Source organism: Nitrosospira sp. Nsp2 (genome assembly GCF_003050965.1).
In the GTDB taxonomy this organism is placed as follows: Bacteria; Pseudomonadota; Gammaproteobacteria; order Burkholderiales; family Nitrosomonadaceae; genus Nitrosospira.
Map to the genome: position 1 here is coordinate 1 of NZ_QAOU01000010.1, position 57,671 is coordinate 57,671.

Genomic DNA, 57,671 nt, shown 5'->3' on the forward strand with positions numbered 1-57,671 from the left:
GGCATTGCAGCACAAATCATCACCCGCTACTCCAACCTGACCGATGTTGTCTGGAACGGACAGAGCAAAGTCATCCTCAACAACCGGATCGTACCCTGATCTGACCGGCTGACAGACTGAAATCAATACGGCCCTGCTCGCACAACCGCGCGAGCGGGGCCGTATCATTTCGTGCGATCACTGTGCTGGTGTTACTGTACGGGACCGATAACAAGTGATACGTTATTCATTCCCTGCCGGAACAAGGACCTCGCGGTTGCCATTCGTTTGCATCGCTGAGACAAGGCCGGCACGTTCCATTTCCTCGATCAACCTCGCCGCCCGGTTATATCCGATGCGCAGATGCCGCTGTACGAGCGAAATAGACGCGCGACGGGATTTGAGCACCACCGCGACAGCTTCATCATAAAGCGGGTCGCCCTCGCCGTTTCCTTGTCCGGCCATCCCTCCATTCTCATTTCCGCCGTTCTCTTCTTCAACTGCGCTCAGCACGCCATCCACATAACGCGGTTCACCATGCTCTTTCAGGTAATTCACGACCCGGTGAACCTCCTGATCGGCGACAAAAGCACCGTGAACACGCTGTGGATATCCGCTTCCGGGGGGGAGATAAAGCATGTCCCCCTGGCCCAGCAGCGCTTCTGCGCCCATCTGATCTAGTATGGTCCGGGAGTCCACCTTGCTGGACACCTGAAACGCCACCCGCGTTGGAATATTGGCTTTGATAAGCCCGGTGATCACGTCTACCGAAGGGCGCTGTGTGGCAAGCAGTAAATGTACGCCCGCAGCGCGGGCTTTTTGCGCAAGCCGTGCAATCAACTCTTCGACTTTCTTGCCCACCACCATCATCAAGTCGGCAAGTTCGTCAATTACCACCACTATCAATGGCATCTCTTCCAGCGGCTCCGGCGTATCTGGGGTCAAACTGAACGGGTTGGTAAGCGGCTTCTCGTCCCGCATCGCGTCCCTTACTTTTTGATTGTACCCACCAAGATTGCGTACCCCCAGCGCTGACATCAGCTTATAACGCCGTTCCATTTCCGCCACGCACCATCGCAGGGCGCTTGCCGCCTGCCGCATATCCGTCACTACCGGCGCCAACAGGTGCGGAATGCGCTCATAAACGGACAATTCAAGCATTTTCGGGTCAACGAGAATCAGCCGCACCTGTTCAGGGGTAGCTTTGTAGAGCAGGCTCAGTAGCATGGCGTTAATTGCGACCGATTTTCCCGAGCCGGTCGTACCCGCGACCAAAACATGAGGCATTTTCGCCAGGTCCGCGCATACCGGGTGGCCTCCTATATCCTTACCCAGCGCGATGGTCAACGGAGACCCCATGTCGGCATAAGCCTGCGAACTCAATATTTCCGAAAGCCGCACCACTTGACGCCTGGGATTAGGAATTTCCAGCCCCATACTGGTTTTGCCGGGGATCGTTTCGACTACGCGTATGCTTACCACCGACAGGGACCGGGCCAGGTCCTTCACGAGATTGAGAATCTGGTTACCTTTCACGCCAACAGCAGGCTCGATTTCGTATCGGGTAATGACCGGACCAGGGTATGCGGCCACCACTTTGACCTCTACACCAAAATCGATCAATTTTCGTTCAATCAGGCGCGACGTAAATTCAAGCGTGTCACTCGATAGCACTTCGACATCCTTCTTCACCGGCTCATCAAGGAGGTGTAACGGCGGCAGGGGCGAGTCCGGCAAATCAATAAACAGTGGCGTCTGTTTCTCCTTGATCACCCGTGGAGACTTGGCAATGACAGTCGCCGGCTGCTCGATATGCAAAGGTGGATTTTCCTGAAAACGTTTTTTTCCCATCTCCACCAATTCATCGCGTTTAATCGCCGAAACCGCGCCGGCGCGGCGGTCTTGCCAGTCCTCCCAGTGGCGCTTGACGAACAGACAACTCCCCTCGACTACGGCACCGAGCTTCTCGACGAAGCGCAACCACGACAAGCCGGTAAACAGGCTGAAACCGATCGCGATCAGTATTAACAGCGCGAGCGTCGCGCCGGTAAACCCGAGCGTCTGGGACAAATGCTTGCTGATAACAAGGCCCAGTACGCCGCCTGGGGTCTGAGGCAGTGTCATATTAAGCGTATATAGCCGCAGCGCCGCAAGCCCGCTGCTCGCAGCCAGCAACACAGTAAAACCGGCGACGGAGAGAAATAGCGGGCGGCGATCGAATATCCCCCCGTCGATGCGGTGGTAGATCCACGACACCAGAAAGACAAAAAAAAGCACCACCCACCAGGCCGAGACGCCGAATAGATACAGCAGCAAATCCGCGAGCCAGGCCCCGGCCAGGCCCCCGGGGTTGCCTGCGGCGGAAGTTTCGCCGCTGTGTGACCACCCCGGATCGGCGCGATCATAACCCTGCAATATCAGCGCCAGATAAAGGGCCACGCCCAGCAGCGCAAGCCCGGCAGACTCGCGCAGCAGCCTGACGGCCCGGGGTGGCATGGGATTGGAGCCCGTTTTTTTTGCCATCGGCTTGTTGACAAAGCTCATGGATAATTACTGGCTAAGGAAAAGCAAACAAGATAGGGCTTGATTATATAGCGTTAAGCCAGACGGGCACGGTTAGCGGAAAAGCAGCGCCCGTGAATTAAGCTCGACTCCATTCTTTTACTTAGGCGCGGTTATGAGCCTGCTCTTCCATATCCCCAAACTTTTCGTCCAGGATTTCAATCCAGTGCGCGACCGGCAATTTCGCGCCGCTCCGTATATGCATGAGGCAGCCAATATTGGCTGTCGCTATTCTTTCGGGGTCGTCAGACTGCAATGCAGTTACCTTATTTTTGAGCAGTTGTTGGGATAACTCCGGCTGCAGAATAGAATAGGTGCCGGCGGAGCCACAGCACAGGTGGGCGTCTGGCACATCAGTCAATTGAAAGCCCGCACTTACAAGAATTTTTTCCACTACGCCGCGAATACGCATGCCATGTTGCAACGTGCAGGGAGAATGAAAGGCAAGCCTGGCGCCTTTTTTTCGTTTGGGCAAGTTGTCGAGAAGCAAAGCAAGCTTTTGGGCTTCAGCTTCAAGGACTTCGCTGATGTCCCTGGTCAATTCCGAAATGCGCGCCGCCTTTTCCGCGTACGCGGTGTCATGCCTCAATAGATGACCGTATTCCTTGACCGTCACGCCGCAACCGCTGGCGGTCATGACGATCGCTTCCACCTGCCCCCCAGGCTGGACGTACGGCCACCATGCGTCCACATTGCGTCGCATATAATCCATGCCTTCCTGCTGGGCATTAAGGTGGTAAGACAGAGCCCCGCAGCAACCCGCATCCGGTGCCTTGATAAGCGAAATGCCCAGCCTGTCGAACACGCGCGCGGCTGAGGCGTTAATCTGGGGCGCCAACGCCGGCTGAACGCAGCCTTCGAGTACCAGCATCCGGCGGTTATGACGCAAAGGGGGCCAGGCAGCTCCGGATTCTCGGGATGATGTTTCATGCTTGAGCAGAGATACGGAGTTCTTCAGCCCACCCGGCAGTAGGGGGCGGGTAAACCGTCCCAGTTTCATCAGTGCTCCAACAACGCCCGGCCTGGCTAACGTCTGGCGAAGCGCATATCGCATCGAACCGTCAACCAGCCGCCGGCCCACTTTCTTTTCAACAATACCCCGACCAATATCCACCAGCCGCCCGTAGCGAACTCCCGACGGACAAACCGTCTCGCAGGCGCGACAGGTAAGGCACCGGTCAAGATGCAACTGCGTCTTTTCGGTGACGGGCGCGCCTTCCAATACCTGCTTCATGAGGTAAATCCGCCCGCGCGGACTATCCAGTTCATCGCCCAGCAATTGGTATGTGGGGCAGACGGCAAGACAGAATCCGCAATGCACGCAGCTCCGCAGTATCTCGTCTGCTTCCTGTCCTTCCGCAGTATTCTTGATGAAATCGGCCAGATTGGTTTGCATATTATATTTCCGGATACATTCTGCCCGGATTAAGTATACCTGCGGGATCGAATTTTTCCTTGAGGCGGCGGGTGATCCTCATCATTTGCGGCGTGAGCAGATGAAATACCGCAGCGGAAGACTCGCCATGGCGAAACAATGTCGCGTGTCCCCCCGCGGTGCTCGCTGTTTCCCGCACCGCTACTTGCAACGCGTCTCCTTCGTCATCAGCTGAGAGCCAACGTAACGCTCCACCCCACTCAATCAATTGCGCTCCCGGCAGCGAAAGCGGCGGAGTAGTAGATTTGACCGACAATCGCCACAGCGGTTTTCCGCTCGAAAAAAACGAGTGCTGCTGTTCCCGCACCGAGTCCCAGAAGCCGGCGCCGTCCCTCAACTCTTCGCCGCCGATTATTGCATGCGCCGCTCTCACAGCGGGTTCAGCGCCGGAGAGCCTCAATATAAGCTGATCATCCCAAAAACAGGTAGCGGAGACAGGTAGCGGTTTGCCGGCCCAGAGATTCATCCTGCGGATGGCTTCGGCCTCGTCCATCGCCATTAGCAGCGTAACCTCTATTGCCGGCCGCGGCAGAACTTTCAGGGAAATTTCCAGCAGCAAGCCCAGCGTTCCCAACGATCCCGCCATCAAACGCGAGACATCATAGCCGGCCACATTTTTCATGACCCGGCCACCAAAGCTCAGATCGTTTCCTTTGCCGTCGAGCATGCGTACCCCCAGGACGAAGTCCCGTACCGCTCCGGCATTGGCCCGGCGCGGACCGGACAACCCGGCAGCGACACATCCGCCGAGGGTTGCGCCGGACCCAAAATGCGGTGGCTCGAAGGCGAGCATTTGCCGGTGCTTCGACAGTTCAGCCTCAAGATCAGTCAAGCGCGTTCCACAGCGAGCAGTAATAACCAGTTCGGTCGGTTCGTAATCCACCACGCCGGCATAAGTGGTGGGATCGAGGACGCTGCTGAGGTCGGCAGGATCGAGAGGCGGGCAATGTCCGTAAAAATCCTTGGTGCCCGCGCCACGTATTCGCAATGGCTTTCTTTCCTCCGCCGCGGCGCGAATCTTATCGGCAAGCTGATCGATGAGGTATTGCATACGATGGAGCGATCAGCCTTTAAAAAAATTAGAATCTCGGCAGTTCGGCAAATTTTTCTTTTCCCTGATGAACGTGCATGGCGCCATGCTCGGCACAACGGCGGAGGGTGGGCACGGCCTTTCCGGGATTCAGGAGTCCGGAAGGATCGAATGCTGCTTTTACCGCATGAAACATTTCCAGCTCCCCAGCCTTGAACTGGGAACACATCTGGTCGATTTTTTCGATACCAACCCCATGCTCGCCGGTAATGGTTCCGCCGGCCTCAATACACATCTGGAGTATACGTGCGCCAAACTCCTCGGTTAGTTCAAGCTCTCCGGGCCGATTGGCATCATAAAGAATCAGGGGATGCAAGTTGCCATCGCCGGCGTGGAAAACGTTCATGCAACGTAGACCATATTCGGCAGAAAGCGCTTCGATCCCGGATAATATGTTTGCAAGGTTTTTGCGTGGAATGGTCCCGTCCATGCAATAGTAATCGGGTGAAACACGGCCTGCTGCCGGAAAGGCCGCCTTACGCCCAGCCCAGAATCTGAGCCGCTCCGCGTCGTCGCGGGAGGTCCGGATGTCGATCGCGCCGCTCATCTTCATGATTTCGTTGATTTGGCGGATTTCGTCTGCCACTTCCTCCGCCCCGCCATCAGATTCACACAACAGGATCGCCGCGGCCTCGAGGTTGTAGCCTGCGTGGACGAATTCCTCCACGGCGCGCGTTGTAATCTGGTCCATCATCTCCATGCCCGCAGGAATGATGCCCGCCGCGATGACATTGGCGACCGCATTTGCCGCCGCCCGAATGTCAGCAAACCCGGCAAGAACCACCTGTGCTTTTTCCGGCCTGGGAATGAGTTTGACCGTAGCCTCCGTCACAATCCCCAGCATTCCCTCACTGCCGGCCATAAGCGCGAGCAAGTCGTACCCGGGGGCATCCAGACCCTCGCTCCCTATTTCGAGGATCTCGCCCTCAATGGTTACTACGCGCAATCCGGCAATGTTGTGAACAGTTAGACCGTATTTCAGGCAATGTACGCCCCCTGAGTTCTCCGCCACGTTACCTCCGATGGTGCATGCGATCTGCGAGGAGGGATCGGGAGCATAATAGAGGCCGTGGGGCGCCGCCGCCTCGCTGATAGACAAGTTGCGCACCCCTGGCTGCACCCGGGCAGTACGCGCCAGCGGATCAATTTCAAGTATGCGTTTCAGTTTGGCGAGCGACAACAGAAGCCCCTCTGAATGGGGTAGCGCGCCCCCCGAGAGTCCCGTGCCAGCGCCGCGCGCGACTACGGGAATCTCAGCAGCGTGACAAACCCGTAAAATTTCGACCACTTCTTCTTCCGTCCGGGGCAGCGCAACAACCATCGGCGCCTGCCGATAGGCTGAAAGGCCGTCGCACTCGTAGGGCCTAACGTCCTCGATCTCATGCAGCACGGCTTCAGGTGGCAAAAATGTGCGCAGTCGCGCCGCCAATTCAAAAGCATTCATTTCAATTCATTAAATCCGGTTTATCGAAGCCCTGGTCAAGTCCCTTGTTCACATCCCGGATCTCATGATTGGCCAGCCTCTCCAGCACTTGCACCATTGCCGTGCTGTCCAGTCGGGCGCCGCCGTGAGCGATGCATGAGTTGAATAGCTCCTGAACAGCAGCTGTATTGGGCAAACTGACGCCGAGCGTGCGCGCGCCAGAGAGGGCGAGACCCAGATCCTTTTGATGCAGTTCGACGCGAAATCCCGGATTGAAGTTACGCTCGATCATTCGCTTGCCGTGGATCTCCAGCACCCGGGATGAAGCGAATCCACCCATGAGCGCCTGCCGCACCTTGAGAGGGTCTGCCCCCGCCCTGGATGCGAAAAGCAATCCCTCGCCTACCGCCTCAATTGTAAGCGCGGCGATGATCTGGTTGGCGATTTTGCAGACCTGCCCTGAGCTGTTGGGGCCGATCAACGTTATACTTGAACCGAGCAGTTCGAGAATGGGCTTTATTCTAGTAAATACGGCTTCGGTCGCGCCTACCATGATGGTAAGGGTAGCATTCTTCGCGCCTATGTCGCCACCGGAGACGGGCGCGTCGACGTAGTCGCAACCAAGCTTGTTGATAGCGGCGGCAAATTCCCTGGTTTCGAACGGCGATATCGTGCTCATGTCCATCACCAGCTTCCCCGGGCTCAGTCCACCGGTGATACCATTCTCGCCGAAAAGTACCCGTTTTACATCCGGTGTATCAGGCAGCATTGTAATAACCAACTCAGCGTTTCGCGCTACCTCACTGGGCGAAGAACACGCCCTGCCGCCACGCTTGAGCAATTCCTCAGGCACCCCGCTACGGGAATGCAGAAATAGCTCGTATCCTCCACCGAGAAGATGCCCCGCCATAGGCCGCCCCATTATGCCGAGGCCGACAAAACCGATTTTCGTCATGTTGCACTCATCTATATAATGTGCCGCTGCTTCCAGCATAGCAGCGCGACGTGGAAGTTTACACCAGCGGAAACCCGCTGCATGAAAAACCCTGGAGCACGTGCTCGACAGGGAAGTGAGTCAGGCTCATTTGAAGCAGGTCCTATCGAGCCCGGATGACAGGACAAGTGTTGTTCAACCTTACAGGTGAATCTACAGCTACAGCTGCGGTTATTAATTTCGCGTTCGTCATTAAACTTTTCCAACCCATCCTAATCAAACCAATTCATTATTCAGCCCATTTACATGATGCCAAGCGCGAACAACATGTGCCATTTTTTTATTCTTATGCATGACAAAGGCCTCCCCAGCACCAAAGGCGCCTCGAAAACCGGGCGCATCCAGAACGGGGCAACGGCTGCCGTTTTCGTTAGAGGGGAAGCGTAAGCATGAGTTCTTCACCTGTGACTATCATTGGTAGCGGCCTTGCCGGATACACCGTGGCGCGGGAATTTCGCAAGCTGGACACAGAAACACCCATACAGATCATTTCAGCGGATCATGGCGGTTTTTACTCCAAGCCGACCCTTTCCAATGCTCTGGCGACCGGAAAAACGCCTGCGTCGATCGTTACCGCCACGCACGACAAAATGGCCGAGCAGTTGAAGTTGACCGTCCGTGCCCATAGCCGGGTGACGGCAATCGACGCTGCCACGAAAAGCGTGAGGCTACAGAACGGGGAACAGCTGTCGTACAGTCAGCTCATTCTCGCGTTAGGGGCTGATCCGATTCGACTGCCTCTGGAAGGCGACGGAACGGAGGCTATTCTGTCAGTCAACGATCTTGACGACTACCGACGGCTGCGTGGCATCCTGGAAGGGAAAAAGGATGTGACGATCCTGGGCGCTGGCCTGATCGGCTGCGAGTTTGCCAACGATCTGACCATCGCCGGTTACCGCGTGCGGGTCATTGACTTCAGTGCGCAACCTCTGGGCCGGCTTCTGCCCCAGGCAGGAGGGGCCTTCATGCAGCGTAAGCTGGAAGCAGCCGGAGTGGTTTTTCACCTGGGGACCACGACCAGAAGCGTGGAGCGCATCCATGAAAGCTTGCGCGTAACCCTCTCCAACGGGGAAATCATACAAACGGATGTCGTGCTCTCCGCGGTAGGGCTTCGGCCGCGAACTGCCCTGGCTGAAGCAGCCGGGATCGAGATAAATCGCGGCATTAAGGTCGGGCGCTCGCTGCAAACCCGCCATGAAGGTATCTATGCGCTTGGCGACTGCGCGGAGATCGAAGGGAGGGTGCTCCCGTTCGTCATGCCAATCATGCATGCCGCCCGCGGCCTTGCGGCGACGCTTGCGCAAAACCCTACGCCAGTACGGTATCCTGCGATGCCGGTGCTGGTAAAAACACCAGCCTGTCCCACGGTGGTGTCACCGCCCGATGCCAGCGCGCAGGGCGAATGGCTGGTCGAGGAGGACGCAGACAGCGTCAAGGCATTGTTCAAAAGCATGGACGACAAATTGCTTGGCTTTGCGCTGCTCGGCGCATCAACCAAGGAGAGAAACGCGCTTGCCGCTCAGTTGCCGGCAGTGATGGAATGATGCCAGCTACCCGGACTGCGCTACCAGTTCGGGCATTGCAAGGGATTAGATGCCCCGGCGCCGCGAGAGGGTCCAGGGCATTTATCCCGCGTGATCAGTAACCCTTCGAACGCATACACGAGGCGTACGCTTCGCGATACTGTGCATCATGTGATTTGGTTTCATTAAGTCCATAAAGCGATCCCCCGGCCGCGCCGGTTACCCCACCAATGGCGGCTCCCTTCCCGGCCCCGCTCCCTCCGCCTGCGATCGCACCGCCGGCAGCGCCAACTGCAGCGCCTATGGCGGCACCCAGAGCGGCGTTTTTGAGTACTTCTTCGGTTTTGCTGTCTACCCGCTCATTCGCGTACTGGTTGCAAGCCTGCATGACCGACTGTGAAGGATGTGCAGGCTGGGCCGCCCGGCCCGGATGTGCAGTTTGTGGCGGAGGAGGGGGCACGCCGGCAGAAGCGGTTCTAGTTGACTGCCCGCCCTTCTCTCCCACCCCAGGGGCAGGAGTCAACTCGACTTGCGCAGCGGGAGATTCAGGCTGCCCTGTCTTTGAATCCTTTCCGGTGATCATCAAGGTTGCGCCAACGCTTGCACCCACCAGCAGTATTCCAATGGTTACAAGCTTCCAATAATTAACCGATTCGTTTGACACTTGATCTCCTTCTTAAGTCTTCTGCCACTATTACCTCAACTCCCCGCTACCCCGGTAAGCGTATCTCAGTGAGCGCCGTGATCCTTGTGCTGATGGCTTTTATGCTTGCCACCCTTATCCTTATCCTTGCCCCCGTTTTCATGGCCCTTATGCTTACCTTTTCCATTCGCATGCTCATCCTTCGCTCCGGAATGCCCTGCGTGGTCTTGATGCCTCACCTCGGATCGTTCCTGACCTTTCGTGGCGCCCGAACTCCACTGAGCATTTGAGTTCGCGCTTCCCTGCTGTCCCATATGCTCGGTTGCCTTACCGCCTGCGCCGCTAGGATGGTCTCCATGCTGGCCCCCGCCACCGTCGCGCGCCAGCACTGCATTGCCGCCCATGAGAATAAACCCCGCCAATAACACCGTTGCACTTTTACGCATGACTGCTCCCTCTTGTAGTTTAAATCCAAAGCCAAGTTAGCCGGCTTCATTACTGCTGAGCCGAGCGCACAGAATACACAACATCATGTTCTTTGCGAACTATCACGTTTTTTTTATATTACCTGTACCCGATTAGCGTGACCATTGGACTTAAGTACACTATTGAAACAGAAAGCAGGTATCAAACCATTTTCATATCTCCGATAACGCAACGCCTATTCCCCTCGTTTACAAGCTCCTGAACTGCGACTGCTGGGGTGCGGTATATGCGGTATGGGGTGAATTAAACTCGGCCACTTCGCACCAGTTTTCGACCCGGCCCTTGAACGCCGAATTCTCCGTTTGACACTCTTGAAGAGTTGTGAATTTTTTGTGAAATTTTTGGTTTTGCAAGACAACGGAATCTTCCACTGATGCGTTATATCCACATGGCCGCAATGAAAACAGGATTTCGGAAAAATCCTACTTCACTCCCGGCATGGAACATACCTACTTCTATGGATTGGAGACATAAATGAGAAAAATAAAATTGATCTGTGTCGCGCTCGTCCTGCTCGGGTCAATGCCCACAAACCATGCGTGGGCAGGCAGAGGCCACGGACACCATAATCATGGGCACCATAATCATGGGCACCATCAGCACGGCCACCATCACCGAGGGGGTCACGGAGGAATTGGGCTGGCGCTGGGGCTCGGCCTACTAGGTTATGGCCTTGGCTACTATGGCAGCCGGGCTCCTTCCTATCCTCCCTCATACGGCTACCCGCCGGCTTCGGGCTACGCACCTGGTTATGGCGGTTATGGTTATGCGCCGAGTTACGCCCCCCCCGCCCCGCCGGGTTATATACAACAGTGGGGAAGGTAAGCAACTTGAGGCACTGATTGTTTCTTTCGATAAACGCAGCCATCACGGAATGGAGTTACGGAATGAGAAGAATGAGCTTGCTCTGCGCTGCTTTGGTGCTGCTTGGGTCAGTCCAGGCCAATACTTCATGGGCGCGTGGAGGTCACGGCCATCACCACCACGGCGGGCACCATCATCACGGCGGCCATCATCACCATGGCCATCACCACGGAGGGGGATGGGGCGGGTTTGGTCTGGGGCTGGGGATGGGGATGGGAGTATTGGGCTACGGTATAGGTTCGATGGCAAGAGCACCATACTATCCACCTTCATATGGCTATCCGCCTGTAGGGTATGGCGCCAATTACGGGTATCCGCCAAACTACGGTTACGCGCCGGTCGCCCCCGTCGTTTTGCCGCCGTCTGTACCCCCAGTTTATATTCAGCAGGAGATCGTGCAGGTGCAGCCGGCCGCACAGGGTGCCAACTATTGGCATTACTGCCGGCAGCCGGAAGGCTACTATCCATACGTTAAAAACTGCCCTGGCGGCTGGCTTCAGGTTGCTCCTGAGCCGCGTCAATAAGGCGAGGCGATGATGGGAAAAGTTCTCCGATTTTCCGCCCTGGTGGCGATTTCTTCGCTAGCCGCTTGCGCCAGCGTCCCGACTGGTCCCAGCATGATGGCCCTCCCGGGCTCTGGCAAAAGTTTCGAACAGTTCCGCCACGACGATTACTATTGCCGACAGTTTGCCCACGAACAGATTGACGGCACGACGCCGAACTGGGCGTCAATATCCAGCTCTGTCGCGAGCGCTGCCGTTGGCACTGGACTAGGCGCGGCCGCGGGCGCGGCATTGGGAGGTGGACGAGGCGCGGCTATCGGGGCAGGGACCGGTCTGGTGGTCGGCAGTTTGGCCGGGACGCATACCGCAGGGGCATCCGGATATGCCAGCCAGCAACGCTACGATAACGGATATGCATGTATGGCAAAGGTCATCGTGTGCCCGTACCCGGGCAGATAGCCAACAACCCTTACATGCGCGGCGTCAACCAGCACATGAATCTGTCATACCCATCTTATCCTCCTGCCAGAGGTGTGCAGAGGAACCCCTTCCCGCCACCCCCGCCTCCACCTCCTGGCATCCCCCCACCACCCCCACCGCGATAGGGCCCAACGAATTGCCTCAAACGCTTCATTAATTTTCAGGATGACAGGGGTCATTTAGTCCAGCAGCTTGCCACCAATTTGCTTTAATGAAGTTATGAAATGGCAGTTCGTTCCAGGCGCGCTCTTCGCCCTTTGTTGGGGATTTCCTTCCTATGGAGAGGACTATGCGGCCTTGCGTCAAAAAATGGTGGCGGAGGTGATCGCTGCATCCGGTAGTGCGCCGCCTTCTTCCGCCGTTACGGCTGCCATGGGAACGGTGGAGCGCCATCGTTTCGTGCCGTCCTGGCTGGCGCTGTTTGGCTATCGCAACCAGCCCCTTCCCATCGGCTATGGCCAAACCATTTCGCAGCCCATTGTGGTTGCACTGATGACGGATCTGCTCAGGGTCAAGGGTGGCGACAAGATCCTCGAGATCGGTACGGGCTCAGGTTATCAGGCGGCTGTTCTGGCGGAAATCGCCAAATCGGTCTATAGCATCGAAATTATCGAGCCACTGGGACAGCAGGCCACGGAGCGGCTCCAGTCTCTCGGCTACCACAACGTTCAAATCAGGCTCGGCGACGGGTACTATGGCTGGCCGGAGGCGGCACCATTCGATGGCATCATCGTAACAGCGGCTGCCAGTCACGTGCCGCCCCCTCTGCTCAAGCAGTTAAAACCGGGCGGGCGCATGGTGATCCCGCTTGGCGCGAGTTTCATGACTCAATATTTAATGCTGGTGGAAAAAAAACCCGACGGTTCGGTCTCCAGTCGCCAAATTGAGCCGGTGAGGTTTGTCCCGCTGACCGGCGGGCACTAATGCCGCGGCCGCCATTTATCGCCATTGCGCTGCTCTCCGCGTGCGTCCTGGCGTATGAGGTCCTGCTGACGCGCTTGTTCAGCATTGTTCTGTGGCACCACTTCGCCTACATGATCATCAGCGCTGCGATGCTCGGGTACGGCGCAAGCGGGGCAGTACTGACGTTGCTGCAGGACAAGATCGCCCCGCATGTCGGAATAGCCTATGTGACGGCCACTGTGGGGATGGCTGTTTTGATGCCCACCGCTTTTCTCCTTGCGCAACAGGTTCCTTTTAATCCACTGGAACTGTTATGGGATAAAACCCAGCTTACGGGACTGCTCGCGATCTATCTGCTGATGATGGCACCCTTCTTTTGCGGCGGCCTGGGGATCGGCCTGGTGATGTGGCACTTCGCCCGCCAGGCTGGCCGTATCTATGCTTCCGACATTCTGGGCGCGGGGGTCGGCAGCCTTGGCGTTATTGCTGTGCTGTTTCTCGCACCGCCTCACAAAATACTGGCCATTGTTACCGCACTTGCTTTTCTCGCCACCGCCGTCGCCATATTAGAAATGAAGATGAAGCGGAAATGGATGGGCGTTTTTCTTGGACTGGCTTTTTTGATCGCCATGGTTGTACCCAGCACCTGGCTGAAAGGCGTTCCTTCTACCTATAAGGATTTGAGCCAAACGTTGAATATTGCGGGGACGCGTTTGCTTGATGAGCGCTCCAGCCCGCTGGGGCAGGTGTCAGTAGTGGGAAGCCCGCGTATTCCGTTCCGCCATGCGCCGGGAATGAGTCTCAACGCGATGGACGAGCCTCCGCCCCAGTTAGGCGTGTTCGTAGATGGTGATGGGCCATCTGTGCTCACACAGTTCGATGGCACTTTAGCGCCGCTGGCTTACCTCGACCAGCTTACCTCAGCGCTGCCCTACCATGTGCTCAAGCCGTCACTTAAACCGCCGCATGTTTTGGTGCTCGGCGCCGGTCCCGGCAGCGATGTTCTGCAGGCGCTCTACCACGGTGCGTCTGCTGTGGATGCGGTAGAGCTTGATCGCAACGTAATCGATCTGGTGGAGCAGCGCTTCCGGGAGTTTGCAGGTGACCTTTACCATCGGCCCGAAGTGCATGTGCACAAAGCAGAGGCACGCGGCTTCGCCAACACGACCACCGACCGCTATGATCTCGTGCAGGTGGCACTGCTGGACTCGTTCGGCGTCGCCTCGGCGGGGTTGTACGGCCTGAGCGAAAGCTACCTTTATACGGTAGAGGCGTTACGGACCTATCTAAGCCGCTTGGCGCCGGGAGGGATGTTGGCCATCACCCGGTGGCTTTCCCTTCCACCCCGCGACGCGCTAAAACTGTTCGCCACAGCCGTGATCGCCCTGGAACAAGACGGTGTGTCCAGCCCCGCTGCACGCCTTGTCATGATAAGGGGATGGAAAACCGTTACCGTGCTGGTGAAGAACAGCGATTTCACGCCAGTGGAAATCGAGGCGGTCAAGGAGTTCTGTCGCAAACGTTCTTTCGACGTAGCCTATTACCCAGGCATGTCGGCGGATGAGGCAAACCGGTACAACCTCCTGGCGCAACCGTACTTCTTCGAGGGAGCGGTGGCACTACTGGGCTCGCAGCGGCAGGATTTTATCGACCGGTACAAGTTCTACATCGAGCCAGCCACGGATGACCGGCCTTATTTTTTTCGATTCTTTAAATGGAGCGCAGCCGCGGAACTGCTCGCTTTGCGAGAGCAGGGCGGCATGCCGCTACTCGACTGGAGCTATCCCCTGCTGGTCGCGACCTTGGTCCAGGCGTTTGTCGCCAGCGTTCTTCTGATCCTGGCGCCGCTGGCCGTATCCCGTGCCCGGCGCGCGCTGCCCGCCGCGCCGGTCGCGCTGTACTTTCTCGCCATTGGTCTGGCGTTCATGTTTATGGAAATCGCCTTCATTCAGAAGTTCGTGCTTTTTCTTGCCCACCCCTTGTACGCAGTCGCAGTTGTTTTGTGCGCGTTTCTGGTGTTCGCCGCCGCCGGTAGCTGGCTTACCGCACGATTGCAACGCGGAAAGATGGGCAGGAGCTACCTGACAGTGGTAATAGTAATAATGGCGTCGATTTCCTTAACCTATCTCATGATCCTGCCGGAGGTGTTTAAAGCGCTTATCCACCTGCCCGATCCGACAAAAATCGCTATTTCCATTGCGTTGATCGCCCCACTCGCGATATGCATGGGAATGCCCTTCCCCACTGGCACAATGCGGCTCGCGAACACCTCGCAAGACAGCGTACCGTGGGCATGGGCGATCAATGGCTTCGCTTCGGTAGTGGGGGCAGTCCTTGCAACGTTACTCGCAATTCATCTTGGGTTTGCCGCGGTGATCATCCTGGCTGTCCTGATCTATGCTGGGGCGGCTGTTGCATTGCGTAGGTTCGCATGACGACCGTACGCGCAGAGGCTGTCGGAAGAGTCAAAAATGCCTTAGCCGATGAGTGACACGAATGCCAGTCAGGTGATGATCGGAGGACATCCCTCATATAATCGGTCCACAACTCGATCACGTACCCGACAGCCCGGTATTAGGTGCCGGCTGACCGTTTTACTGAACCGCATCGTAAGATCCGAAACGCGTGCCGGTGCTCGATGTATCTCAGCCTTCGCCCATTGTCGGCCAGATCAGAAAGACTTGGACGGTTGTACTTAAAACATGCTGTTTATCGGCTATGCTTTAAGTGCCAATTTTTTTGCGCCAAACTGACCTGTCATGGGAGTAACTACCGTGCCTGATTCTGTCACTGATCTCGAACTCGCAGTTGCGCCCGTAAGTGATTTAGGCACTCGTAAGCCAGAGCAAGGAATAGGCTTGTGTCTTTCGGGAGGAGGATACCGAGCGATGATCTTCCACGTCGGGGCACTCATCCGTCTGAATGAGACCGGATACCTCTCGGAGTTGAAACGGGTTTCCGGTGTCTCCGGGGGATTAATCACTGCCGCATTGCTTGGCCATAAGTGGAAACAACTCGATTTTCACAAAGGCCAGGTTTTAAACTTGACTCGGGAAGTCGTTGATCCTATTCGAGCGTTTGCGCACGAAACAGTCGATCTCCGTTCTGTTATTACCGGGGCACTGCTACCGGGAACGATCAGCGACAAGATGGCTGCCGCCTACAGGAAATACCTGTTCGGCGATGCTACGCTTCAGGACCTGCCTGACGATCCTCCTCGTTTTGAAATCAATGCGACCAACGTGCAGAGCGGTTCGCTGGTATGTTTTTCCAAACCATACATGAGAGACTGCAAGGTAGGGGAGATTCACAATCCAACAATCGCCTTGGCCGAGGCTGTAACTGCTTCGTCCGCGTTTCCGCCCTTTCTTTCGCCCGCGTTCATTGATCTCAACCCCGAAGCATTCAGCCCCCCGGTCGGCGAATCCCTGGCAGCCGACAGTTATCGTAAGCGAATGGTGCTTACTGACGGCCGGATCTCTGACCAGCTTGGCTTAGAAACAGTGTGGAAGCGTTTAGATACGGTGCTGGTATCTGATGGGGGCGGGAAGTTTTCTCCAAACGCAGACCCGGGCGAAGACTGGCTTCGCCACACCGAGCGTGTACTTGATGTGATTGACGACCAAGTGCACAGGCTACGCAAGCGGCAATTGATCAGTTCATTTGAGGCGGGACTACGAAAAGGCTGTTACTGGGGCATCACGACCAATATTGCCGACTATAAGCTTGCGACCGCCCTGCCGTGTCCGGTAGACCGCACCTCCAGCCTGGCTGCCGAGCCGACAAGGCTTTCAGACATGTCCGATAGAACCCAGGAACGCCTGATAAATTGGGGCTACGCAGTCTGCGACGCAGCGCTGCGCCGCCACCTCGATCCGTCTCTTAAAATTCCTGCAGGTTTCCCCTATTCTCGTGGTGTATGAGCCAGATTCCGTCCGGGATATCGGGCGAGGCAGAATCAGGGACGGTGAGTGTGACGAAAAAGGGTTGTAAATCAGTGTGCAAAGCTGACGGGGGGTTTCCGTCTAATATCAGGTTGCATATTTTTGACGACAGCCACATCCGCCAAAGCGGAACGCCGCGAGATTACAAAACTCGCGGCGTTGCTTAAATCAACATATAACCCCTATCGCGAACCGGAACATTGGGACGCTAAACGCTGATCAGGCTCAGCCTACACCACCGCTTCTGCAGCCCTGGCAACTATTCATGAAGTAACTCACTAGCGTCACTTTAGCGGGGTCGGTACCAGCGTATTCAGTATTGTCCACGAAAAGTCTGATTTGAGTGTCCCGTCGAATACGGGGTCGTTAATACTCATGTAGAAATCAGTGGCGTACGGCATTCCAGTTTTAGGGCTCGGTACGTAGGCCGCCATGTTGTGACAGGTCATGCAGTTGGTCTGAATACCTGTTGTGTTATTGACCGTACCATTGATCGGGCGACTAATGCCGAATGTGTCAGGCCCGAAACCGGCTTCCAGGTAGGGATTATAGCCGTAAACGGAGCTACCCACGTTCTGGCCTCCTGTAATCGGCTGCGGGGGCGCAACCGTGTAGTAGGCAACCGACATCGCATAATGCTTGGCTGCCTCATCAAGGTAGCTTAAAGGGCGGGCGGTGGCGATAGCTGAGGAACTCGGCTCAAAGGGCCGATCCGCGTTGGCGGACCACCAAAATGTTTGCCACGTCCACACCTTGTCCTCGCGCGTGGTCACATGCATCCCCACCAGAATGGCGTAATCGCCCTCGGCGACCTTGATACCGAGTTGGTTGGTCAGATAGGCCGCATCGTCTGCCGAGACTTTATTGTGAATGAAATTATTTAGGTAGAAAGTGCTGGCTGCCGTCCTATTCTTGCATCCCGGGTCATTACTATTGCCACCCGCGCCACTTAAGGTGTTGATATCGACATATACGCAACTGTTCCAAATGGATTCATCGAAACCTTGTTTTGGATCCGGAGGAGTAGGGCCGGGCCAGCCGGGAAATGTATAAATCCCATTAGGCACGGTTTTGGAAATAATCTTATATACGGGCTTTATCGTTATAGAGTTATTCGGGAAATTGGGAATTTCGGTGTAGCCATTTTTCATGTATTGCTGCAACGTACTTTCATAGAACAACCGGTTGGCGATCGCATGCTCCGCACCTGGAGGATTGTAAGCAACCGAGACAAAGATATTGGTGTCGGGAGCACCGGTAGCAGCCGCAGCCGCAACAGCCTTGACATTCATCGCCTTTGCTTTCGGTTTTTGGCCGTGTCGGAATTGACGTGGCACTGACAACTCCAGGCCAGGCCGTTTTAGCGGAGCGGCCACTCCTTTCAGGCTGGCGTTGACCGGAGCGCTACGGAAAATGATATTCGACGGCACGGTCCAGGTCTGGAACGCGCGAACGGCAATACCGTCGATAAGGCCGACTTGTTGCGTCAGTCCTGACCAAATGCCCCAACCGTGTCGATAGATCTGATTTAAATCCCCCGCGTATATCCACTGGTTCAGCAGCGTTTCGGATTGGGGGAAAACGAAATTGGGATCCGGTTTCGGCAAGTCGGGCAGACAAATCAAATTTCCGTCGATATTGCCGATGTCGCCATAATGACTGATAGAGTTCAGGCAAGATCCTAACGTGTTGAGCTTGGTTGCATGAGAAGCCCCATTTAGCTTTTTACAGGTAGCCGCCAAGGCGTCACCGGCGACTGAGACATTGGTACAAGAAAGTTGATAGCTGCCATTTGGGATGTTCTGCGAATGGACCGGTAAGGTGATCGCCTGAGCAGTAAGGCCAAACAATAGTGCAAGGTGATGCGTGTTCATTTGGATCCTTTTTCGGTAATCAGTCGTGAAAATGAAAGTTGCCTCTGGTTTTTCATTTAATCGTCTCGTGAGCGCTTTCAGGCAACACTGACGACCGCCAAGTAATCGCGGATAAGTCCACACTCAATAACAGCGATATTTATAGTATTTGCAGTGCGGCTATATTTACTGTTAAGAAAGAGCTTTAAAGACAGGTCTTTTCTCAACATGGGTTCAACCACGTTCAGTGGAGCGTTTGAAGAGATGCCGCAATTTTTCTGCGCGGACAGGGAGAGGCGTGAAAGGGTGAGAGGATGGAAAGCTGCGCCCCGATTTAGGCAGGCGTTCTATGGCATAGCCGCTCTCTAAAAATTTGGGGGCAATTCACAGCGATATGAAATTTTGAATAGTGATGGGTGGGTCAAGTTATGACCGTCGGACGGAAACCGATTGGTCCGACCGGAGTTGATGGGCGAAACTCAGGGGGGTATAAGTAAGGTAAAAACTCCAGGAAGGTAAGTAATAATCAACCCTCCTGACGACGAGGTATGAGGCGGCCCTGGGCCAGAAGCACAAGCCCAATAGTTGCGGGCTTAACGCTCCCATGACCTTATCGGCATTTAATTGTTTTGCTCAGTACGTTTAAAATAACGGCGTCGGGGCGACACGAGGACGTTAGCTCATCTTTCCATCCTGTCCCAAACCTGCCCTCTGCGGCGCGCCAGTGCCCGTCCTATAAAACACCTATTTGAGCAATGAAGCAATCTGCGTGCGGGTGCCCGAATCCACCCCCGAATGCAGTGCGCGGTTGAGATAGGCTGCGCCTTCCGCATATTTACCTCCCTTCATATAGGCAACGCCGAGGTGATAATAGGCGTTGCCTTCCGCCAGGTTGTTGCTCTCATGGGAGTGATCATCTGACTCGTCGTGGCTGGAAAGATGCTCACGATGATGCTGTGCGGCTTTAACGGCGGCTTCCAGCAGCGGCGTTCCTTTTTTCAGGTCGCCGGACTGCACTAGTACCCATCCATAGGTATCTTGAATTGAGGGCTCATTTTGAGCCAGGGCATATGCGCGCTCGGCGAGCTTCTGAGCTTCACTAAGAGTGGATGAATCCGTCGATAGATTAAGGGCGAGCTTTTGCAGGGCGGGGGCGTGATTGGGCATTTTTTCCACAATGCGGCGATATGCGCTGTTCGCCTGGGCCGTTTTTCCTGATTGATCCAGGATCGATGCGAGCTTGAACAGCAGGGTTGGATTGTCCGGGTTGGCCTCCAACGCTTTCTGCAACGTGCTCTCAGCCTTGGGAAGCGCGTTTGCCGAAATGTAAAGATCTCCCAATTCGACCCACGCATCCACAAAAGCGGGAATCAGTTTCACCGCCTGCAGAAAACCCGCTTCCGCTTCGGAGGGCTTGTTTTCGTGGATGTACAACATAGCCGCCAAATAATGGGCTCCTGCAAACTGTGGAGACTCTGCGAGCAGTTCATTTACCGTCCTGAGCGCTACGGCATACTGGTGATTTCGCGCCTGAGCCTCGGCAAGAAGGTACTTCACGGACGGATTTTGGACGGAATGCTCCTTCAAAGTCTTGATGGCGTCGGCTGGGCTTCCGCGATCAAATTGCAATGCCGTCAGCCTTGCCAGCAGCGGAGACAAATCCTTTTTTTCCGCCTTCGATACCAGCGACTCCAGAACCCCGATTGCCTGCTTCCGATTCCCTTCGAGCACATACACTTCGGATAACTGAAGAGAAGCCAGCCTGCTATAGGCGGGATTTTCCTTGATGATGGCCTGTAACCGCTCGCGCGCCTTCGGATAATCCTTCTCCAGCTTGAATAGCGCAGCCTGCGCCAGGCGCAGATCCGGATTTACCGAAGGTAGTGTTTTTTCGAGCGACCGGATGAGCCTCGCTGCAGCGGCCTTGTCTCCTTGCTCCAGATAGGCAGAAGCCAGCACCAGTTCGCCCCCGCGACCGGTTCGAGAGGAATCTGCTTTTCCAATCAGGGGGGCCAGCAGTTTAATTGTCTTGTCGTATTGCTGCGTCTGATTAAAGAGCTTCGCTGTCAGGACGTGAAATTCTGACATCATGCCCGCCCCGAAGCGGGGGTCCCCAATCGCCTCGGTATAGTGCCCAAGGGCAGCTTTCGTATCGCCCTGAGTTTCCGCCAGCCAACCAAGATAACGCCTCGCCATCCCATCGGCTTTGTTGATTGATACCACTCGCTGTAACTCGGCCGCCCCTTCCTGTCTTTGCCCGTCCATCAGCAGAGAAACGCCAAGCTTGGAACGAGCGGAGGTTTGGGCCGGATTTACGCTGAGAACGCGGCGAAAGGAGACAATCGCCATTTTCCAATTTTTTTCTTCCATAAATATCAGACCCGCTACTTCCGTGGCGCGCGGGTCTTGCGGATGCCTGGCAAGAAACCGCGCCAATTGCAATTTAGCTTCCTTGCGCTCGCCCTGTTTCAGCAGCGTCACTACATCCTGCAACTCATTGTTAACGGCGATAGAGGCATAAGGGGCGGCAGAGGGTGCGTTGGCCGGATTATCCGGCTGCAACTCGAGCATTACCGCAAAAACGGGAGTCAAACCAAGGGCTGTGGAGAACGCCAGGGCAACCGATATCGCCTGGCGACGGAATAAGCGCATCGAAATCTCCTAAATGTAACGATTTGTAAGTTTGCGGGCTATCACGGGATGACGTAGCCCATGGAAGCGGCGACGGGCCGCACTGCATCAACCGCTTGGGGCGGCATATGGGAAATGTAATTACGGTAACGTTGGATAGACGAGGAATAGATAGGACGCGAAATCTGCTCATAGCTTGCCGTTCTGGCTACACGCCTGTTTTCGTGAAACTTCAGGCATGCGGGATGGTAAGCGGCGCCTATGAATTGCAGCAAATCTCGGATGCTCAATTCGGGCTCATGGATGGTATTTTCATAGCCGACTCTCATATACCGCAACTTATCTATCCGCGGCGCCAGCTGTTCAACATGACGCCACGTGCGCGCGATAGCGTGTGCCGTGTCAGCGAGGGTCAGAGACCAGTCATTCCCCCATAAAAAATTCTGTGAAAAGACCGACAGCATGGAATCCAGCGGATGCCGCAGAACATGGATAACGGGCGCGGCCGGGAATAACAAATGTATCAGCGGAAGATGAAGCATGTTGAAAAGGGATTTATCCACAATCCAGCGCTTTCCTTGGGTACCTTCCTGCGCGGTAAGTCGCTCCATATAGGCATCGCGCAGGTCAAGCAAAGGACGCGCGTCTTTATTCGCCAGCAAAGCCTCCAGTGCCGCCGGCAAATCGGCTCCCGCCCCCAGCCGTGTCGTCTCCAGATGCGAAAGAAAGGCCAGCTCTCCGGCTGCGCCTATCTCGGGATGAGACGCGAGTATCTGCTCGATTAGCGTTGTACCCGAACGATGAAAACCTACTACGAATATTGGGGTCGAGTGGGAATCGGCTGCGGTTGAACCAATTAACTCCCGGAGCTCTGCAATTTTTTGGGGAGTAAAGTAGGTTTCGGCAATATCCAGTGCCTGGAACTCGGCGAGAGGGTCGTGCGTAATATTGCGCAGCCGGGCGAGCACTTGTTTAGAAGCGGAAAAAGCTTCATAAGCTTCCGCATACTGGCCCATTCCATCCAAATTGTGGGCTCGTTCGTTATGGATGGAGATATAGGTGCGCTCACTTGCGGTCGTAGGGTCTATCGCATCCAGCGCGCGCAGGGCTTCCGGCCATTGTTTCCTGCGCCGCAAGCACTTCGCTAAAACCACCTGAGCGCTTGCGTTACCGGCTTGTAAATGTAGAGCCCTATAGGCGGCGGCCGCGGCATCCTCGGGCTGGTTGTTCAGTTCGAGCATCGCTGCCAGGCTGGCATGCGCCTCAGCATAACCGGGACCGTTTAAAACGCTTTTCTGAAAAAATTGAACTGCCTCCTCCACGCCTCCTTGATAGTAATAAACGTGTGCGAGGTTGTGATACGCCTTCCAGTTATCGGGATTAAGCTCGATTACCTGCCTATACTGTTCTCCCGCCTCGGGAAAAGCGCCCAGTTCGAAATATGAATTTGCCAGGTTAACGCGCGCGTCTTCGAAATCATTCTTCTCGATCAGCGCCCGGGTAAACTGAAAGGCAGCATCCTGATACCGCTGCGTCATGGCTAACGCCGTGCCGTAATGATAGAACGCTGCCGCATCGCGCAAACCGTTGGCTATTGCCGCTTCCATAAATGAAATCGCTCTCATGGTCTCGCCGGATTGCAAGAGGGCGTAACCCATCAGATAATTTGCTCCCGCATGATGTGGCTGACCCAAAAGTACTTGCCCACATTTTTCGGCGGCCGTTACATAGCGATGGGCTTGTAATAGCTCAATTACCTGCGAAAGCGACACAACTTTCTGGTAGGAAGGAATAGGCTGGACCGTGTTGGCACCGCAACATTGCTTATACTTTTTCCCGCTGTTGCATGAGCAAGGACTGTTCCGACCGAGTTTTCCGGTGGTTGAGGTCATATAACCGGAGTGCATTGCCCGGGCCCTTCGTGAATCAAGAGCTCGCCAGCTCGTTGCGCCCCGACGAACTTCATCAGGAATGGTTCAGCTAAAAGCAAGAAGATCTTGTTATAGGAAAGCCGAATAAACATTTGTGTCGTCGATAATATTAAATGTTGCTCGAATGTTGCTTGAGGCACATTTGGGACTGAAGGTGGAGGATTCTGAATCCCCCACCTTCTCGCTCAGAGATTGCCTTACTTCACGCGTTTACGACGTCCTGCAACGCCCAGCCCCATCAGGCCCAGGCCGACGAGGGACAGCGTGCCAGGTATGGGAATCTGTCCGCCGGGCCCATTGTCGTTCCCAAGGTTAATAGTCAGCAGCCCGATATCAGTCAACGATCCATCGGAGGCCTGCACTTGTGCGACGTACGTTCCTACCGCCGAGCCTGTTGAATTCCACACGAACTGCTGAGTAGCGGAATTGAAGGTTGGCGCGTTGATACCTCCCCCCAGGAAACCAACGAAACTCCAGGTTAAACCTCCGGGAGGATTGGGATTGCCATCATCCGTGGCGGTGAACTGGAAGTTGATGGTGTCGCCTACCAACGCATTGATGACCATGTCCGACACAACTGGAGCGAGGTTGCCGCTGCCCGTATTGACCGCGTCAAACAGCCAGTCAAATTCCACGCTACTGCCGTCGCTCGAATTGATGTGGCCGCTGAAGGCATAATCAGCGCCGATGTTTCCATCGGCGTTGTCCGGATATGTCGCAGTATTGGCTGCAGAGATGAATAACTGACCGGTAACGGGATCAATGGTGAAACCTGGCGGTTGGGTCGGAATGCCATTCAAAATCTGGTCGTAGCTTAACGTCAAGCCGGGACCTGCGACCGCGCCCAGGTTGCCCGAATAGTCGCTTCCCCGAACGACCTCAGGCTGAACCGCACTAAAGTTGAAGAGAATGGGCGTGTTCGCGCTGGTACCGTTCCACACAATCGTGGAATTCATCGTCCAACTGGTAGAACTGTTGCTGCCGGGCCAGTTAGCAATGCCATCAACACGGCAGCAACTGTTGCCTGTGATGCTAAAAGTCCCGCCGCCGGACAGCTGGAACGTATCGACATTTGTTACCTTGGTAAAACGAACGTCGGATGTATCGATTACGCTCGATGCGCGACTAACAAGGCTCGCCCCACCTACGTTTGACGCGACGCTGCTTACTGAAGTCGGCCGCCAAAAGCTCGTGGTTGTAACCGTTAGTTTCCCGTCTGAGTCAACGGAAGGAATCATTGCCGCGCCTCGAAAATGCGACGCGTCCGCCATCCCACCGCTGAACGCTGCGATGACCCCCGCAGCGATTGCTGTGTGTTTCAAATTTTTCATATTTCCTCTTATTTATTGTTTTAACGACAAAGAACATCCAGTATTCCCATCCCCCGAACCACTGAGAAATAGCAACACCCGGTGCTCTAACCAAGGGAAAAGCACAAAGCGTGCCAACCTTTGCGGATCAAAAGGCCTACCGAGTAACCCGTTGTCTGAGAATGGTTACCTATCTTAATGAATCGGTACTACTGCCGAAAAATGTCAAGGTATCCGACAACGAGGAGAAAATCTCATGACGGCTTGGGGGCTGGCATGATTGGGATTATGTGGGGACTCGCAACTGTGCCGGGTTGAAGATTTAGCACGGCGGTTTAAGCGTTGGCAAGGTGGACTTCCATTCGATAGAACGCGAGGACACTTGCGAAGGTTACGCTTCGTGGGCGCTACAGGAACGTCGCAACGTCGACCTAGACTGGCGGAAGACCTCCGAGCTTTTTGGCCAGCACATGAAGCAACATACGCTTGTTTCGCTCGAGTCGGCGCGCAGCCCCTTGGGCCTGGCATTCTCTTCTTCCAACTGCCTTAAGGGGCGCAAATCCCGATAGCCCGGGCGCGCCATGCTTCTTCCGGTTTTAGAACGTGCCGTCACCGATGATGGCCACCTTGCCTCCATACCCCTCCAACTGGCTTCCAAGCTCGGCCTCTTTCAGGGAAAAAGCATCTGCTGCTCCGTACACTTTCTCTTCTCCACCCCACGACTTCTTTCCACCAATAGTGAAAATCATGCAGGAAATGCTACTTTTAATTGGGTACCGTTTATTGGGTGGGGTCACCTATACTTAAATCGATCTTGCCAGTTTTGCCAGAAGCGGGACTTGCCGAGACGATCTGAAGTACGGCAGCGTCACTAGAGGATTTGGGCGGACCAAAGGAGGTTTCCGATGGAGCTTACCGGAAAGGCACAAGAAGGAACTTGGGTGGCGGGTGTGAGAAACGTGCTGGCCACACCGCTAGCGGGGGTGGCGACAGTTCTATATGCCATCTGGCAATTGGTGACAGAGCAGCAGTTTTTCTTGCGCACATTTTTTTTTGAGCGAATGGGTAAACGCGGTGTAGCTACCCTGCCGCTAGGGTATGGAAATGTTTTGGCACTGAAAAGCATCATGCTGTGCCAGCACCTGTCTCATAATCCCGACCTTTTGGGGGAGGCTCGTCGGCGTACGGAGCAGCGGATATTGCAGCGATTGCAAAACTACGGCGTGCCCTGCAGGAAAGTTCTGTCCATTTCTGAATATCAGCCTGGGGAGATCGAACCGGACCGGTTTTACCGGGAGCACGTCAAACTATCCGTTCCATGCGTGTTGCGAGGATTTGCAGGCCACGCATCGACAGACTGGACACTCGCAAGATTGGCGGAGCGGTTTCCGGACACCGTGGTGCAGGCGCTGGACAAGCGCAGCAAGAAGATGATCAATGCGAAACTCCACCAGATTGCAGAGGATCGACGGCGCGATTTTATCCCCCAACAATTGCTGCTCGACCAAAACCCGGCTTTCTACAAATATTTTAGTATTCCACGCTCCCACGCATACTTCCCGGTCATGGGCCGGCCATCGAAACCCGTTCTCAGTTACCTGATTCTCGGCCTGGGGGCGGGATTGAACGCCAACTACCATTGCGAGGAAGGCCCCAACTGGTATCTTGCCGTATCGGGGTCCAAATGCTGGACCTTGATTGAATCTGAATATTCCTGGCTGTTATACCCTGCCGCGCTGGGGAACGGTATGCGTCGATTCGCAGGGTTCAGCGCCGATGATCAGGGCGAACCGAAGGACCGTGATACGTTTCCGCTGGTGGAATACGCCCCGCGCTATGAGTTCGACCTGCACCCGGGTGATGTCTTGTTTTTCCCGGCATGGATGTGGCACAAGACAATCAACCTCAATGAAGAAGGCCTGGGAATTACATGCCGGTACACGGCGCCAACGAAGATGTCGAACAGGTATTTCCGCGGCCTGCAACTGCTCTCGGGTGGTTTCTGGAAAAGCTGCGTCGAAGTCATCAGCTGCAGCATACGCGGCAATATGGGCGATTTGGCCGCCGACACCGATCACAACGAGCAGGAAACCGGCTTGTACTGAAACAACCCCCGACTGATGTAGGAATAGGATGACTTCGGTTGGAGGGTTGAAGGCGAGCGTCGGGTGCGTGGGTTACCCCTTAGCGCTGACGCGCTCGATGAGCAAGATCGACGACCTTTGCCAACTTTGCCGAACTCCGTGATTCCATCTTCCGCAAACCTAATGTCCGATTAGATCGAATTACCATGAATTAGTCGAGGCCGACTGATCGATTATGTTAACAACACGCCCTTACGCATTGCTGGGAAACTGGACGCTTGGCCACCCTTTTACGGTGCTGTTGATACTGGTTGCGCTCGGTATTTTGGCCGCTCAGTACACGGCCGACCATTTGCGCATTGATACTGACACCGGCAAGCTGATTGCTCCCGATGCGCCTTTTCAGCAATACCGCCGGCTTTATGAGCAAGCCTTTTCACAGGATTTGAGTACGCTTTTGCTGGTGGTGGAGTCGGAAACACCAGAATTGAGCAGAACTGCAAGCAAAAAAATGCTGGACTTGATCAGCCGCGACAAGGCCAATTTCAATTCCGCATACATCCCTAACGACAACAGTTTTTTCCGGCAGAACGGCCTGCTTTACCTCGATACTGACGAGTTGCAGGCGTTATCCCACGACCTGTCAGTCGCTCAGCCATTTATCGGAAGAATTGCGCAGGAACCCAACCTGACCGGTTTTTTTTCCATTTTCAAGGATGCCCTGGAAGCTACGGACAAGAAGGCAACAGACAAGGCCCAGGTTGGGCCTATCGATTTAGCTTCGCTAGCGGACAAAATTGCAAATGTTTTGGATAAAACAAACAATGGCGAAAATACCTTGCTCTCTTGGGAATCATTGATTGCCGAGAACAAAAAGCGTTCCGATAAAGAATTTATTATTGTCTCGCCGAAGCTCGATTACTCGCAAATCCGTCCCGCCGAACATGCAATCGATGCTATCCGCAAAGCCGCTGCGGAGATCCAGGGCTCGGGTCTCCCCCCGGTCAAAGTCTGGGTAACGGGCGAAGTCGGCCTAGAGGATGAGGAGCTTGCGGGTATCAGCGCGGGCACTTTTACGGCGAGCGTTTTCTCCGTTGTGCTGGTGTTATGTATTCTATTGATTGCCTACCGATCAGTTTTACTTATGGTCGCCACGTTGCTGACCCTGGCCCTGGGCATGGTTTTCTGCGGGGCATTTGCGGCTTTCGCCGTAACGGAACTGAATCTGATCTCGGTTGCTTTTGCGGTATCCAATATCGGTCTGGGCGTGGAATATGGGATCCACTTTTGCCTGCGCTATCGGGATAATCTGAAGGAAAATGCCAATAAGGAGCTGGCGCTGCGCGCCGCTTTAATGACCGTAGCGCCCTCGCTTTTGCTGGCTGCGGGTACTACATCCATAGGCCTATATGCTTTTATCCCGACGGATTACAAAGGGGTGTCTGAGCTTGGCCTGCTGGCAGGGACCAGCCTGTTCATTTGCCTGTCGATCACATTGATCGCCTTACCGGCGCTGCTGAAAATCGCGCCGGCTCCAACAGCTTTCCGGGCGGTGGAGGGTACGAACGTATTTTCAAAGCTCGCACAGAAACTGTCGGCCTTGCCGCTGCGGTATGCCCGACCGGTTACCGTAGTCACTGTCTTCATGGGCATCGTTTCAATTGTTTTGGCATTTAATTTGAAAACCGATTTTGATCCGATCAATCTTCGCGACCCAAATACCGAATCGGTCATCGCTTTCAAAAAACTGATGCGAGATGAGGACACTACTCCGCTCACGTTGAATGTCCTGGCAAAGGACGCAAACAGCACCAAAATCCTGCAGCAAAGACTGGCAGCGTTACCTTCAGTCAGTAAAACCGTCAGCCTTTTTGATTTTCAACCCACGGACCAGGATGAAAAACTGGCCTTGATCGAAGAACTGGTGCTGATACTTGGCCCGCAGTTACAGCATTTCCCCGAACTGAAAACCGATGCCGCTCCGGCGCCGGGCATCACTCATCTGATAGAAGCCATCGACACCCTCCTGCTTCAAAAAGACCAAGGCCGCGATCGTGAATCGTTGACGCGCTTAAAAAAGGAACTGCAGGAAATTTTGATCGAGCTTGATGCACGGCCGGAACCCAGCCGGACGATTTACGTCGAAAAAATCCAGACTGCGCTGCTCGGCACGTTGCCACAGGTCATGAAAGAATTATCGACCAGCCTGGAAGCCCGAGAAATCACCCTGAATGATCTGCCTTCCGATATCAGGGATGACTGGCTGAGCAAGGAAGGGTTATATCGCATCCAGATCTTTCCCAAAAAAGACCAGAGCGATTTAACCAACCTGGCAGAATTTATTGCCGAAGTACAATCGATCGCACCTCTGATAACCGGCCTGCCGGTCATCTATTGGGAATCCATGCGGGAAGTCACTGCCGCTTTTCAGGAGGCTATCGTGATTGCCCTGGTCGCCATCGCACTGGTTTTGCTCGCTATCCGCCGCAATATCCTGGATACGACACTGATCATGGCGACGCTGATACTGGCCGGGCTCTTTACCATGGCCAGCGCGGCAATCACCAACACTCCCATCAATTTTGCCAACATCATTGCCCTGCCACTGTTACTGGGCCTGGGGGTGGACAACGGCATTCACATGCTGGTAAAGCTGCGCGATTCGCCCCCTGAAGAGCAGAACATCTACCAGTCCAGCACCGCCAGGGGGATATTTTATGGAGCGCTGACCACCTCCTCCAGCTTTGGTGGATTAGCTTTCTCGCCGCACGCCGGAATCTCGAGCATGGGCTTGCTTATCACCATAGGCATATTCTGGATCATGGTTTGTACATTTATTATCCTTCCCGCACTAAGTAAATTAGTGTTGACAAAAAGGAACGAGCTGCTGTATCAACGAGTGGAAGGCCTGCGCGACTAAAGATCATTTATTCCAACCAAAAAGAACCCGCACTGAACGTCTCATCCAAACCCCGCCGACGCGGCCTTTTGTTGCGCGGTTAGGATGCGACAAAATTAAAACCCACAACAACAATAAGAACAAACGTTCCCCAAATAATGATACGGTCCATGTCAATCCTCCTCGGATCTGTAATGGTCGAGATCACATTATTCTTAAGGGTTATTACATTTCTTCGTTTCTGAAGCTGCGCTGTCACAAGGCCGACATACATTTATGAGATTGTGAGCGTGCGTCCCACCCTCTGAGGCGCTATGGTATCTGCCCATGTGGATATCCGGTCCGGCGATTATTCCTTATCGCCGGACTTTTTTAATGCCTCTGCCATATTGCGCCTCTCGGATTTTTTTGCTCCCTCCCTACTTAATATCTCTGTCCGCATACTGGGTGTACCTTAATCCAATAGGCAAATCAGTCAAAATCCGTAACATACCGGACGGATGCTGCTTTCATGCGCACGACAACACACGGAATTGGGGAGGCATAAGGTCATGCATATCAAAATTGCAATCGCCCTGTTGATGAGTTTTTTAGCGGGTGGTTTCGCGCAAGCAGACTTAGGCAAAAATGATGGAGCCTCGGATAAAGCGTGGACTCCGCCCCCGGGCCTCCTCTCCGATGACGCAATTTCCTCCCTGACTTTTGGCTCTGACAAGCAGAATAATGGCCAGTCAAATTCGAAGGGAGGCCGTGGTCAAGTGCATGAGGTTCCTGAGCCTGGCACGATACTGCTTGTCGGTGCCGGGGTTATGGGCCTTATCGTATCAAGGGCGCGGAATAGACGGCAACTCCACGGAGGAGGTGGCAGCAGGGAGCCTGTGGTAGCCAGAAGATCAGGCTGAAGCTGTCATTCTGCTTGTGGGTGGACGGATTTGTTGGTGAGGTTAACGCGCCTACAGCGACGGAGGGTCATGAGCGGAACGAAAAACACTCAAAGATATCCTTCGATCGGGGGAAGTCATCGATGTAGCGCTTCACTTCTTCAACGCCGCCGAGAGAAGATGGAAATCCAGCAAGGTTAGGACGAAGCCGGGGACCAGTGGGTTTCCCACTCATTAAACCTATCCGCCGGCATCGGCTCGCTGACAAAAAAGCCTTGTGCTACGTCGCATCCCCACGTGCCGAGCTGATCCCACAGGACCTGGCTGTCTACGCCTTCCGCGACCACTCGTAGTCCAAGATTATGGCCCAGCTCGATAGTTGATCGCACAATCAGCGCAGAATCCCTACTTGTCGCCATCGGCATGACGAAAGATTGATCGATCTTGATCCAGTCGACCGGCAGTTTCTGCAAGTAGCTGAGGCTGGAATACCCTGTGCCAAAGTCGTCAATGTAAAGCTCCACACCAAGGTCCTTCAGGCGAACCAGCGCATCCCGCGCGCTTGCCGGGTCCTCCATCAATGCGCTCTCGGTAATTTCAAATTGAATGAGTTCTGGCGGAAGGCCCCAGGTAGAGAATAGGCCCCGAATACGTTCGATCAGTTTTGGCTCACGCAGATCATGCACCGATAGGTTTACCGACAACGGCCTTCGCAGCCCGGCCTCATACCATACATAGCCCTGGCTGAATGCGGCGTTCAATACCCAGTTTGTAAGCGGGGTGATGAGCGCAGCTTGTTCGGCGAGCTTGATGAATTCGCCGGTGCCGATCGAACCGTGCAAGGGGTGCTCCCAGCGCACGAGCGCCTCAGCGCCACAGGGTTGGCGGGAAGCGATGGTAACCTTGGGCTGACAATAGAGGCGCAGTTCGTCCCTTTCGATCGCTTGCCGCAATTCACCCATCAGGCGAAGCCGGAGCGCGTTTTCCTGTTCCTGACCGCTGTAGAAGGCGTAGCCGCCCCTTGCGGGTGTCGCCCTTCGCACCGCGGCGTTGGCCCTTCGCAGCAGGGCTTCGGCATCGCTTCCATGCCCTGGAAACAGGGCAATTCCAGCAGATAACGGCGCGTCTACCGTCAGCCCCGATATCTCCATTGGGTCATGCAGAACGTCAAGGAACCGCAGGGCTTCCTTGGCAGCATCATCGGCTCCGACATCCGGTACCAGCAGAGCAAAGCCGGCTTCGCCTACCCGTGCCAGAAGCTCGTCGAGCTTCGCAGCCCTCGTTAGACGCCCGGCCAGTTGTTGCACTAATTGGTCTCCTGCGCGATGCCCGAGGATCTCGTTGATTTCATGGAATTGCCCGATTTCAAGATAGAGCAATGCCAAGGGGTGGTGCTGTCTCTTGGCGAACTCTATCGCTTCCCCCAGACGCTCATGCAAGTGGATACGATTTGGCAGACCGGTCAACGGGTCATGGTAAGCAAGGTGAGCAATAGCCTCTTGAGCTTTGCGGTGCTCGATCCGCATTCGCAAGGTGGCAATCCCATATGCGAGGTCGTCCGCCAGCTCGTTAAGCAGTTCGAGTTCCTCTTCATCAAATCCCTCGGGTTCGGCCGCGGCCATTAAGAGCGCCCCCAGTATTTCTCCCTCGACCTGAAGTGGAAACGCCGTCGCGGAGGCATAGCCTCTCTCTATTGCAAGCTCCATTAATTGTGCGTGAGCGGGGGTAGCATAGACCGGATCGGTAAAGACGTGCCTCGCCACGCTGGGTTTGCCCGTGCTAATTGCGGTACTGAATGGGGTCTGGCCAACATCTGTACCAGCCCAAGAGGGATAGAGCGCTTGGAGATGTTCCTTGGCCATTCCATCGCACTCCATCCACTGAATGGTCTTGTTTTCATCATTTCGCGCGTATCCGACACACGCGAGGCGGTAGCCACCCTGCTCAACGATTACCCGGCACATATCGCGCACAAGCTCCTGCTCGTCCGATGCCCGCAGCAACGTGCGATTGCCGGCGCTCAAGGTTCGCAATGCGCGGCTGACGCTCTCTAACTTGTTTGGCTTTTTGTTCGACGGCATAAAATCCCAGTCATCTCCATAGCGCGATTGATGTTCCCCAGGTAGCATTATGCGCAACAGCGGCAAGTTGAACGTTTTAACCCGTTGCAGAAGAAATGGCGAAAATTCACTGTTAGCCAGAGCCGGGCCTTTGACCCACCTGCGGCGCTAAAAGTTAAGCGTTCCCGTCCAGGGACGGCTACATCGCGGCTTCCGTTGCTCGCCGAGGAATTTACTCAGACCGTCGGTATCGTTCCGCCATCAATAACGTATTCCGCTCCAGTGATAGAAGCAGCGTGCGGCGATACCAGGAAAGCAACGAGATCCGCGACTTCCGCTGGCTCTGCGGGGCGCCCTAAGGGGATTCCACCGAGGGAGTCCATCAACGTCTTGCGAGCGCCTTCGTAGTCGGCGCCTATTTTGTCTGCTATCTCGTTGACTAGCCCCAGGGCCGCCTCTGTCTCAACCCAACCGGGGGACACCCGCACCACGCGCACTCCCTTGGGACTGACTTCCTTGGACAGGCCCTTGCTGTAATTGCTCAGTGCCGCTTTTGCGGCGGCATAAGCCATCGTTGCATCGGGGAGCGGCATTTGACGCTGTATTGAGGTGATATGGACGACCACACCCGCCCCCTGCTCAAGCATTCCGGGCAGCAGGGCGCGGTCGAGTCGGACAGCGGCAAAAAGATTCAGATCGAGTGCAAGCTGCCAGTCATTGTCATTCAGCACAGCGAACCCGCCGGCAGGTGCGGAGGATCCGCCAACGACATGGACGATGATGTCCACTCCGCCCAACTGATCATGCACTGCCTCCACGGCTGTAGCGCAGCCTTCTACCGTCGTGAGATCCGCGGCCACGAACAGCACATCCGGCGAAAGGTCGCCGGGGCGCGAACGCGCCGTGGTGAGTACCTTGGCGCCTTCCTCCCTTACCCGCGAGACGACTGCTTTACCGATGCCTTTCGTGCCGCCTGTGACCAGCACTCGGCGCCCATGGAGTTCAAGGTTTAATGTCATCAGTGAATGTCCAGAGATATGATTTTGTTGCGCGCAACTCCTAATGCATGTTCAAGTGTAGCAGGGCTTTGGGGGGAAATTGCCGGAAACGGTTGCAGTCACGATACTGAAGAGGCGACTTGTTCAGTTTTCATGGATGGCAATACTTTACAACGGCGAGTTGCAATTGACCGGCGTGACTAAGGGGATATTTTATCGAGCCCCAGGCGGATATCTCGAGCATGGCTTGATTATTACCATGAATATATTCTGGATCATGGTTGTACGTTTATTATCCTTCCCACACCAAGTAAATTAGTGTTAACGAAAAACGAAGATGCAGTAGGTAGCCAACCTCGAATGGGCGGGTAAAACGGAAAAAATCGGAGCGCTTCTTGTCGCCCGCAGAGGAGTGGGTCTCGCGTAGTATCTTCGCAGTAAAGATAACGTTCAGGCTTGAGGCTCACCATGCGGTGATGTCGGACAAGAAGCGTTCGTGATAAAAGCACAAGTGGATGCGAAACGCCGCGCTGCTCTTTTGCGAAGCGTTCCCGAAATCGCGTAGCACGTCTCACACACCTTAACCACGTCCGCACTCTCAGCGAACACTCTCGAGTTAAATCATGGCGTTTCAGTAGACAAGGCCACCTTTGGTGTACTTCAGTCCAATATGTCGTCATCTTCAAAAGCCGTAAGATACCAACAGTAAAACGCAAACGGTAGCGTACAGGCCTTCATGTGGTCTTACTGGACGGATCTCTGAATGCGTAAATTGCCTGAAGTGCTGGTGGCGCTTGGGCCTACTTCTCTTCTTTCCCTTGTTTCTAATCAGCGGGAGCAAGCAGGGAAAAAAAAGGGACTTTATCAATCTGTCTGCTGACCTTAGGGAGGGAAATTGACCGCGTATTGTTCGTTATGCTTACGCGCAATGCCGGTTATCGTGAGCCATGATAAAAAATACCGAAGCACAACGACGTCACAAACTTTATCTTCGCGCAAAGAATGCGCTCCGCGACCAGCATCAGGATACCTATACGTTGATGCTTGAGCGCCACGCACAGGAGCTTGATGCTTTATGGGCAAACTATAATCTTGCTGTAAAGAAGCTGGCGAGCGAGCATAACAAGAAGACTCGCAAAACCAAGGCTATCAAATCGAAGGCCGTCCCTATGAAAAAGGGAGTGCTATGCGTTCAACCGGAGGAACAAGTTATTCATTAATGCTGGTTTTCTTCGAATGTTCGGCAACAGTCTCGAGGCCCAATGGTTAGCCATGGTTCAACGGCGCCCACAGTGTTGGGTGTGTGGTTAACAACGGCATTTAAAACAGCGAATGCCGAGCTTCGCTCAAGGCATTGAGATCTCGCTCGATTTACGGAGCTTGATCCGTTGCCGCCGGTGACGACAGTCCGAAATCGGCATAATTCAGGCATTTGAATTTGCCGATAACGGACGAGGAATGTCTCAGTTAGAGATTGAAGATCCAGAGCAGCGCTTTATTGACTACAATTATCAGATCTGTCCGAACTGGCGAGCCATACGAGTAAAGGCTCGCAGCGATTCAAACACTTTCATTTCAAAGCCGGCCTAGTACTGCCAGTGAATCTCCATAACCCAAAACACCAGCAAATCGGCGATATCGTTCACCCTTCCCTGTCACTCGATCTGTTCAGCGCAATAGCGAGTCAGATAGCAGGTGTCGGTTTCTTTTTAGGTTTCTTTGCTTCTTTGTTTTTCTTTTGCTGACCTTTTGCCATGATGCTCTCCTTATTGATGATGTTCACATATTAATAAACGCAACTACAGGATACAGGATAGTAGCCGCCCTTACTTGGATCGTTGTTATGTTCTATCGGTTCCATGATGACAGTCGGGAGCCAGTAAACCATTCCGAATTTGATTAATATTCACCGGCGCCAACGTCTGGTACATTGATTCAGCGTATTGGGATCAAGGGCGCCGAATTTATCGCACCTGGCTGAACCGCTCGCGAAGATTCTCGATGGCATTGGGCTCGCCGCGAACCCGAAAGAAGGCGCCCTCACTGTCTGAGTACTCCTCCAGCACCTGACAGCTTGCGTAGATTCCCCCGCGCAGTTGCTGTGCCGACCAGGGAAGAAAAAGTTCGGCCTCAACCAGATCCTTCTGGAAAAACGCAACGATCGTCTGGCGGAGCTTCGCGACGTCGCCAGGGCGCCGCGCACTCATCACGACGCAATCGGGGTATTGTGTCCGCAAGGTAGCTTCGCGTTCAGCTTGCGCCGCTGCATCGCCGACATGGTCAATCTTGTTGAAGACGCGGATGCGCGGCACGACATTCGCACCGATCTCCTCAAGCACTCTATCGGTGACCTCAAGTTGGCGCTCAAACCCCGGATCGCTGGCATCGATGACGTGGAGCAGCAGGGATGCATCAAGCGCTTCGTCTAACGTTGACTTGAACGAGGCGACGAGCCCGTGTGGCAAATTCTTTATGAAGCCGACCGTGTCACTGACGAGCACGCGTGGCACGCTCTCCGGGTGGAGGGCACGCACTGTGGTATCAAGCGTGGCGAAGAGTTTATTCGCGACCAGCACTTCGCTTCCCGTTAGGGCCCGCATCAAGGTGGACTTTCCGGCGTTTGTATAGCCGACGAGCGCAGCACTAGCCAACCCTTGGCGCTCATGCCGCCGCGCACGCTGCGTCTTCCGCTCGACATCCATCGCGGCGATTTCCTGTTGAAGCTCGGCGATGCGGTCACGAATCTTGCGCCGGTCCAGTTCAGTGTGCGACTCGCCGCCCCCCCGGCCACCGACGCCGCTACGCTGCCGCCCCTGCGGCCCCGCAAGCTTCGCCGCCTCGCGCAGGCGCGGTGCCATATAACCGAGACGCGCGATCTCCACCTGGGCGCGCGCAGCGCGAGAGCGGGCGTTGCGATGAAAAATTTCGAGGATGACCATAGTGCGGTCCATTACCTCGCAGCCGACCTCCTTTTCAAGGTTGCGCGCCTGCGATGGTGAGATCTCGTGGTCGACCAGGATGGTATCGATATCCCGGCTCTCGGGATTAGCGACTATTCCCTCGAGCTCGGCGGGTTCGTTGTTCACGAAGCTGCGTATTTCCTGCCGCTTGCCGACACCGAGATATGCTGTCGTGTCGAAGGCTGAGCGCTTCTGCACGAACGTGCGGACGACCTCATACCCCAGCGTTTTTGCGAGTTCGCGCAACTCGGTCAGGGAAGCCTCGAACTCGTTATCGCTCACGCTCGGCAGTTGCACGGCAGCCACTACGGCATATCTGGATTTCTCTTCAACTTCTCTTTGCATGAGGGGATTGCATACCTTGAGTGGGCGAATTTGGATAGTACCTGCAAATGTAATAGCCGCCGGCCTTAAGTATGCAATTTACGGACTGAACATTAACGGAATTCACTTTCCGTGTGATATACCGCGGCGGCTTTTTCCCGTTCGCTGCTGTCCATCGCGCGCAAACTGGGGGCCCCCTAAGCGCGGATGAACCGATTGCCCCGGATAGTGCTGGCACAACCCGGATTCGAAAGTCCGATGGCAAAAAAGTTACGGCGTTGAGCTGTTTCAAGGCAGGCTGGTTTTCGCGCCGACTCAGCCATCCGGGCTTAACTTTTTTTTAACATTTCACCGAGGCTTTTCTCACACCGGGCGTGCTACCGTAAACCCAACAATTAGCCGACTTCATCTTCGCCGTCAAAATAACGGGCTTTCAAACTGTCGGCCGGCTCGGGTTCCTATCGCCTGAGCTTACCGGGCGCTGCTGCTCAATAGCTTCATTCGTGATCCATTTTCCGTCACCGCATCTCGCGGCGGACAATGAATCTGTCCGCTAAATTCACTCCTGATACATGAGTAACCTCGGATAGGGGATAGAAGGCGGGTTAACTAGGCGTATGACGGGGCATCGGGCTTTCAGGTGGTATCCATGAGTTGATCAGGTTTACATGACCAAATTCTTTTATTTGGAGGCAATTTCCGGGGATGGTCTATTTTCGCAGTTGCTTCCGCTAGTCGCAGGGGGAAAATATCATGAGGGGCTCATCTCCAGGCAGGTTGATGACGCGATACGTCATACTGGGCATAATTTCTTTCATGATAAGCGGTGTCACTTCTGCTCAGATCATCATAGCGGAACAGCAGAGCGATTCCGCACCATGGCTGCTTGATAAAACCGCCAAGCCAATGCCGGGTGAAAAAGATGAGGCCAAAACCCCGGAGCGCATGCCGGCAGAAAAGAGTTCTTCTACTAGCGCCGGACAGGAAGTATCTGCCGACTCAAGCTCTTCGTCGGGCTGGCTACCACCAAGCCAAGGCTATGGCTCATGCAGGCACTCCGCGCCAGATCAGGAGGATTTTTTTTGCACGCTCGGAAGAATTCTGTTTGGATCGACCCCGTCTGGTCCAAACAGGGACGTGGACGAAAATATCTCCGCCGGAGGTGCCGGCGGTTGATTTTTTCCTGAGCGACAAATTGATTGCGCCAATCCGCAAACCGTAGGATGAACAGAAAGGGTTATTTTGGGAAAACCGGCAGCGTGTGTCAGGATACTTGCCCAAATTATATTGTTGGGCCTCGTGAGCGTCCTGCATGCAGGCGTCTCTATCGCCGGACATGATACCGCCCAATCGCCCACGCATGCCCCTCAGCTGAATAGTTCCGCCCCGCAGGCGAACGACGAAAATCAACGCAAACATTCACCCTGCTCAGAAAGCGATGCTCCTACCGTGGAGGAGTCAGGCGTCCGGGGTTCCCAGGATCGGTCGCCGTCGGCACGGCGTTGTTTGTGCCGGCCCGTAATACCCTCCAAGGAAAGCCTTCCGGATAAACTTTTCCGGATCTTTTTCGGTCCCGACTGGTGTGGCCCCGACCCTAATGTGGATACAAATATCTCCGCTGGGGGGGCCGCCGGAGGTTGAAGGTGTTTTAATTAAACCCTCCGCATGTCTCTTCTTCCCCAGCTCTCATACAACGCAAGAACCGTTTCACAAATCAGAAGAAACTCTTCTGCCCTCCCGGCCCTGCAAGGCCGAGCCTTACCATCGACTCCGCAGTCTATTCCCTTCCCTCACCACCTTCTTGCTTTATCAATAATTGTTCGGCATATATTTATACTTATTTAACTTTCCCATGACATTTTTTTACAAAATTCTTCACCGCCCTTTCACCCCCCAATCACGCATTATTGACGAGCTATGTGCTAATTTTATCGCTTAAAGACAATCTTCTGGAACTTTATAAATAGATAAGAGGTTAAACATTTTATAAATACGATTTATGTATCTTTCATAACAAGACAGGGAGGTAATAATGAAACGTAATAAACCGTTAATGATGCTGTCCGGCTGCCTGCTTTCGGCGTCTCTGTGTGCCGAGGATAAACCGGTGCCACCCCCGGCTCCTGAAGCTCGCTCATCCAGAGCCTCCTATGTCATCGATCTCTACGTTGACACCAAAACAAAGCAGATTTACGCCGAACCGGGTGAAGGCCGCGTGCGCATGAGATCATTTGAAAAGGTAGCGGATGTACCTGGAAAAACAGCACCCACATCCGATGCAATCGCACCGGCCGATTCCCCGGCGGCCGCGACCGAGGTGGCCACGGCAATCAAGCCAGGGGAAAAGCCAAAGCAGGTTCCTCCAAACCCCGAAGGAATGGGCTACGCGAACTGGAAATCTCCTGATCCATTTAAATGGAACCTGAATGGCGACGGTAGTCAATATCTGAAGTTTGGATTTCTGAATCAGGTTTGGCTGCGATATGAGCAAAATAACCCGGGATCAAGCGTGATGGGGGAACCGGTAGACGACACGCAGGACATCGGACTCCGTAGGACCCGTTTCGTATTGCAAGGACAGCTTACCGACCGCGTATATTTTTATACTCAATACGGTATGAATAACTTTAACTTTCTGTCTCAAAACGGAAGCAGTTCCAATAGCGGTATTGATGATCTCGGCAACAGAAAGATCCAGGCCTTCTTTCACGACGCTTTTGGCGAACTGCGACTTACGAAAGGTCACCAGATGGTCGTAGGAGGCGGTCTGGTCATGGCTAATGGCATGTCCCGCTTCAGCAGCCCAAGCGTTAGCACAATCATGACGATGGACATTCCCCTGTTTGCACAAGCAACTGCCGATCGCACCGATTTGTTCAACAGAAGCTTAAGCGTGTATCTGAGGGGCCAGATAGGCATGTTCAACTATCGGTTCACCGCCAGCGATCCTTTCCCGGTAAACACCGATGGGGTGGCGCTTGAGCCAATTTCGCTGGATCATGCCCAATTTGCCCGGACCGGGCATCGCAAACGTTACCAGGGGTTTTACGTATTGAACTTCTGGGACACGGAACCGATGACAAATCCGTATTGGCAAGGAACCTATCTGGGTAAAAAAAGCATCCTGAATCTCGAGGGTGGGTTCATTTCGCAAAAAAACGCCACCTGGACGGGCGCAACGGAAGCCACCGCTCAATTTCACGACATGAATCTATGGTCCGTAGCTGCCTATCTCGACGCGCCGGTGGACAAGGTAAAGGAAACCGCCATCTCTGCCTATATTGGCTATTTCAACACGAACTACGGGCCCAATTATTTGCGCACCAATGGAATCGGCATGACGCCGGCTACTGGCGGAAACTCGCTCAATGGCGGGGGCAACGCCTTCCCGATGTTCGGGACGGGCGATATCTGGTACGGACAAATAGGTTATTTAATGTCCAGGGATTTGCTAGGCAGTAATAACGGACAGTTAATGCCCTACTTTTCGTTCACAAGCGCAAATTTTCAGCGGCTGCGCGACCAGATGAACGTGTTCAACGTGGGTGTGAACTGGCTTATAAAAGGACACAATAGTAAGGTTACCTTTGATTATCAAAACCGGCCGGTATTCAACACCGGGGGAAATAAAATCGCTAATCGCGGTCAGTTCGTTTTGCAATACCAGATAGCCTTCTAGCATTAGCTTTTACTAAAGCAGCCGTCTTTGGAGGAGGGTAATCAGCGTCAGAAACAGGGGCCCGGTCTGCGCACGTGCAAGTCGATCCGTCCGCGTCGTTCTGGTTGCCCGATCCCGCTGCATAATTCTCGCGTCTTGTAGGATTGTTAACGCCCTTTTGCACGATGAAGGGAAGTCGGATAGGAAATAAAGCCCGCTAAGCTTAAGATCAGGTCTTGCGCAGGCTGGCAACGTGGCATTCGCTTCCGGGCGATCTAAAGCAAAGCCCATCACTGCTTAATCCACGAAATCACCCTTTCTACGTCGACGAGGGCCTTAACCAGTTCCACGCTGGTGCGTTCTTCCTACATTTAATTGACCAACCAACATCAATACGATGTTCGAGAACAGCTATGGCCGATTCTAATCACTTTTGACACGTTCGGCATCACAAATTGATCACATTTACAGGACCTTTCCTTGCGTAGCGGCATGTTAACTTACGCCTCACCGTAATTCATGTCCGGCATAACGGTTCCAGCGTTGCCTATCCTAATGCAGTTTCCGGACAGGTAATCGTTGAGTCGAAGTAGCCACTTTGGGCTTAACGAGACGGAGATCAAAAAGAGCTTTCCGCGTTTTTTGGCCCGTCCTCGGATCTGACGGTATTGGAGAGAACTTATGAGATACGTTTGACCCGGAAAAGATCCACTTAACACTCTATTCAGGGGTACGTACTTCTCCCCCATCTTAATTCTCTTATAAGGCATCTATGCGCTCACTTGTTAAAAATAGGCCCCCCGACACGTTTGTCACGGCTAGCCAAAGCCGGATATCTAACGAATTCGCTCCGCTGCATATACTTATCATTGAAGACGATCCTGCGATCGCCACCAATCTCTATGACTTCCTGGAGGCTCGCGGGCACACCGTAGATGCAGCTGCAGATGGAATCGTAGGCATGCATCTTGCCGTAACGCAAAAATTTGACGGAATTCTGCTTGATCTTGGTTTGCCGGCCATGGACGGCATCACATTGTGCCGGAAACTCCGCAAGGAAGCTGACATCGATACGCCTGTACTGATTCTTACCGCCAGGGACACCCTGGACGATAAGCTTCAAGGGTTCGATGGCGGTGCCGATGATTATCTGGTCAAGCCATTTGCGCTGAAGGAAGTGGAGGCCCGGCTGGTCGCCATGCACAAGCGTCGCGGCGGCAAAGTTACCAGTCGAAGGCTCGACACTGGTGACCTGTCATTTGATCCAAAAACACTCTCTATCCAATTTGCCGGCGCGAGCGTTAAGCTGACACCAAAATGCATTCGGCTGCTTACCATTATGATGGGCGAGCCCGGCCGGGTGTTCAGTCGCAGAGTACTGGAATCGGAAGTCTGGGGGGATGAGCAAGGTACCAGTGATACCTTGCGCAGCCATATGCACGAACTTCGCCGGACGCTGAGCCGGGCTGGAGGGTACGACCCAATCGAGACGATTCACGGACTTGGTTACCGCCTGATTTCTCCTGCCCGAAGTTAAGTGATCTACCGCCTGCGTGTTGGATAAAAGATCCAACTGCGTTGCGCCACGCTGCGAGAAACACCTCCCTCACTGCGTTGCAGTTGGAGATGCTGGCGAAATGGGCGAGGGAGATTTTAGTGCGGACTATGATCCGGCGGGACACTGTTTACAAAAATTGCCGCCGTGCCTCTGGCCCAGCGGGGCGATACGCTGACGCAGGCGGCACTCGAATTTTGACTGGCGATGCCTTTCATCCCCCGGCTGTGAAATGACTTGGCGTGCACGAGGCAAGCCAGGGAATGAATGCGGCATGCAATGTGTCGAGCTGGGATCTTTTGTATTTCCGGATCAGGGGACAATATCGATTCGATTTCGGTACGGATAACGTTACACATCCCGCCTATGGCCTGATATTCGTCCAGGCGCAGATCGCTATCGCTGCTGTAATCACGGTACAAACGGGATAACGTCAGGCTCAGCAGCGTCAAGGTATCGCTTCCCTGGTCGCAATCGGCCAACAGTTGCTGCACGAGATTCGGCTTGACCTCCAGCGGAGATATTTACCTAACCTCTTGCTTTGTTGGTCCATATTGTCGCATCGTCCGAGGGCGAAGAAAAATCCAGTTCCGCCAACGGGTTGGTGCCTTTTACTTTGTGGACGGTTGACCGCCTGCGGACGGTAGCGACCAAGAGGGCAACTTGACCGTCCGTACCAACCCACTGAAAATATTAGAGAAAACGGTTCGGACGATACGGACGCAATATCCCTAAATCTGGACCCGCAAAACCGGTATTAGGGGCTGGTTACCCGTTTATGAGTGCGGCCGAGGCTCTGAGGGTGGCACAGGCAGCCGGAATACAAGTCACTGCAAAGCTATAACTAACCACCTATTATATTTATAAGCAGTCTGCGCAACTCAATAGCCAATCTGGCCTTAGGGCGCGTTCCCCCAAACTAAAATACCTCCCTGTCTCTTGTTTCGAACCGGGAAAATTACGGAGAAAAAGGATGGTCACAAGCGCCGCATCCCGACCGGACGGTACCATGGATAACGATCCGATTACGCCCCTGACGACTATCTCGCAAGACTGTAGGAACCGATTGAAAAACACGCGCGTGGCGGTAATTGGGGCCGGGCTGGGCGGGCTCATGGCCGCCCTGCGGCTCAGCCAGCATGGCGTCAAAGTGACGTTATACGAGGCACATCCTCAGGTGGGCGGCCGCGTTCGCAGCAATGCACGGTTTGCCAACGGGCGCATTATCGAGGAGGGCGCCGAATTGATCGGCTCGTTTCACACCGCGTGGCTGAAACTGGCCCAGAAGTATGGCATCGCGATGATCAACCGGATGGGGGACCTTGAGTACGAGCGAGAACGCCTGAATTTGAAACTACGGCTGGATAATACGAAGGACCTGACCTGGGCAGAAATCCATCAGCTCAATAAAGATGTTGATCAGGTGTTAAAGTCGATTGCCGATAACGCGGCAAAGTGGATCGTCCAAGAGACCTGCCCCTGGAACGAAACCAACCCAGTCGTGCTGAATATCCTGAAGAATTACGACAACACGACGGTAAGAGACGCGCTGATTAACCTGCACAAGGTCAACCCGAATAATCCAAAACAGCAGCGCCTATGGAAGATGTTGGAGTTAAGACTTGTCAACGATGAAGTCTCTCAGCTGGAAGAAATGAACTACCTGGGTCTGCTGTTAAAGGTGAAGGGTGGGCAGAGCGAGCGGTTCGAAATCGATGATCCCGGGCGGATGGGGTATTGGGACGAGCTGGAGATTTTTCGCTGCGCGGATGGTTGCCAGCGTTTGGCGGATGAGATGGCCAGTGAGATCCGGAAAAACCGAGGCGCTTTGATGCTGAAAACAGCGGTAACGCAGATCGAAATTCATCCGCAGGATGTGCAGCTGACGACACGATCGGTGGCTTGGCCGAGTGGGAAATTGAGCAGCGCAGGCAAAACGGCGCGTTTTCAATACGTAGTGCTGGCGGTCCCGCCTAGCGTCTGGAGCGACGTAACGATCCAGGACAACGGTAGCGCAGTTGATCTCAAGGCGGAGATTGGCGTAATGGGACGAGGCCCGGCGGTGAAGTTCTTCAGCAGCTTTAAGAGACGGTTCTGGATTACGGAAAAGATCCCCTCCGCCCCGAGCGGGGGGACACTGAAGCTGGGTCAGATTTGGGAAGGCACCGACAACCAAATGCAGACCGGCCGCCAGGGCATCGTGCTGAACATCTTTGCCGGGCCCACGCTGCCCGGCTCAGGGAAAGGTGGGCCCCGTCCGCCCACCGAGCTGGAAATGCAGAAAGAGCTGAAAGATCTCTATCCCAGCTATTCTAGAAATCTGAACAAGACGTACTACAGCGACTGGCCGAACGAGCCCTTCATTAAGACCGGTTACTGGGCGCCAAAGGCAAACGGCGAGATCTTCAAGGTCGGCCCGAAACTCAACGTTGCGTTCCATAAGCGGCTGTACTTCGCTGGGGAACACACATATGTTTCCTTTTTTGGCTACATGGAAGGTGCGCTGCGGTCGGGCATCCGCGCGGCGAACCTGCTGATGCGCGAATCATGTGGGATGACCGTAGATCCTTGTCCGCCGCCTCCGCCTGAGGAGAAGATAGCATAGGAAGAAGAGATCACCGCGCGTGTATAAGCGCGCAGCTAAGAATTTAACCGTCGAGGCGAACAAGGAATTGGTGATTACACAGGATAGCGGGGATGAAAACGGGCGGGAGCGGATGTCCCGCGGGGATCGGTGGAAGAGGTCTTTTACCTGCCTAGCTGGCTCATTGCCAGATTTAACCCCGATTCTTACTTCGGCCGCCGCAAATTCGGCACTTGTTTTTTCTATATTGCGATCTACAAAGAAGATTGGACTATCAAGCTTTGTTTGTCTTTGGAGCTAACTTAAATGAGTCTGGAATCGTTGTTTCGGTTTACACTGATACGGCCTGCGGTTGCACAAGATCCAGCCAATCCCAGCATTGACCTAACCCAGGATTCACCATTTCAAAAATCCCTCGCTGATGCGGCCAAGGCCGAGCAACCCCGTCAATCGCTCTTGCGCGTCGCGCGCGCCTTCGTAACGGGGGAGGACTTCATCGGCAATCCCAACACAAATGCACTAGCCAAGCAGTTGACCGGATTTGCTGTAGCACTCGACCAATTCGAAGATGATCAGACTGTGTCTCACGAGAACGTGGTGGATGCCGTAGAGGAGGCGTTCGGGGCAAGGCCGGAGTCTTTGGTGCAGGGTCCGGAGTTCAACGCGTCCATGCAGAATTTGCGAGATAGTCTTCTCGCGATCAAGCAGTTGCAAGAGGAGCATGGGCGCCCGATTGAATCGCTCACCAACCAGCTCAGGGATATCGAATTGATATTGAAGGTAGCTGAAGATGAGACTTTTCCAGCTACGCCAGACGAACTCCGCCGGTACCGGCGGCGCTCCCTTAAGCTACCGGTGGTGTTCAATCTCGAATCCGTCCTATCAACATCCCTATTGGAAGAGGAACGACGGAAAAAAAAGGCGGAGGCGGAGGCTGAACGCCAGAAGTATGCCAAAGGCCTCTTTGATCAGTACCGGGGACTGAAGCAGGCGATAAGCGAACTGACAGGTCTGGGTGGACAACATTTTCAGGTCATGCCCCAGCAGCCGCATGCTGGAGTCACCATTCCTGAAGAACTCAATCCGACAAGTGTATTAACCCGTCGGATAGAATACCTTGGAAAATTATCCGACGCGAACCTCAGGCAGTTCCAGTCAATGCTGGAACAAGGCGAGGAAATCCGTCCTCTGCGCGCCGAGAGCGCTGCGGTTGCGAATTCGGCAGCAGAACTGGCGAAAAACCTCTTGGTCGTCGGTCCCCAGCTGCTAAACGGAAGCCCGCCGTCCCGTCCGGCTGCACTAAGCGAGGTCAGCTTCCGTCTCAAGGCCAGCGCCGTAGAGGTGCTATCTGAACCCACCAGGAAACTGCTGAATGAGCGGAATGTCGGTCTATCGGATCAATCGTTGGATCGCATCGTCGAATTGCTCGAAGCCGAAACTGACACTACCGGAAAGAAACTCGATGCCCTTTATAGCCATTCCATAAGGCGCAGTATCAAGCGTATCGGCGATACCCTGGTAACCATTAACGAGCCGCTGACTTCCGAATGGCCGAGCGCGGCTGACGAGCCGGCGCTTCCCTCTCTCCCGCCTTTGCCGTCGGCGGAGCAGATTCCCCACACCCGCGGTACCGTTGCCCCAGCAGGCGTTGCGGACCTGCTTATAGTAAAGCAACAGCTTACGGGGTACGAAGCTGCTGATGTTGCGCACATCGAAAATGTACTGAAGGGGGAACTGAAGCATCGCGAGCATACTCGCCGACGGGAGACTGAAGAGTTTACGTTTCGCGAGACGGAGGTAATTTCTTCGGAGGAGCGTGAGCTCGAGTCAACTGATCGCTTCGAGATGACGAGGGAGACCAATACCACTATTCAGGAAGACGCGTCGCTGAAGGCCGGCCTAAACATATCGGGCAAATATGGTCCGTTTGTCGAGTTCTCAGCCAGCGTGGAGGGATCTACCTCACGCTCGAAAGAGGAGGCGACGAGGACTGCGTCCACATTCTCGAAGGAGGTCACGCAGCGGAGTGCCAGCAAAATCACCGAAAGAGTTCTTGAGCGAGCCTCCCTTCGGGTGACAAATGAAGTGATAGAGAAGAACCTGCACGAGCTAACCAACGTGGATGGGTCAGGTCATATTTCGGGAGTCTACCAGTGGGTGAACAAGGTATACCAGGCCCAGGTATTTAACTATGGCCTGCGAACAATATTCGATTTCATGGTACCTGAGCCAGCTGCTTTTCTTATCGATGCGCTGAACTCAGCCAACGAGAGCGCGAACGAGCTCCAGAAGCCGCCGGAATTTACTTTGAAGCCCAACCAGGTTACGGACAACGTTGCGTCACAGGGTTACTATGGCAGATGGGTGCAAGTATATGGTGCGACGGACGTGACACCGCCTCCAGAGATGTACAAGACGAAATCACTCGACTTTCACGCGGGAGGTGGCGATGCCGCGACGAACTATCACCACTCCGCACAGATCATGATCGAGGACGGTTACAAGGCCGTTCACGGCTCGGTTGGAGCCGTGAATATGATGTGGAATAACACTTGCATCATCGATGTTGTGTTGGGGAAGAAATTTCACCGCTTTGCCAATATTAGCGGGGAGGTCTTCTCTACTCCCTTGGACGAGGAAAGAGACTCCATCCCATTCGCGCTCGTTACATTCAGTATTCCCCACCTTGCCGTAGCTGTAGAAGTAAAGTGTCAGCGAACCGATCGGGCCATGGAGAATTGGCGAATCGAGACGCACGCTAAACTGACCGCTGCCTACAAGGCCCGCCTGGCCGAGTACGAGGAAAAGCTCGCCGCTTTGGAGCTTCAGCAGGGGGTCGCGATTCGGGGCAAAAATCCTGCCCTCAATCTTCAGACCATGAACAATGAACTGAAGAAGAATTGCATCAGCATCCTGACCGATCAGCATTACGACTTGTTCAACGCAATTGATCTTTCAGCGAGTAATAGCTTACCTCAGATTGATGTGCCCGAAGCGGAGGCCGAAGGTCCCTACGTGCGCTTCTTTGAACAGGCATTCGAGTGGGAGCAGATGACGTGGGTTACCTACCCATATTTCTGGGGCAGAAAAAGCCGGTGGAACGAACGGCTGGCCTTCGAGGATCCGGACCCCCTATTCAACCAGTTCTTGACGGCTGGGTTCTGCCGGGTGTCCGTTCCTGCTCGGCCAGGTTTCGAAGGAGCAATCGATCATTTTATAACTTACGGGGAGATATGGAATGGCGGGCCGCTTCCCCCTATTAGTAGTCCGCTCTATCTACCCATTGCAGATGAAATTGCTGAGCGACTAGACAAACCTGGGGATGAGGTTCCGCAAGGGGACCCGTGGCTGGTTCGGATTCCAACCACACTCGTACATTTACGCGCAGATGACCAACTGCCAAAGTGGCAGCAGGATTCGAATGGCAACTGGGTGGAGGCGTAAGCTCTGTGGGCGATATCGCTCGGCAGCGGGATAAATACAAAAGAGGCGATACCAGCGGAGATGCTAAGCAGGGCAACACTCACCCTCGATGATCTTACTTGTCTGGAATTGGGAAACTATCTGACAGATGTTTCTCAGTTTCGAGATCCCGTTTTTTATATATTCGCTAAACAGGGGATCTGGCGCGAGTTTACTTGCCGCTGGTAGATTAGAACGACTTGTAAAAGTAATTTGCGCTTTGACGGTGCTGGGAGGAAACGCTGCAGCAGCCTGGCCTCTTACCCTGGGAAGACCGAAGAACGCCGCAATTCCCGCTGTGATAGGTGCAATACCGGGATTTATCTGGAACCAGAATGCCGGGCAAGTGGTGGGATGGTTCGATGGATATATCGAAGATATTAATCCCCGCGGCAGATACTTCATGCACGCTTTTATCACTGGCCCTAACGGAGAAGGTATGCGGGATCTCGAAGTAGGGTTGCTTTTCAGGTCAGTAAATAAGCCTGGAGGGGAAAGGGGCACGCCTGACGCAATATGGAGGCAGGACTTGCGACAGTGCAACGATGGAAAGCTCATCTGAGGAAAGCGACAATGAGCGTACCGCCGAGATGGGTATGCTTCTTCGAAGGACCCGGATGAGCAGGTAAAGCGCCTGCCTCCGGGTCACGGGATGATCGCCGTTCGAAAGCGCTCGAATTTGGCGTAATCCTCGCTTATAGCGCCGCGATCTTCTCTTTTCACTCGCCAGAGGGGCCTCAGCATATCGCCGACCGGCGACCAGCGACCTTCGACTTGTTTTCCTGCTCGCCGCTGCTGCATTCACCCCAATAATCTTCACCGTCTCGGGTCGTCGACGATCACTCCAACTGCAACGTGTACTACGCATAGTTCAAGGGAATCATAGAATGATCGTCGAGTAGGCTATATTAAGTTGCTGAATTAACCGGGACAATCTGTTAGTCGGGAAAATAAAGTCCATGCGCACACCTGCAATAGATATTGTTCTTGAATCTTTTTTGGAGCAACAAATGAACATAAAAACAAAATTCCTTATCGCCGCCCTAATCTTTGGTGGATCGATATCCGCGGCATCGGCGTCAGCTGTAATAACGGACATTACCGCAAGCGGGCCGGGCATGAGATCGTTTTCGGTCCTTGCCAGTTCCACTGTGAAGAAAGATCTTCCGATTAGGAACACTGCAGACCAAACCCGCGCCGAGCTTATCAATGGCTGACGCATCGCGTGCGGCGTATGGAAACGTTCTCATCGAGCCGCCAGTATCTGGAATCACCGTAACAACCGGAACGAATGTCAGCGTCAGCTCATCAGGACAGGGTACGGTAGCGGGCGAGACGCTATGGATGGTTACTGCAACCGGAACCGGAGCGGGGCCGACAAATAACTTTGAGATAAATCTCCCAGTGGCAAGTGAGGCATTCTCGGCGAAAGACGTGGCGATCGAGATATACACCCCGAATATTTCCAAAATGGAAAGAATGGTAATTTATGTCGGCACTACCGGTTATGCCAAGTTCGCCAGCCACAGTATATCCACCGCCATTGTTCCGACTACGCAAAGTCCGTTCGCGATTAACGGACTGACTGCGTACTTCGTGCACGAGATACTGTGGACCAAGAGCGGATTTACTCATCCCCTGGGGGATTTGGATTGCACGCAGTGCAAGCTACGGGTCTATGTAAGCAACGGCAATACATTGACCATTGGGTTGCGCTCGATCCGCGCCGGCGCGATGCGAAAAAAAGCAAGGCTCGCCATTACGGCAGACGACGGCTACTCATCATTTGTGCGAATGGGGATGCCAATACTTCAGGAGTATGGCCTGAAAAGCACGATGAGCATCATCTATATAACAGTTGGAACGCCAGGTTATGCCTCTCTGAGCCAACTCGGGGCATACGTCGCGGCCGGCAATGAATGCATCCCGCATGGTCCGAACCATCCAACCACACTTGGAACCGGCAACCTGTTTACAGCCTGGGCAACGAATACTGAGCGGTTGGCGGACGTCATCGCATGCAGGGATTATCTCCTGGAAAATGGCCTTACCTCAGAGTGGGGCGCTAAGTGCTACATCTGGCCGCAAGGAAAATATGCGGAAACGGTAACGGACTTATCATTCCTGGAACTGATGCTTGATAACGGCTTTAGCGTAGGACGTACCTCAGACGGCCCCAACGCAACGTATCACATGCAGAAAAATAACGGCCTCAGTACGAGGAATTTGCAGCTTCTTTGTGGTCCAGTCATCGGGCATACATGGACCAGTTCTGGCACCGAGGCCGCAAACATAGCAAACATCAGTTCCTACATAAACGACGTGGCGGCAGCTGGCGGTGACGGGACACTAACACTGCATCGGGTTGTCGGCCCGGACGCGGCGGCGCAACAAACCCAAATATCATCGAATAGGCTTCGTGAGCTGTGCGTTGCAATCAAAGCACAAGTCGACGCCGGCAATCTCGACGTGGTTCTGTATAGCGAGTTCGCGCGATAGACAGGTTAGTCTTGGGCAACACCCAGAAGTAAAGTTGCTTAGCCTTCCGCAAAAACCGTCTTCTTTTAGTCCATGATCAGCTGCGGTCAGGATGCATCGCTCGCGATAACGCGATCACAGCAGGGGACGCTGCTCCAAGCTGAAGGCACTCATCTTCTTTCGTCGTACCATAAATCCCATCAGGCCCAGCCCAGCAAGAAATAGCGCATAGATCTCCGGCTCAGGAACAACCCCCAGGGCAAGCACTTGCCCCGCGTTATTGATGTCTAGGGCCAAAGTTAAAAAAACGCCCTGGGGCAGGCTAACCATAGCATTTAGGTCCATAATGTTCGAGCCATCAGGACCAGTGATAAAAGCACGGGCATGTTCCCCGGACAGGGATGACTCTCCCACGACTTGCCCGGCGTCGTTGATGCCATATGCTCGACTGTAATTACCGCCTAAAGTGCCAAGGTCTCTCATATCCATCCCATTTGCACCGGTGATAAAAGCATGCAAAGCGCCGCCTGACGTTAGCGACTCTCCCACGACTTGGCCGACATCGTTGATGCCACGGGCAAAGCCGTAGTCGTCACCTAAAGTCCCAAGATCCCTCATGCCCCCACCACCGGGGTCAGTGATGAAAGGATGCTCATGGCTCCCGGGGAGGGGAGACACGCCGACGGCTTGGCCAGCATTGTTTATGCCATACGCTTGGCTGTAACTACCGCCTAAAGTGCCAAGGTCCTTAATACCCTCCCCATTATTGCCAGTGATGAAAGCATGCTGAGCGCGCGCCGATGTTGACCCCCACCCGACTACCTGCCCCGCGTTATTGATGCCGGTAGCGCCACCAGAGCCCCCCCCCAAATCAGCCAAGTCCCTCATGCCTGCGCCATCGGGACCAGTGATGAAGCCGCGGACATCACCTGAAGCTGTCTCAGACCATCCTGTCACTTGCCCCACGTTGTTGATCCCAATTGCTGTACTGCTATTCCCTCCCAAGGTGCCCAAGTCCCTCATCCCCGCGCCATGGGGGCCAGTAATGAAAGCATGACTATAGCTCCCGGCGAAGGGCGACGCTCCCACCACTTGGCTGGCATCGTTGATGCCATTGGCCCCTTCTATCTGGGTTACAACCTTGCTGTTGAGGTCAACCAAAAACGACCGCTCTTGTGCAGCAGCATGAGTTGTAAAACTGAGCCCGGCGATCAGGATTGCACCGGTGATAAAGTTGCGAAGTTTGGAGCTTTGGATTATTTTCATGATGAAGCCCTATTTGGTTTTCCAAGGGATCGGACTCGCAAAAAGCACCCGCCATCTTCTAAAGTTAGATGAAGGGTTTGTAAAGTCAAGGCCGGCGAAAGCTGGAAATCGACGGGAACGAACCCTGTTCTTTGCAGCGAGGATATGCTGGTTCTACGCGTGCACCGAAGTTCATTCAGCTCAACGCATCCTGCGCGGCTCCAACACGACCTTCTGCTGAACATCTATGGGTTCTGAAACGATTCCCTAATGGCCGATGGGGACATCGCTCCTCCATCTTGAGGACGCGATGCTGCGCCAGGGCGGGGCTGAAGCCTTCGATCATTACCTCTTGCCCAGAAACCCCGCCAACCATTATGAGTAATCTCGGGGTACCGTTAAAATCGGCAGATGGCGAGAGAACGGCTCTAGCGGAGACTGGAAAACGTGATGAAGGTTAACCGTAATCGCCGCTTGGCAACGATCAAAACCCCGGTAACGGCTGAATCCCCAGTCCTGGAGGTGTCGGCGCGACAATTGCAGGAGGATTAGTCGCGTAGGGATTATTGGGGGAGTCGCTAGAATAGCGCGAACCGTATTTACCGTAGGGATTGTTGACGGAATCGGCTGAGTATTCACTCCCGTATCGGCCATACGGATTGCTCGTGCTGTTCAGATCATGTGGATTATTGCTTAGGTTACCAAGATATTTTCCCGTCTGACGATCGACGAGAATTGGTGGCCCTGCTAAAGACATTTCAAATGCCAGGGCAAGAAGTAAGCCGACCAGAAATGAAGTGCCACCCTTGTTCATCATGCTCCTCCCATTGGTTGTCCTACCACTATCTAAGAGCCCAACTCCTTGCATAGAGATCCTACGGACTTTTGGGTGGATAACCAGTGGACCTTGGTACAAGCTCTAAGTGGAGCATAATGGACGATACATGCGCTGTCCGCAGTGCAGCACCGATTGAGTGTCAACTGTACGAGACTTGCAATGGTTAACTCATTCTGAGAGATGACAGCAGAACGCAAGGCGAGCGTATCTTTAGCTTTCAAGACCGCCAAAACTGAAACGTAGCGCAGCTTTATTAAGCTCCGTTAATGTGCGTGCCGCGAATTTCCGGAGGCTTCCTGATCGTAGGTTGTCAACCTCGCTCCGGTGGGAGCGATAATGGTTGCGATCAAGCGGGCCGGAATCGTCTTGCTGGGATTTTCCATGTACGAATGGATGCTTCCGGGCGGCTCATTCCAGCTTTCTCCGGCGCGATACTCGATCACTTCCCCATTGTTGAGCTGAGAGCGGACCGTGCCTTCGAGCACATGCACGAACACGACGCCTGCATGGCGATGGCTGGTGGTGCTGGCTTGAGGTGTCAGGTACACCATGAAAGCGGTCAGGGTCTGCTTTGGATCGTCCGGCAGGACCTGCGCGGTGACGGGCATGAGCGTGATTCCCACCGATTTTACATCGTTTGCACCGGAACGCGCTTCGTCTGCCTCCGCTATTCCCGCAACCGACAGTAAACCCGCCGTTATCGATGCTGCAAGCAGCCTGACATACAATATGATTTTGGATTTGACCAACTTGAATTTCATCGACCCTCCCCCTCGACAGTTTTCATATTAACGAAGCCGCAAGCCAGGCTAAAGCGTCGCCTCAAGCGTGAATAACTCGGCGGTTAAAGCATTTTTCAGTTTATCATGACTGAAAGAACCTCTGAACAAGACTATAACGCGTATATGCCGGAAAAATAATCGATAGAATGGGACAAAGGCGCCAGGAGACAGCCTGGCACGGCTGCTCGATGAAGCGCCCGATAGCCCTAGGTCGGTCCTCGCATAAGCTTCCCTGCTAGAAAGGGAATCATTTCCGATGAATTCCTTGATCTGCCATCGTCGACCACTATCGAGAGGCTGTACCCACTACCGGTGTTTCTATGATGGTATGCCTATTACTTTTGAAAGCGCGCGCTCTCACTGCTGCAAACCGACTCCAATTTCCGTGAAAAATTAACTCAATGCTTCATTGACAGCGAATACGAAACCTTCCGATGGGAGACTCCGCCCATTACACGGAATCGACTTGAGCGGCCATTCGAATTCGTTCTGACTAATAGCCGGTCCCTCAAAGGCAAGGGCGGAACCAGAGGTGTTTGCTTCCTTCTTTGTAGGCATTGATCCACCACCTAGCGTTCTTGCCTTTCCTAACCTGGGCAAGACTGCGATGCTCGTGGTTCCCCGGCAGATTTCCCCCCTGCTGTGTATTCTCATCTTGCAGCGTTTTTAAGGAATGCGCCACCGGCACAGATTCACGAGCTCTGGCAATGCGTGGCCACAACCGCCAGGCAGAGTCTCTCGGACCGCCCCCTATGGGTAAGCACGGCGGGAGGGGTGGTGGCATGGTTGCACGTTCGGATCGAAGGCTCGCCGAAGTATTATTCATACGAGCCGTACACGGAAGGAGCCAAGACGTTTACGCGGCCGCGTTCTTTGTGGAAAGAGGACGCTGCCCTGAACTCCGACTTTGAAGACCCGATGGTCGAAGACGACTATCCGGCCATGACTATAAAACCGCGATGTCTGTTGCCAACTTCGAAGAGCGTATCGATATTTGCCCGAATGATCCGCGAGCCTACTACCATATGGGTTGGTGGTGGCACGCGATGAAACAGTATGCGAAAGCGATGGTGCACTATGATCACGCAATCTCCCTGCAACCCGCGTATTCCGAGGCGCTACGGGACCGCGCCAGTCTGCAGGCTGCGTGTCCCGATGCGGAGTTCAGGAATGGCACTGCCGCATTGAAGGACGCGCGCATGGTTGACGTCAAGTGTCAGACCCATAGCAAGTCAACTTTGGGACAGAACATGAAATCTGGCCAAATGCAGTGCTGAGCCTTCCATCTGAAGCGGTGATCCGACGAGCTCGGGGCTCCGATCATACGACGGTCACGCTCACCCTTGCGGCAGCATTTGATAAAGATCCCGTCACGAGCTTCTGCGTTCGCGCCGATGCGCGCCACTGGTGGGCCATGCATGTCGCTTTCAAGCGAGCGCTGGATTTATTTCAACCGTACGATCTGACCTTTGTCGCAAATGATGGGCAGGGCGCCGCTCTCTGGGCTCGTCATGACCAATGGCAACTCACGTTTTGGCAAGAATGGTGGCTCATCCCACTTTATTTGCGGGTTTGTGGCATCGATCGCTTCATGCGTCTTGATCGCGGATTCGACTCAATGAAATCACACCACCCAACTGAGCCACATTATTATCTCTACTTGCTCGGTGTGCATCCCGACCACCAGTTACAAGGCTTGGGATCTGCTCTGCTTTGCACCATGCTCGAGCGGTGTGATCGCGAGCACATGCCGGCCTACCTTGAAGCATCCAGCCCCCGGAATATTCCCTTCTACCGGAGGCATGGATTTCAGGTAATTGAGGAATTTACGTTCGGACCGGGCGGCCCCCCTCTTGCAGCCATGTGGCGGAGCCCCAGCTGAGCGGCTAAGATGCTCACCGGCCTAACCCGTCGCGGCTTGAGCGCGCAACTGAGCAATTCTCTCCGCACTCAGTGTTGACTTCCTGTCCTTGTAGACTGTTCTTTTCACTATCGCAATGCCTTCCCGCTGCCCTTATTTATCATGAGAGACCACTCCACACAGCCAATCCGCGTTCGGCATCGTAAACATCAACGTAGAGCTAGCGTATTATCATCGAGCTGGCACTCATCACCCAAATGTACCGCATTCTTTGACTGGTCATGGCTCTTTCCATGAATAACTGTCCGGAAGCGTTTGTAACTGTGCCTATGACCGTCAACTAATAATAGTATTGAGCCTAAATATACATAAACGGGGCTGGAAAGTGTCAGATAGATTGTAAGGATGGTGTGTACCCTAATTTGACTCCAGGCTCGACGAATTTCATGGCCTGCCGCAAGAAATTGCTTAGTCAGGTATAGAAAAGCGCCGGAAATTCCTTCCGACGCTTTTCATCTTCAAAGCCTAAATCCGAAGCGCGTCCGCCTCGTTTTACCCCGAGGCTCACGCAATATCTTCCCCCTCTCCGTACCAAATGTGTTGGGAACGGACCTGCCAGTGGGTCAGACTGCGCCCATCTTCTTCCGGCGCTGGACGACCGCACCCATGAGCCCCAGCCCGGCCAAGAGCATTGCATATGACTCGGGCTCGGGCACTGCTACAACAGCCCCATGGGCGGACGCGTTGAAACCGACGCTGAGTGACCCCGTTCCGGCATCGCTGGCGACGATACCGAATACCAGATTTCCGGCTCGCGAGGTTGAAGACAAGTCTCCATAACTATCTATGGAGAATGAAGCACTGGAACTGGAGTTTGAGGACCCCCCGTTTGTAGAACTGTAGAAGTTTGCACTTCCGTTTACGAAGGCAGTATCAGAATAGCAGCAAACAGAAGTGATTCCTGTCAGGCTGATGGTGTAAGGAACGCTGAAAGTTAACATGCCGGGACCGTCAAAAGAGAATCCCACCGACCGAGTCCCCGAGGAGCTTACGACACTTCCTGTTTCCACAGCACTGGCCGTTCCGGAAAAGATCTCAGAAGAGGCAAGGCCATTTGCAAGCGAAGCTCCCGCACTAGTATTTGTATGCGCAGTGCTCGTCCAGTCATTTCGCGTGACCGAGTGGCTCTCGTTTCCCCCTGCAGAGGTGCTGGAAGAGCTAAGCGAGGTGTTGTAATTGGAAAAAACAACCGTTCGCACCGTAGCGGTAACGCCCGTAACCGAAAGTTGCAGTTTGCTCCAATCAATCGTGGCGGTGGCAGTAACCGGGGTTAGGTTCTCTACAGCTTGCGCGGCCTGGCTTAACCCTAACCCGATTGAGCCCAGAGCTACTACCAAACCTTGACTAAACTTATTCATATACATCTTCCTCTATTTGTATTGTTGTCTCAGCACATGCTGAGCCGCCACACTAGAGGATTATTTGGGGAGAGAACCCAAGTAGAGACGGGGTTTTGCTATGTTGTTTTAGGTAAACAAATAGGAGTCGAAGTCTTATATTTTTTGTTTTTACTTTGAAGCCGGGGATTAGTCCTTATGCCGGACGTGTCTGTAGCTCGGTCCCGTAAGATCAGATATTCACCAAGGGGTCCCGATGACTTAGGTACCCTCCCCTCTTACCTTTCCCAAATTTTGCAAAAAAATTTTTGTGCGATGTTAGGCAGAGGGACTAGGCGATCTGAAGATACGTCGTCAGACATTGCTTCATTCTCGCGGCAATAGTCTCCAGGGTAACGCTGGAGTGACGGATACTACTGGACGATTAGTGGGGATTCTTTGCGCAGGAATGCCTCTAGAAAGGGCTCACGGAAGGTTCGGAGCGCATAAACCAGTGAGGGTATATCCTAGGTAGGGTACGAGTCATTTACGGGCTCTGAGTTGGGCAGTTCCGGTACAGGAATGCCTCAAATCGTGGCGCTGCATCGTTATCAACGCACGATCTCTTCACGGCAATATCCCAGGTAGGGTGGAAAGATTTTATTGGCTTAATAAAGCCTTCGGGGGTGGGGTTCTGACCGGGGGGGTTATTTGTCGGCAGGCGGGGGGTGCCGTTTGGGGACCCAACGCCTAGCCTTTCGTAAGTACTCCGAATTCCAATCGGAATTCATGGAGTGCCGCGTTAGGTACAAAAATTATTTCGCTCGAACTGTACCGTTCCGTTTGCAAAGTGGTAAGTATAGCTGATCGTGCACGTTGTATTTCCTGTGATCAGCGTCGTTTTGAACTTCTGGCCATACTCAGCCATCACATCCTGCATGTTCAAACCTTGGGTATGATAGCGCAAGGTATCCTGATAAACGATCTTGCCGCTGGGATCGATCTCAGTATACGAAGTTGTTCCATTGCCCATGTACGCGGTCCTTCCGGACGGCGTCGTCGTTTCTTGGAA

At 54.1% G+C, this 57,671-nt stretch carries 42 protein-coding genes and 2 pseudogenes; 23 read left to right on the top strand and 21 right to left on the bottom strand.

Annotation, left to right across the window (positions count from 1 at the left end):
- A pseudogene (locus tag C8R31_RS16675) lies at positions 1 to 99 on the top strand (methane monooxygenase/ammonia monooxygenase subunit C); the annotation flags it as partial.
- A 123-nt stretch (positions 100 to 222) separates the two neighbouring features.
- On the opposite strand, the gene C8R31_RS14950 reads toward C8R31_RS16675, so the two are convergent.
- The 5 genes from C8R31_RS14950 to C8R31_RS14970 all read right to left on the bottom strand — a co-directional run bounded on the left by C8R31_RS14950 (position 223) and on the right by C8R31_RS14970 (position 7,444).
- Positions 223 to 2,523 (bottom strand): DNA translocase FtsK, encoded by a 2,301-nt coding sequence (locus C8R31_RS14950; RefSeq protein WP_107694906.1) that lies wholly within the window; start codon positions 2,521 to 2,523, stop codon positions 223 to 225.
- Between the two features lie 121 nt (positions 2,524 to 2,644).
- The gene (gene glcF, locus C8R31_RS14955) at positions 2,645 to 3,937 is read right to left on the bottom strand and encodes a glycolate oxidase subunit GlcF (protein ID WP_107694908.1); all 1,293 of its coding nucleotides are present in this window, start codon (positions 3,935 to 3,937) and stop codon (positions 2,645 to 2,647) included.
- A gap of 1 nt (position 3,938) precedes the next feature.
- Positions 3,939 to 5,027, bottom strand: coding sequence for a glycolate oxidase subunit GlcE (gene glcE, locus C8R31_RS14960; RefSeq protein WP_107694910.1), 1,089 nt, complete (start codon positions 5,025 to 5,027; stop codon positions 3,939 to 3,941).
- A 28-nt stretch (positions 5,028 to 5,055) separates the two neighbouring features.
- A complete protein-coding gene (locus tag C8R31_RS14965; RefSeq protein ID WP_107694911.1) occupies positions 5,056 to 6,510 on the bottom strand; it encodes an FAD-linked oxidase C-terminal domain-containing protein in 1,455 nt (484 codons plus the stop codon).
- Between the two features lies 1 nt (position 6,511).
- Positions 6,512 to 7,444, bottom strand: a complete 933-nt coding sequence (locus tag C8R31_RS14970; RefSeq protein WP_107695004.1) for a 2-hydroxy-3-oxopropionate reductase — start codon at positions 7,442 to 7,444, stop codon at positions 6,512 to 6,514.
- Between the two features lie 428 nt (positions 7,445 to 7,872).
- On the opposite strand from C8R31_RS14970, the gene C8R31_RS14975 reads away from it, so the two are divergent.
- Positions 7,873 to 9,027: an NAD(P)/FAD-dependent oxidoreductase gene (locus tag C8R31_RS14975; RefSeq protein WP_107694913.1), complete on the top strand. Its 1,155-nt coding sequence runs from the start codon at positions 7,873 to 7,875 to the stop codon at positions 9,025 to 9,027.
- Positions 9,028 to 9,121: 94 nt separating this feature from the next.
- Here the strand turns inward: C8R31_RS14975 and C8R31_RS15880 are convergent, their stop codons facing one another.
- Positions 9,122 to 9,670: a hypothetical protein gene (locus C8R31_RS15880; RefSeq protein WP_146164610.1), complete on the bottom strand. Its 549-nt coding sequence runs from the start codon at positions 9,668 to 9,670 to the stop codon at positions 9,122 to 9,124.
- 65 nt (positions 9,671 to 9,735) lie between these two features.
- On the bottom strand, positions 9,736 to 10,095 hold the full coding sequence (locus tag C8R31_RS14985; protein WP_107694916.1) for a hypothetical protein: 360 nt from the start codon (positions 10,093 to 10,095) through the stop codon (positions 9,736 to 9,738).
- Between the two features lie 514 nt (positions 10,096 to 10,609).
- Between C8R31_RS14985 and C8R31_RS14995 the strand changes: the two genes are divergently transcribed.
- The 6 genes from C8R31_RS14995 to C8R31_RS15020 all read left to right on the top strand — a co-directional run bounded on the left by C8R31_RS14995 (position 10,610) and on the right by C8R31_RS15020 (position 16,808).
- Positions 10,610 to 10,960, top strand: a complete 351-nt coding sequence (locus C8R31_RS14995; RefSeq protein ID WP_107694919.1) for a hypothetical protein — start codon at positions 10,610 to 10,612, stop codon at positions 10,958 to 10,960.
- A gap of 62 nt (positions 10,961 to 11,022) precedes the next feature.
- Positions 11,023 to 11,523, top strand: coding sequence for a hypothetical protein (locus C8R31_RS15000; protein WP_107694921.1), 501 nt, complete (start codon positions 11,023 to 11,025; stop codon positions 11,521 to 11,523).
- 9 nt (positions 11,524 to 11,532) lie between these two features.
- The gene (locus C8R31_RS15005) at positions 11,533 to 11,961 is read left to right on the top strand and encodes a YMGG-like glycine zipper-containing protein (RefSeq protein WP_308811281.1); all 429 of its coding nucleotides are present in this window, start codon (positions 11,533 to 11,535) and stop codon (positions 11,959 to 11,961) included.
- A gap of 240 nt (positions 11,962 to 12,201) precedes the next feature.
- On the top strand, positions 12,202 to 12,906 hold the full coding sequence (locus tag C8R31_RS15010) for a protein-L-isoaspartate(D-aspartate) O-methyltransferase (protein ID WP_107694922.1): 705 nt from the start codon (positions 12,202 to 12,204) through the stop codon (positions 12,904 to 12,906).
- A complete protein-coding gene (locus C8R31_RS15015) occupies positions 12,906 to 15,320 on the top strand; it encodes an SAM-dependent methyltransferase (RefSeq protein ID WP_107694924.1) in 2,415 nt (804 codons plus the stop codon). Before C8R31_RS15010 ends, C8R31_RS15015 begins: the two co-directional genes overlap by 1 nt.
- A 324-nt stretch (positions 15,321 to 15,644) precedes the next feature.
- Complete coding sequence (locus tag C8R31_RS15020; RefSeq protein WP_107694926.1) at positions 15,645 to 16,808, top strand: patatin-like phospholipase family protein; 1,164 nt, start codon at positions 15,645 to 15,647, stop codon at positions 16,806 to 16,808.
- Positions 16,809 to 17,113: 305 nt separating this feature from the next.
- On the opposite strand, the gene C8R31_RS15025 is transcribed toward C8R31_RS15020, so the two are convergent.
- From C8R31_RS15025 to C8R31_RS16110, 5 genes are all read right to left on the bottom strand, one after another.
- Positions 17,114 to 18,703 (bottom strand): hypothetical protein, encoded by a 1,590-nt coding sequence (locus C8R31_RS15025; RefSeq protein WP_107694927.1) that lies wholly within the window; start codon positions 18,701 to 18,703, stop codon positions 17,114 to 17,116.
- A 723-nt stretch (positions 18,704 to 19,426) separates the two neighbouring features.
- Positions 19,427 to 21,334: a tetratricopeptide repeat protein gene (locus C8R31_RS15030; protein ID WP_107694929.1), complete on the bottom strand. Its 1,908-nt coding sequence runs from the start codon at positions 21,332 to 21,334 to the stop codon at positions 19,427 to 19,429.
- A 41-nt stretch (positions 21,335 to 21,375) separates the two neighbouring features.
- The gene (locus C8R31_RS15035) at positions 21,376 to 23,220 is read right to left on the bottom strand and encodes a sulfotransferase (protein ID WP_107694930.1); all 1,845 of its coding nucleotides are present in this window, start codon (positions 23,218 to 23,220) and stop codon (positions 21,376 to 21,378) included.
- Positions 23,221 to 23,441: 221 nt separating this feature from the next.
- Positions 23,442 to 24,575 (bottom strand): hypothetical protein, encoded by a 1,134-nt coding sequence (locus C8R31_RS15040; protein WP_107694932.1) that lies wholly within the window; start codon positions 24,573 to 24,575, stop codon positions 23,442 to 23,444.
- Between the two features lie 575 nt (positions 24,576 to 25,150).
- Positions 25,151 to 25,303 carry a hypothetical protein gene (locus tag C8R31_RS16110; protein ID WP_181320647.1) on the bottom strand — a complete coding sequence of 51 codons (153 nt, stop codon included), beginning with the start codon at positions 25,301 to 25,303 and terminating at the stop codon, positions 25,151 to 25,153.
- A gap of 156 nt (positions 25,304 to 25,459) precedes the next feature.
- On the opposite strand from C8R31_RS16110, the gene C8R31_RS15045 reads away from it, so the two are divergent.
- The 3 genes from C8R31_RS15045 to C8R31_RS15055 all read left to right on the top strand — a co-directional run bounded on the left by C8R31_RS15045 (position 25,460) and on the right by C8R31_RS15055 (position 30,439).
- Positions 25,460 to 26,659, top strand: coding sequence for a cupin-like domain-containing protein (locus tag C8R31_RS15045; RefSeq protein WP_107694933.1), 1,200 nt, complete (start codon positions 25,460 to 25,462; stop codon positions 26,657 to 26,659).
- A gap of 214 nt (positions 26,660 to 26,873) precedes the next feature.
- Positions 26,874 to 29,558, top strand: a complete 2,685-nt coding sequence (locus C8R31_RS15050; protein WP_107694935.1) for an MMPL family transporter — start codon at positions 26,874 to 26,876, stop codon at positions 29,556 to 29,558.
- Positions 29,559 to 30,088: 530 nt separating this feature from the next.
- Positions 30,089 to 30,439, top strand: a complete 351-nt coding sequence (locus C8R31_RS15055) for a PEP-CTERM sorting domain-containing protein (RefSeq protein WP_181320649.1) — start codon at positions 30,089 to 30,091, stop codon at positions 30,437 to 30,439.
- Between the two features lie 176 nt (positions 30,440 to 30,615).
- Here the strand turns inward: C8R31_RS15055 and C8R31_RS15060 are convergent, their stop codons facing one another.
- Together C8R31_RS15060 and C8R31_RS15065 are read right to left on the bottom strand one after the other, a co-directional pair.
- Positions 30,616 to 32,499, bottom strand: a complete 1,884-nt coding sequence (locus C8R31_RS15060; RefSeq protein ID WP_107694939.1) for a GGDEF domain-containing protein — start codon at positions 32,497 to 32,499, stop codon at positions 30,616 to 30,618.
- Positions 32,500 to 32,714: 215 nt separating this feature from the next.
- Entirely contained in the window at positions 32,715 to 33,497 is a 783-nt protein-coding gene (locus C8R31_RS15065; protein WP_107694940.1) for an SDR family oxidoreductase, read from the bottom strand.
- A 926-nt stretch (positions 33,498 to 34,423) separates the two neighbouring features.
- Here C8R31_RS15065 and C8R31_RS15070 point away from each other — a divergent pair.
- A complete protein-coding gene (locus C8R31_RS15070) occupies positions 34,424 to 34,696 on the top strand; it encodes a hypothetical protein (RefSeq protein ID WP_107694942.1) in 273 nt (90 codons plus the stop codon).
- A gap of 744 nt (positions 34,697 to 35,440) precedes the next feature.
- Here the strand turns inward: C8R31_RS15070 and hflX are convergent.
- Positions 35,441 to 36,781, bottom strand: coding sequence for a GTPase HflX (hflX, locus tag C8R31_RS15075; protein ID WP_107694944.1), 1,341 nt, complete (start codon positions 36,779 to 36,781; stop codon positions 35,441 to 35,443).
- 732 nt (positions 36,782 to 37,513) lie between these two features.
- Here hflX and C8R31_RS15080 point away from each other — a divergent pair.
- The 3 genes from C8R31_RS15080 (at position 37,514) to C8R31_RS15095 (ending at position 41,955) form a co-directional block, all read left to right on the top strand.
- Entirely contained in the window at positions 37,514 to 37,936 is a 423-nt protein-coding gene (locus tag C8R31_RS15080) for a hypothetical protein (RefSeq protein WP_146164611.1), read from the top strand.
- Positions 37,937 to 38,792: 856 nt separating this feature from the next.
- Positions 38,793 to 40,439, top strand: a complete 1,647-nt coding sequence (locus C8R31_RS15085; protein WP_107694947.1) for a hypothetical protein — start codon at positions 38,793 to 38,795, stop codon at positions 40,437 to 40,439.
- A gap of 832 nt (positions 40,440 to 41,271) precedes the next feature.
- Complete coding sequence (locus C8R31_RS15095; RefSeq protein WP_181320659.1) at positions 41,272 to 41,955, top strand: response regulator transcription factor; 684 nt, start codon at positions 41,272 to 41,274, stop codon at positions 41,953 to 41,955.
- Positions 41,956 to 42,071: 116 nt separating this feature from the next.
- Here C8R31_RS15095 and C8R31_RS15100 read toward each other — a convergent pair whose 3' ends face one another.
- On the bottom strand, positions 42,072 to 42,497 hold the full coding sequence (locus tag C8R31_RS15100) for a hypothetical protein (RefSeq protein ID WP_375136137.1): 426 nt from the start codon (positions 42,495 to 42,497) through the stop codon (positions 42,072 to 42,074).
- A 449-nt stretch (positions 42,498 to 42,946) separates the two neighbouring features.
- Here C8R31_RS15100 and C8R31_RS15105 point away from each other — a divergent pair, with 449 nt between their 5' ends.
- From C8R31_RS15105 to C8R31_RS15125, 5 genes are all read left to right on the top strand, one after another.
- Entirely contained in the window at positions 42,947 to 44,578 is a 1,632-nt protein-coding gene (locus C8R31_RS15105; protein WP_107694954.1) for an NAD(P)/FAD-dependent oxidoreductase, read from the top strand.
- Between the two features lie 285 nt (positions 44,579 to 44,863).
- Positions 44,864 to 48,001: a hypothetical protein gene (locus tag C8R31_RS15110; protein WP_107694955.1), complete on the top strand. Its 3,138-nt coding sequence runs from the start codon at positions 44,864 to 44,866 to the stop codon at positions 47,999 to 48,001.
- A gap of 316 nt (positions 48,002 to 48,317) precedes the next feature.
- Positions 48,318 to 48,581, top strand: a complete 264-nt coding sequence (locus C8R31_RS15885) for a hypothetical protein (RefSeq protein ID WP_146164612.1) — start codon at positions 48,318 to 48,320, stop codon at positions 48,579 to 48,581.
- 397 nt (positions 48,582 to 48,978) lie between these two features.
- A complete protein-coding gene (locus C8R31_RS16115) occupies positions 48,979 to 49,236 on the top strand; it encodes a hypothetical protein (protein ID WP_181320651.1) in 258 nt (85 codons plus the stop codon).
- Positions 49,229 to 50,518, top strand: a complete 1,290-nt coding sequence (locus tag C8R31_RS15125; RefSeq protein WP_107694958.1) for a polysaccharide deacetylase family protein — start codon at positions 49,229 to 49,231, stop codon at positions 50,516 to 50,518. The genes C8R31_RS16115 and C8R31_RS15125 overlap by 8 nt, the downstream gene beginning before the upstream one ends.
- Positions 50,519 to 50,632: 114 nt before the next feature.
- Here the strand turns inward: C8R31_RS15125 and C8R31_RS15130 are convergent, their stop codons facing one another.
- The 3 genes from C8R31_RS15130 to C8R31_RS15140 all read right to left on the bottom strand — a co-directional run bounded on the left by C8R31_RS15130 (position 50,633) and on the right by C8R31_RS15140 (position 53,341).
- The gene (locus C8R31_RS15130) at positions 50,633 to 51,763 is read right to left on the bottom strand and encodes an HAF repeat-containing PEP-CTERM protein (protein ID WP_107694960.1); all 1,131 of its coding nucleotides are present in this window, start codon (positions 51,761 to 51,763) and stop codon (positions 50,633 to 50,635) included.
- A gap of 463 nt (positions 51,764 to 52,226) precedes the next feature.
- Positions 52,227 to 52,559 (bottom strand): hypothetical protein, encoded by a 333-nt coding sequence (locus C8R31_RS15135; RefSeq protein ID WP_219907540.1) that lies wholly within the window; start codon positions 52,557 to 52,559, stop codon positions 52,227 to 52,229.
- 284 nt (positions 52,560 to 52,843) lie between these two features.
- A complete protein-coding gene (locus C8R31_RS15140) occupies positions 52,844 to 53,341 on the bottom strand; it encodes a cupin domain-containing protein (RefSeq protein ID WP_107694963.1) in 498 nt (165 codons plus the stop codon).
- A gap of 381 nt (positions 53,342 to 53,722) precedes the next feature.
- Here C8R31_RS15140 and C8R31_RS16840 point away from each other — a divergent pair.
- From C8R31_RS16840 to C8R31_RS15150, 3 genes and pseudogenes are all read left to right on the top strand, one after another.
- Positions 53,723 to 54,412, top strand: a pseudogene (locus C8R31_RS16840) (hypothetical protein).
- Entirely contained in the window at positions 54,322 to 54,639 is a 318-nt protein-coding gene (locus C8R31_RS15145) for a tetratricopeptide repeat protein (protein ID WP_107694965.1), read from the top strand. The pseudogene C8R31_RS16840 and the gene C8R31_RS15145 overlap by 91 nt, the downstream one beginning before the upstream one ends.
- Before the next feature lie 17 nt (positions 54,640 to 54,656).
- Positions 54,657 to 55,244 carry an N-acetyltransferase gene (locus tag C8R31_RS15150; protein ID WP_181320653.1) on the top strand — a complete coding sequence of 196 codons (588 nt, stop codon included), beginning with the start codon at positions 54,657 to 54,659 and terminating at the stop codon, positions 55,242 to 55,244.
- Positions 55,245 to 55,846: 602 nt separating this feature from the next.
- On the opposite strand, the gene C8R31_RS15155 is transcribed toward C8R31_RS15150, so the two are convergent.
- Positions 55,847 to 56,641, bottom strand: a complete 795-nt coding sequence (locus C8R31_RS15155; RefSeq protein ID WP_181320655.1) for a PEP-CTERM sorting domain-containing protein — start codon at positions 56,639 to 56,641, stop codon at positions 55,847 to 55,849.
- Between the two features lie 760 nt (positions 56,642 to 57,401).
- The gene (locus tag C8R31_RS15160; protein WP_107694969.1) at positions 57,402 to 57,632 is read right to left on the bottom strand and encodes a hypothetical protein; all 231 of its coding nucleotides are present in this window, start codon (positions 57,630 to 57,632) and stop codon (positions 57,402 to 57,404) included.
- Between the last annotated feature and the right edge of the window lie 39 nt (positions 57,633 to 57,671).

Excerpts from the sequence above, each read along its gene's own strand:
- C8R31_RS15160 (WP_107694969.1), bottom strand. The coding sequence starts at position 57,632 with ATGGGCAATGGAACAACTTCGTATACTGAGATCGATCCCAGCGGCAAG.
- C8R31_RS15030 (WP_107694929.1), bottom strand. The coding sequence starts at position 21,334 with ATGCGCTTATTCCGTCGCCAGGCGATATCGGTTGCCCTGGCGTTCTCC.
- C8R31_RS15015 (WP_107694924.1), top strand. The coding sequence starts at position 12,906 with ATGCCGCGGCCGCCATTTATCGCCATTGCGCTGCTCTCCGCGTGCGTC.
- C8R31_RS16110 (WP_181320647.1), bottom strand. The coding sequence starts at position 25,303 with ATGATTTTCACTATTGGTGGAAAGAAGTCGTGGGGTGGAGAAGAGAAA.
- C8R31_RS15040 (WP_107694932.1), bottom strand. The coding sequence starts at position 24,575 with ATGAAAAATTTGAAACACACAGCAATCGCTGCGGGGGTCATCGCAGCG.
- C8R31_RS15065 (WP_107694940.1), bottom strand. The coding sequence starts at position 33,497 with ATGACATTAAACCTTGAACTCCATGGGCGCCGAGTGCTGGTCACAGGC.
- C8R31_RS14995 (WP_107694919.1), top strand. The coding sequence starts at position 10,610 with ATGAGAAAAATAAAATTGATCTGTGTCGCGCTCGTCCTGCTCGGGTCA.
- C8R31_RS14965 (WP_107694911.1), bottom strand. The coding sequence starts at position 6,510 with ATGAATGCTTTTGAATTGGCGGCGCGACTGCGCACATTTTTGCCACCT.
- C8R31_RS15080 (WP_146164611.1), top strand. The coding sequence starts at position 37,514 with ATGAGGGGCTCATCTCCAGGCAGGTTGATGACGCGATACGTCATACTG.
- C8R31_RS15055 (WP_181320649.1), top strand. The coding sequence starts at position 30,089 with ATGCATATCAAAATTGCAATCGCCCTGTTGATGAGTTTTTTAGCGGGT.
- C8R31_RS15145 (WP_107694965.1), top strand. The coding sequence starts at position 54,322 with ATGTCTGTTGCCAACTTCGAAGAGCGTATCGATATTTGCCCGAATGAT.
- C8R31_RS15050 (WP_107694935.1), top strand. The coding sequence starts at position 26,874 with ATGTTAACAACACGCCCTTACGCATTGCTGGGAAACTGGACGCTTGGC.
- C8R31_RS15125 (WP_107694958.1), top strand. The coding sequence starts at position 49,229 with ATGGCTGACGCATCGCGTGCGGCGTATGGAAACGTTCTCATCGAGCCG.
- C8R31_RS15010 (WP_107694922.1), top strand. The coding sequence starts at position 12,202 with ATGAAATGGCAGTTCGTTCCAGGCGCGCTCTTCGCCCTTTGTTGGGGA.
- C8R31_RS15025 (WP_107694927.1), bottom strand. The coding sequence starts at position 18,703 with ATGAACACGCATCACCTTGCACTATTGTTTGGCCTTACTGCTCAGGCG.
- C8R31_RS14970 (WP_107695004.1), bottom strand. The coding sequence starts at position 7,444 with ATGACGAAAATCGGTTTTGTCGGCCTCGGCATAATGGGGCGGCCTATG.
- C8R31_RS16115 (WP_181320651.1), top strand. The coding sequence starts at position 48,979 with ATGCGCACACCTGCAATAGATATTGTTCTTGAATCTTTTTTGGAGCAA.
- C8R31_RS15060 (WP_107694939.1), bottom strand. The coding sequence starts at position 32,499 with ATGCCGTCGAACAAAAAGCCAAACAAGTTAGAGAGCGTCAGCCGCGCA.
- C8R31_RS15130 (WP_107694960.1), bottom strand. The coding sequence starts at position 51,763 with ATGAAAATAATCCAAAGCTCCAAACTTCGCAACTTTATCACCGGTGCA.
- C8R31_RS15155 (WP_181320655.1), bottom strand. The coding sequence starts at position 56,641 with ATGAATAAGTTTAGTCAAGGTTTGGTAGTAGCTCTGGGCTCAATCGGG.
- C8R31_RS15140 (WP_107694963.1), bottom strand. The coding sequence starts at position 53,341 with ATGAAATTCAAGTTGGTCAAATCCAAAATCATATTGTATGTCAGGCTG.
- C8R31_RS14975 (WP_107694913.1), top strand. The coding sequence starts at position 7,873 with ATGAGTTCTTCACCTGTGACTATCATTGGTAGCGGCCTTGCCGGATAC.
- C8R31_RS15035 (WP_107694930.1), bottom strand. The coding sequence starts at position 23,220 with ATGCACTCCGGTTATATGACCTCAACCACCGGAAAACTCGGTCGGAAC.
- C8R31_RS14985 (WP_107694916.1), bottom strand. The coding sequence starts at position 10,095 with ATGCGTAAAAGTGCAACGGTGTTATTGGCGGGGTTTATTCTCATGGGC.
- C8R31_RS15070 (WP_107694942.1), top strand. The coding sequence starts at position 34,424 with ATGATAAAAAATACCGAAGCACAACGACGTCACAAACTTTATCTTCGC.
- C8R31_RS15085 (WP_107694947.1), top strand. The coding sequence starts at position 38,793 with ATGAAACGTAATAAACCGTTAATGATGCTGTCCGGCTGCCTGCTTTCG.
- glcE (WP_107694910.1), bottom strand. The coding sequence starts at position 5,027 with ATGCAATACCTCATCGATCAGCTTGCCGATAAGATTCGCGCCGCGGCG.
- C8R31_RS15000 (WP_107694921.1), top strand. The coding sequence starts at position 11,023 with ATGAGAAGAATGAGCTTGCTCTGCGCTGCTTTGGTGCTGCTTGGGTCA.
- glcF (WP_107694908.1), bottom strand. The coding sequence starts at position 3,937 with ATGCAAACCAATCTGGCCGATTTCATCAAGAATACTGCGGAAGGACAG.
- C8R31_RS15135 (WP_219907540.1), bottom strand. The coding sequence starts at position 52,559 with ATGATGAACAAGGGTGGCACTTCATTTCTGGTCGGCTTACTTCTTGCC.
- C8R31_RS14950 (WP_107694906.1), bottom strand. The coding sequence starts at position 2,523 with ATGAGCTTTGTCAACAAGCCGATGGCAAAAAAAACGGGCTCCAATCCC.
- C8R31_RS15020 (WP_107694926.1), top strand. The coding sequence starts at position 15,645 with ATGGGAGTAACTACCGTGCCTGATTCTGTCACTGATCTCGAACTCGCA.
- C8R31_RS15005 (WP_308811281.1), top strand. The coding sequence starts at position 11,533 with ATGATGGGAAAAGTTCTCCGATTTTCCGCCCTGGTGGCGATTTCTTCG.
- C8R31_RS15110 (WP_107694955.1), top strand. The coding sequence starts at position 44,864 with ATGAGTCTGGAATCGTTGTTTCGGTTTACACTGATACGGCCTGCGGTT.
- C8R31_RS15045 (WP_107694933.1), top strand. The coding sequence starts at position 25,460 with ATGGAGCTTACCGGAAAGGCACAAGAAGGAACTTGGGTGGCGGGTGTG.
- hflX (WP_107694944.1), bottom strand. The coding sequence starts at position 36,781 with ATGCAAAGAGAAGTTGAAGAGAAATCCAGATATGCCGTAGTGGCTGCC.
- C8R31_RS15105 (WP_107694954.1), top strand. The coding sequence starts at position 42,947 with ATGGTCACAAGCGCCGCATCCCGACCGGACGGTACCATGGATAACGAT.